This window comes from Micromonospora sp. AMSO31t (assembly GCF_008868175.1).
Classification (GTDB): Bacteria; Actinomycetota; Actinomycetes; order Mycobacteriales; family Micromonosporaceae; genus Micromonospora.
This window is the reverse complement of record NZ_WBKT01000027.1, coordinates 1-50,034: the sequence shown is the minus strand read 5'-3', so window position 1 is coordinate 50,034 and position 50,034 is coordinate 1. Positions and strand designations below refer to the sequence as shown.

Sequence of the window (50,034 nt, the reverse complement as noted above, 5' to 3'; positions counted from 1 at the left end):
GGGAGGGCTGGGGCGGGGCCGCCGAGCGGGCCCGCGCCGGGTTCGCCCGGCTGGTCGGGGTGGCCCCGACGGACGTGACGATCGGCAGCACCGCCTCGCAACTGCTCGCCCCGGTGGCCGCCGCGCTGCCGGCCGGCGCGACGGTGGTCGTCCCGGAGGTGGAGTTCACCTCCAACCTGTTCCCCTGGCTCGTGCAGCAGGAGCGGGGCGTCCGGGTCCGGACCGTGCCGCTCGCCGGCCTGGTCGACGCGATCGACGGCGACACCGACCTGGTCGCGTTCAGCCTCGTGCAGTCCGCCGACGGGGCCGTGGCCCCGTACGAGACGATCGTCGCGGCGGCGCGGGCGCACGGCGCGCTCGTCGCGGTCGACGCCACCCAGGCCGCCGGGTGGCTGCCCTTCGACGCGGGGCTGGCCGACGTGGTGGCGGTGGCCGCGTACAAGTGGTTGATGGCACCGCGCGGCGCGGCCTTCGGCTACCTGGCCCCGGCGCTGCGGGAGCGGCTGCGGCCCGACGCCGCCGGGTGGTACGCGGGCGCCGACCCGCACGCCTCCTACTACGGCCCCCCGCTGCGGCTGGCCGACGACGCGCGGCGCTTCGACATCTCGCCGGCCTGGTTCAGCTACGTGGGCGCCGCCCCCGCCCTCGAACTGCTCGCCGAGATCGGGTTGCCCGCCGTGCACGCCCACGACGTGGCGCTGGCCAACCGGTTCCTCGCCGGGCTGGGCCGGCCGCCCGGCGACAGCGCGATCGTGGCCGTCGAGGTGCCGGGCGCGCAGGAGAAGCTGGCCCGGGCCGGGGTGCGGGCGGCGGTCCGCGCCGGGCGGGTCCGCGCCGCGTTCCACCTCTACACCACGGAGGAAGACGTCGACCTGGCCCTGGCGGCGCTGACCGGCTGAGGCGGTGGCTCCCGCCCCGGGACCGGGCGGGAGCCACGCCGGCTCAGGCCAGGTGCCCGCCGATCTTCGTGTAGCCGCGCAGCAGGTCCCGGGAGATGATCAGCCGCTGCATCTCGTCGGTGCCCTCGAAGATCCGGTACAGCCGGACCTGCCGGTACCAGCGTTCGATCGGCAGCTCCCGGGTGTAGCCCATGCCGCCGTGGATCTGGAGCACCCGGTCGACCACCCGGTTGACCATGCCGGCGCCGTAGAGCTTGCCCATCGACGAGGCGTGCCGCGGGTCGAGGCCCTGGTCGACGGTCCACGCCGACCTGAGCACCAGCCAGCGGGCCGCCTCCAGCTCGGTCTCCGAGTCGGCGATCATCCACTGGATCGCCTGGTTGGTGCCGATCTTCGCGCCGAAGGTCTCCCGGGTGTTGGCGTGGTCGATCGCCATCTGGAGGGCCCGCTCGGCGATGCCGATGGCGTGCGACGGGATCGTGTAGCGGCCCTTGCCGATCCACTCCATGCCCAGCGTGAAGCCCTGGCCGATCTCGCCGAGGATGTTGCGGTGCGGCACGCGGACGCCGTCGAAGATCAGGGACGCGGGCCCGCCCTCGCCCATGGTCTGGATGAACTCCGACCGCCAGCCCATCGACCGGTCCACCAGGAACGCGGTCGCGCCGCCGTTGCGGGCGCCCTTCCCGGGGTCGGTCACCGCCACCACGATGGCGAAGTCGGCGTCGTTGCCGTTGGTGATGAACGTCTTCTCGCCGTCGAGGACCCAGTCGTCGCCGTCGCGGCGGGCCCGCAGCCTGATGTTCGCCGCGTCGGACCCGGCGCCCGGCTCGGTGATCGCGAAGCAGGAGATCCGTTCCCCCTCGATGGTCGGGAGGAGGAACTCCCGCTTCTGCTCCTCGGTGGCGTGGAACAGGATGTTGTCCGCCTCCCCGCCGAAGCGGAACGGCACGAAGGAGCGGCCCAGCTCGGTCCAGATCAGCGACTGGAGCACGGCGGGCAGGTCCATCCCCCCGTACTCCTCGGGGGTGGCCAGGCCCCAGAAGCCGAACTTCTTCGCCTTGAGCTGCAGCTCGCGCAGCTCGGAGCGGTCCAGGCCGGGCTGGTGGGCGCGCTCGCGGCGCAGCACCTCCTGCTCCAGCGGCAGCACCTCGCGGGTGACGAAGGCGCGCACGGTGTCCCGGACGGCCCGTTCCTCGTCGGACAGTGCGAAGTCCACGTTGCTCCCTCGGTTGGCGTGGCGGTGGAGACCGCGGCGGGCGGCGGCGGTCGCTCTTAAACTAGCGGTGTAAGTTTTCATCCGTCCAGACCCCTCCTCCGGCCGTCGCGGTGAGGCTCCGCGGCCCCGCCCCGGCTAGGGTGCGTGAGCAGGTGTTTCAACGGGGGAGGCGGCGTGGCGGGATTCGACCGGCGAGGGGCCGGCGGCGTGGGCCCGGCGTGGGTGGCCTGACGTGCCCCGTCCCCGGCAGGCCCTGCTCAACCGCGACCGGATCGTGGAGACCGCGCTCGCGCTGATCGACGCCGACGGCCTGGGCGCCCTCTCCACCCGCCGGCTGGCCGCCGCGCTGAACGTGCAGGGCCCCTCGCTCTACAACCACTTCGCCACCAAGGACGAGATCCTCGACGCGGTGGCGGACAGCGTCACGGCCTCCGTCGACGTCACCGTCTTCGACCGGTGCGACTGGGTCGAGGCGCTGCGCCGCTGGGCCCGGTCCTACCGCGAGGCCCTGACCGTCCACCCGAACATCGTTCCCTACCTGGCGCAGGGGCCGGGGCGCCGCCCGGCCGCGCTGGCCATGGCCGACGCCGTCTACGGCGGCCTGGTCCGGGCGGGCTGGCCGCCGGCCCGGGCCACTCACATCGGTGCCGCGATGCGCTATTTCGTGGCCGGCTCGGCGCTCGGCTCGTTCGCCCGCGGCTTCGTCGAGGACCCGGAGCTGTACGCGGCCCACCCGCACCTCAACCAGGCGCACCGGCTGCGCGGCCACCAGCGCAGCGTCGACGAGGGCGCGTTCACCCTCGGCCTGGACGCGTTGCTGCACGGCCTCGCCGCCGAGTACGCCCGGACCGTGACCCCCCTGGAACGCGGAACCGGTCCGGGGTAGCGTCAAAACTCCCACTGCTAGTTTCCCGCCCCCGAAGGGACGCCATGGATCTCGCCGACGCGCCCCCCGCCCTGCTGGTCCGCCGCCATCTGCACCTCGCCGGGGACTGGGTCGACCCGGCGGACGGCGGGACGATCCCGGTCGAGAACCCGGCCACCGGAGAGATCGTCGGGCAGGTCCCCGCCGGCACCCCGGCCGACGTGGACCGCGCCGTGGCCGCCGCCCGGGCCGCCTTCCCCGGCTGGGCCGCCACGGCCCCCGCCGAGCGGGCTGCCCACCTCGACCGGCTGCACACAACGCTCGCCGCCCGGGCCGAGGACATCGCCCGCACCGTCGCTCTCGAACTCGGCACCCCGCTCAAGCTCGCCACCCGGGTGCAGGCCGGCCTGCCGCTGACCGTGCTGCGGAGCATGGTCGACCTGGCCGGCCGCCCGCCGGCCGAGCGGACCGTCGGCAATTCCCTCGTGGTCCGCGAGCCCGTCGGCGTGGTCGGCGCGATCACCCCGTGGAACTACCCGCTGCACCAGGTGGTCGCCAAGGTGGCCCCGGCGCTCGCCGCCGGCTGCACGGTGGTGCTCAAGCCCAGCGAGCTGACGCCGCTCACGGCGTACCTGCTCTTCGACGCCGTCACCGAGGCCGGGCTGCCGCCCGGGGTGGTCAACCTGGTGCCCGGCACCGGGCCGGTGGTGGGGGAGGCCCTGGCCGCCCACCCCGACGTCGACCTCGTCTCGTTCACCGGCTCCACGGCCACCGGCCGGCGGATCGCGCACCTGGCCGCCGACCGGATCGCCCGGGTCGCCCTCGAACTCGGCGGCAAGTCCGCCAACGTGATCCTCGCCGACGCCGACCTGCCCACCGCCGTCAAGGTCGGGGTCGGCAACGCGCTGCTCAACTCGGGCCAGACCTGCACGGCCTGGACCCGCATGCTGGTCCACCGCGACCGCTACGCCGAGGCGCTGGACCTGGTCGCGGCGGCCGTGGCCGGATACCGGTTGGGCGACCCGTTCGACCCGGCCACCCGGCTCGGCCCGCTGGTCTCCGCCGCCCAGGCCGAGCGGGTCCGCGGGCACGTCGACCGGGCGCTCGCCGACGGCGCCCGCCTCGTCGCCGGCGGCCCGGACGCGCCGCTGCCGCCGCGCGGGCACTTCGTCGCACCCACCGTCCTCGCCGACGTCCACCCGGACAGCGCCCTCGCCCAGGAGGAGGTCTTCGGCCCGGTGCTCGCGGTCATCCCGTTCGCCGACACCGACGAGGCCGTCGCCATCGCCAACAACTCCCGGTACGGCCTGGCCGGCGCGGTCTGGTCCGCCGACGGGGAGGCGGCGCTGGCCGTGGCCCGGCGACTGCGCACCGGCCAGGTGGACGTCAACGGCGGCGCGTTCAACCCGCTCGCCCCGTTCGGCGGCTACAAGCAGTCCGGCCTCGGCCGCGAACTGGGCGGCTACGGCATCGAGGAGTTCACCGAGCTGAAGGCGATCCAGCGGTGAGGGCGCTCGTGGTCCGCGGCCGGGGCGCCGCCCCGGCCGTCGAGGAGGTACGCCTGCCCGACCCCGGCCCCGGCGAGCTGCGGGTCCGCATCCGGGCCGCCGGCATCTGCCACTCCGACCTGGCCATGGTGGACGGCACGGTGGCGCCCGCGTACCCCCTGGTGCTCGGGCACGAGGCCACCGGCGTGGTGGCCGAGGCCGGCCCCGGCACCCGGCTGGCCGTCGGCACGCCCGTGGTGCTCAACTGGGCCCCCGCCTGCCGCGCCTGCTGGCACTGCCGGCACGGCGAGCCGTGGCTCTGCGCCGCCAACACGGGGGCCTCGGTGGCCCGGGGCGAGACCGCCGACGGCGGCCCGCTCCACGTCACCCTGGGGCTCGGCGCGCTCGCCGAGGAGGTGGTGGTGCCCGAGCGGGCCGCCATCGAGATCCCGGCCGGCCTGCCGGCGGAGCAGGCCGCGCTGCTCGGCTGTGCCGTGCTCACCGGCACCGGCGCGGTCCGCAACACCGCCCGGGTCGCCCCCGGCGAGTCGGTCGCGGTGATCGGGCTCGGCGGGGTCGGCCTCGCCGTGCTCACCGCCGCCCGGCGGGCCGGCGCGGCCCCGATCCTCGCGGTCGACGTGGCCGAGGCGAAGCGGGACCTCGCCCTCGCCGCCGGCGCCACCGACTTCCTCCGCTCCGACGACACCCTGAGCAAGGAAATCCGGGCGCGCACCGAGGGGCGGGGCGTCGACCACGCCTTCGAGTGCGTCGGCCGGTCCGTCACCATCCGGGCCGCCTGGCGGTCGACCCGGCGCGGGGGAGCGGTCACCGTGGTCGGCATGGGCGCGAAGGACGACCTGCTCAGCCTGTCGGTGCTGGACATCTTCCACTCGGCCCGCACCCTGCGCTCCTCGGTCTACGGCTCCTCGGACCCGGACCGGGAGGTGCCGGAGCTGGCCGCGGCGCTCGCCGACGGCAGCCTGGACCTGGCTCCGCTGGTCAGTGGCGCCATCTCCCTGGCGGAGGCGCCCGCTGCGCTGGACCGGCTGGCACGGGGCGAGGGCGCCCGCTGGGTGGTCACCTTCCCGGGCTGACGCCGCGGTCGACCAGCGTGGCGAAGCCGTCGAGCAGCCGGCGCAGGCCGAAGTCGAAGACGGTCTCCAGGTCCAGGTCGACGCCGCCGGTGGTCAGGGCGTCCATGGTGGCCAGCCCGCCACCGGCCATCACCTGCTGGAACGTGGCCTGCTGCCGGTCCACCCACTGGTCGTGGGTGAGGCCGGTGTCCTGCACCGCCTGCGCGCCCATCTCCAGGTTGGTCGCGATGCCCTTCACGTAGGCCATCAGGGTGATCGCCACGTGCCAGCGCACCTGCCGGTCCAGGCCCAGGCCGGCGGTGGCCCGCAGGGCCAGGTCGGTGTGCGCCATGCCGTGCGGCAGCGGCTGCGGCCGGGCGATCGAGATGACGTGCGGCACCCAGCGGTGCCGCCGGTAGACGGCCCACTGCGCCCGGGCGAGCACGTCCAGCCGGGCGCGCCAGCCGGCCGGCTCGGTGGCCGGCAGCGGGGCGTCGGCCAGCACCGCGTCGGCCATCGCCAGGATCAGCTCGTCGCGGCCGCGCACGTGCCGGTAGAGCGACATGGTGGCCACGCCCAGCTCGGCGGCGATCTGGCGCATGGACACCGCGGCCAGGCCGCCCTCGTCCGCCAGCGCGACCGCGGTGCGCAGCACCCGCTCCCGGCTCAGCTCCGGCTCCGCCCGCCCGGACTGCGGCCGGGGTGCGGCGACGACGGTGCCGGCGCCCGGGCGGGTCAGCACCAGCCCCTCGGCGCGGAGCAGGGCGAGCACCCGGGTCGCGGTGGCGATGGCCACCCCGTGCTCGCGGGTGAGCTGACGGGTCGAGGGCACCCGGTCGCCGGGGAGCAGCTCGCCCAGCTCGATGCGGCGGCGGATCTCCGCGGCGATCCGGCGGTACGGCGGCTCCTGGCCGTGCGGCGACATCCCGGCAGCGTACTAGTACACCTGCTCCTCGGGACACCCTCCGGCCGGGAGCGTACTAGGTCGCCGGAAGCGCCTGGGGCGCCCCGGCCCTAGCGTCCTGACCACACCTGATGGACGGTGTACGCGCGATCTCGGGAGAACACCATGAACGACAGAACCGTGCTCATCTCCGGCGCCGGCGTGGCCGGCCCGGCCCTCGCCTTCTGGCTGCGCCGGCACGGCTTCGCCGTGACCGTGGTGGAACGGGCCCCCGGGCTGCGTCCCGGCGGGCAGGCCGTCGACGTGCGGGGGGCCGCCCGCGAGGTGGTCGACCGGATGGGGCTGACCGCCCGGATCCGGGCCGCGACCGTCCGGGAGCAGGGCATGGCGTACGTCGGCGAGCGGGGGGAGACGCGCGCCCGGCTGCCGGTGCACGCCTTCGGCGGGGAGGGCATCGTGGCCGACATCGAGATCGAGCGCGGCGACCTGGCCCGGCTGCTCCACGAGGCCACCCGGGACGACGTCGAGTACGTCTTCGACGACTCGATCGAGACGCTGGAGCAGACCGGGGACGGGGTGCGGCTCACCTTCGCCCGCTCCGCCCCGCGCACCGTCGACCTGGTGATCGGCGCGGACGGCTCGCACTCCCGCACCCGGGCGCTCGCCTTCGGCCCCGAGCCGGCGTACGTCCGGCCGCTCGGCGCGTACCTGGCCTACTTCTCCACCCCGTTCCGGGACGACACCGGCTGGTTCCTGCTGCACAACGCGCCGGGTGGGCGGGTCGTCGGCACCCGCCCGACCCGGGACGGCCGGACCGCCGCGTTCTTCAGCTTCCGCTCCGGCGAACTCGACGTGGACCGGCGGGACCGCGCCGCCCAGCAGCGGCTGCTCGCCGCGCGCTTCGCCGACGTCGGCTGGCGCGCCGCCGAGCTGCTGGCCGCCGCGCCGGACGCCGGCGACTTCTACTTCGACCGGTACGGCCAGGTGCGGATGGAGTCGTGGAGCAACGGGCGGGTGGCGCTGCTCGGCGACGCCGCCTGGTGCCCGTCCCCGCTCACCGGGCAGGGCACCAGCCTCGCGCTGGTCGGGGCGTACCTGCTGGCCGGGGAGCTGGCGGCGGCGCGGGGCGACCACGCGGCGGCCTACCGCCGCTACGAGGAACTGCTGCGCCCGCACGTGACGCGCAGCCAGGAGATCCCGGGCGGCGGCATCTCCGGTTTCCTGCCGGACAGCCGGGCCGCGATCCGGATGCGCGACGCGACGATGCGGGCCATGGCCTCCCGCCCGCTGCGCGGGCTCGCCACCCGGCTCTTCTTCAGCAGGGCCGACGGGATCGACCTGCCGGAGTACGCGGCCGCCCGGTGACGGTGGCGCCACCACATGTCGACACCCGCCGATCCGTTGCGATCTCGGCGGACGGGCCCGCCCCCTATGGGGAGCGGGCCCGTCCCATCGGGGGTGAATGTGTGGGGGATCGACATGGCTCGACTCTGCCGGTGCGCCGTAGGTTTCCTGCACGCGACGGCCCTGTGACCCCGGTCACCGACCTGGCCGGCGCGGTTGTGGACCTGCGGAGGGTGAGGCGATGGCCGGGCAAGCGATCCTGTCGGCCCGTGGGCTGACCCGGGACTTCCGGGGCTTCCGGGCGGTCGACGGGGTCGACCTCGATGTGGCGCCGGAGACCGTGCACGCCCTGGTGGGGCCGAACGGCGCCGGCAAGACCACCCTGTTCAACCTGCTCACCGGTTTCCTGCCGCCCAGCGCCGGGCGGATCGAGCTGGCCGGCCGGGACGTCACCGGCCTCCCCCCGGAACGGGTCGCCCGGCTCGGCGTGGCCCGCTCCTTCCAGATCACCAGCCTCTTCCCCCAGCTGGGCGCGCGGGAGCACGTCGAGCTGGCCCTCCAGGCGCCCAGCGGGCTGGGCTGGCGGTTCTGGCGCTCGGCGAAGCTGATGCGCCGCTACCGGGACCGGGCCGACGAGCTGCTCGCCATGGTGGGCCTCGCCGAGCTGGCCGAGGCCCCGGCCGAGGCCCTCGCGTACGGGCGCAAACGCGCCCTGGAGCTGGCCATCGCGCTCGCCCTCGACCCGAAGGTGCTGCTGCTCGACGAGCCCACCGCCGGGATGGGGCTGGAGGACGTGGACCGCACCGTCGACCTGATCGCCCGGGTCCGCGCGGGCCGGACCGTGGTCATGGTCGAACACAACATGAGCGTGGTGGGCCGGCTCGCCGACACGGTCACCGTCCTGCAGGCCGGCAAGGTCCTGGTCGAGGGCCCGTACGAGCAGGTCCGCACCGACGAGCGGGTCATCACCGCCTACCTGGGAGCCGCCGATGCTGCGCATTGAGAACCTCTCCGCCTGGTACGGCGAGGCCCAGGTGCTGCGGGAGGTGAGCCTGGAGGTGGCCACCGGCGAGGTGGTCACCCTGGTCGGGCGCAACGGCGCCGGCAAGTCCACGCTGCTGCGCTCCGTCATGGGGCTGCACCCCGGCCAGCGCGGCACGGTCAGCTTCGGCGACCGGGACGTCACGAAGCTGCCGGCGCACAAGCGGGCGCGGCTCGGGCTCGGCTGGGTCCCCGACGACCGGGGCGCGTACGCCACCCTGACCGTCACCGAGAACCTGACGCTGCCACCCCGGGTCGGCCCCGACCCGTGGCCCCTCGAACGGGTCTACGAGGCGTTCCCCGCCCTGTACACCCGGCGGGACTCGGCGGCCACCATGCTCTCCGGCGGCGAGCAGCAGATGCTCGCCCTGGCCCGGGTGCTGCGCATGGGCGCCCGGCTGCTGCTCTGCGACGAGCCCACCGAGGGCCTGTCCCCACTGCTCGTGCAGCAGGTCGGCGACCTGCTGCGCGAGGCCAAGAAGCACGGCGTGACCGTGCTGCTGGTCGAGCAGAACCTGCACTTCGCCACCGGCGTCGCCGACCGGCACTACCTGCTGGCCGAGGGACGGATCGCGGAGGCGATGGACAACTCCGAGGTGCGCTCGCGGGAGCGCGAGCTGCTCGCGTACCTCGGGATCTGACACACGACGGCTGACCCGCGCGGACCGCGCGGCAGGGAAGGATTCGACATGCGCAGGAGCGTGGGTGTGGCCGCCGCCTCGGCGGCGGCGGTGCTGGTGGCCGGATGCGGCGGTGGTGGGCCGCAGTCCGGCGGCGACCAGAAGCTGAGCGGCGACAAGATCGTGCTGGGTGTCCTCAACGACCAGTCCGGGGCCTACTCGGAGCTGTCCGGGCGGAACTCGGTCAAGGCCGTGGAGATGGCCATCGCCGACTTCAAGGCCAAGTACGGCGACAAGGCCGTCACCAAGAACATCAGCGTGGAGACCGCCGACCACCAGAACAAGCCGGACGTGGCCAACAGCAAGGCCCAGGAGATGTACGACCGCAAGGGGGTCGACGCCATCCTCGACGTGCCGACCTCCTCGGCCGCCCTCAAGGTCGCCGACGTGGCCAAGGAGAAGAAGAAGCTCTACTTCAACATCGGCGCGGCGACCACCGACCTGACCGGCAAGAGCTGCAACAAGTACACGTTCCACTACGCCTACGACACCTACATGCTGGCACACGGCACCGGCACGGTGACCACCGAGCAGGTCGGCAAGAACTGGTACATCCTCTACCCGAACTACGCCTTCGGTCAGGACATGGAGAAGAGCTTCTCCGCCGCCATCACCGCCGCCGGCGGGCAGGTCGTCGGCAAGGACGGCGCGCCGTTCCCGAACACCAGCGGCGACTACTCCTCGTTCCTGCTCAAGGCCCCCACGCTGAACCCGAAGCCGCAGGTGCTCGGCACCATGCAGGCCGGCGCCGAGCTGGTCAACGTGGTGAAGCAGTACAACGAGTTCAAGCTGCGGGACAAGGGCGTCGGGCTGGCCGTCGGCCTCATGTTCATCACCGACATCCACTCGCTCACCCCGGCCGCGCTCGCCGGCACCACCTACACCGACGCCTGGTACTGGAACTTCGACCAGCAGAACCGGGAGTGGGCGGACAAGTTCCAGAAGGAGACCGGCACCCGGCCGTCGTTCGCCCACGCGGCCAACTACTCCGCGGCCATGCAGTACCTGGAGGCCGTGCAGGCCGCCGGCACCGACGACGCGGACACCGTGGTCAAGGGCCTGGAGGGCAAGGAGGTCAACGACCTGTTCCTGCGCAACGGCAAGATCCGCGCCGAGGACCACCGGGTCCTCCACGACGCCTACCTGGCGCAGGTGAAGCCGCAGGCCGAGGTCGGCGAGCCGTGGGACTACGTGAAGATCCTCAAGACCATCCCGGCGGCGGAGGCGTTCCGGGCCCCGTCGGCCGACTGCAAGATGTAAAGACGAGCTGATGTCAGGTTTCCTGCAGAACACGTTCAACGGGCTGGTGGGCGGGGCGTTCTACGCCCTGCTCGCCCTCGGGCTCGCGGTCATCTTCGGCATGCTCCGGGTGGTGAACTTCGCCCACGGCGCCTTCTACATGCTCGGCGCCTTCGGCGCGTACGTGCTGCTCGCCGAGGCGGGCGTGCCGTTCTGGGCCGCGTTGGTGATCATGCCGCTGGCGCTGGGCCTGCTCGGCATGGTGCTGGAGCGGGCGGTGATCCACCGGCTGACCCGGCTCGACCCGCTCTACAACTTCCTGCTCACCTTCGGCCTCACGCTGATCCTGCAGGACCTGGTGAAGTCCCGGTACGGCGTGCAGTCCAGCCCGTACGCCACCCCGGCCGAGCTGAGCGGGACGGTCGACTTCGGACTGTTCGACTTCCCCACCTACCGGGTCTTCATCCTCGGGTTCACCGTGCTGCTCTGCGTCGCGGTCTGGTGGGTGCTCGGCCGCACCCGGGTCGGCATGGTGGTCCGGGCCGCCACCGAGCGCCCCGAGCTGACCCGGGCCTTCGGTATCGACGTGGGGAGGTGGGTCACCCCGGTGTTCGGCTTCGGCATCGCCCTGGCCGGGCTGGCCGGGGTGCTCGCCGCCCCGATGCGGGCCGTGAACCCGCTCATGGGCGCCGACCTGATCATCGTGGTCTTCGCGGTGGTGGTGATCGGCGGGCTTGGCTCGATCTTCGGGTCGGTGGCCGCCGGCTTCGGCATCGGCCTGATCCAGGCGTGGGGCGAGGCGTACCTGTCGGACTTCCCGATCGTGTCGCAGACCGTCGTGTTCGTGGTGATGGCCGCGGTGCTGCTCTGGCGGCCGGCCGGCCTGTTCGGCCGTGAGGAGGCACCGGCATGACGAGTGCAGTCGACACCCCCGCCGAGGAGTCGGCCCGGCCCGCTCCGCCGTCCGGGCTGCTCACCGTCGCCCGGGCGCCCGGCTGGGTCCGGTACGCGCTGCTCGCCGCCGGCCTGGTCGTGGCCCTCTGGCTGCCGAACGGGCTCTACCCGGCCGTGGCCGTGGACATCCTCTGCTGGGCGCTGTTCGCCGTCTCGGTGGACCTGCTGCTCGGTTTCACCGGGCTGATGTCCTTCGGGCACGCCGCGTTCTGGGGCACCTCGGCGTACGTGACCGGTCTGGTCGCGATCCACGCCGGCCTGCCCTTCCCGGCGGCCGTGCTGGCCGGCGCCCTGGCCGCGGCGCTGCTCGCCCTGCCGATCGGCTACCTCGCGGTGAAGCGCACCGGCATCTACTTCGCCATGGTCACCCTCGCGTTCGCGCAGATGGTCTACTACGTGGCCAACGAGTGGCGCTCGGTCACCCAGGGCGAGAACGGTCTCCAGGGCGTGCCCCGGGAGTTCTTCGGGACGGACCTGTCCGACGACTACTACTTCTACTACGCGATCCTGCCGATCGTGGTGCTCGGCCTGCTCGCCGCCTGGCGGATCGTGCACTCGCCCTTCGGCCGGGTGCTGGTCGGCATCCGGGACAACCCGGCCCGGGCCCGCGCGCTCGGCTACCCGGTGCACCGCTACAAGCTGACCGCGTTCGTCCTGTCCGGTTTCCTGGCCGGTCTGGGCGGCGGGCTCTTCGCGGTCGGCCACCGGTTCGTCTCGCTGGACGTGCTGCACTGGACCACCTCCGGCAAGGCGGTCATCGTGGTGGTGCTCGGCGGCATCGGGACCCTCTGGGGCGGTGTGCTCGGGGCGGCCCTGGTGGTCCGGCTGGAGGACTGGCTGTCGTTCTCCGGCTTCGAGGCCATCGGCCTGGTCACCGGCGGCATCTTCGTCCTCGTCGTGCTGCTGTTCCGGCGCGGCATCTGGGGCACGGTCGCCCACCTGGCGCGACGGCGGGCAGCGGCCCGCCGCCGGTGAATTCCCGCGACGGCGCGTCCGGACCGCGCCGTCGCGACGAACCCCCGGGTAGTGGAGTGCTACCCGGGGGTTCGTCCTGTGCTGACCCGACGCATGCCGGCCGAGGCCGCCGAGCCGGCCCGCACGCGGCTGCGCGCCGCCGCCGAGGACCTGGACGACCAGCGGGTCGCGGCGCTGGTCCTCGATCTCGCGGCCGAGGCCGGGGTGATCGCGGCCTGGGAGCAGGTCTGCCGGCCGCTGCTGGCCACGACGCGCGGTGACAACGCGGCCGGGATCGCCGTCGCGGGCGCCCTCGCGGAGGGAACCCGGGTCGGCCTGGACGCGTTCCGCCGCGACCCGGGCCGGCCGTTGCCCAGCGCAGGAGTGCTGCTCGCCGGCGCCGAGCACGAGACGTGCTGCCTCGGGCTGCACGCCCTCGCCGCGGCACTGCGCGAGCGGGGCCGGGGCTGCCTGCATCTCGGGCCGGCGCTGCCGTGGACCGCGCTGGCGAGCGCCGTGGCCCGGGCCCGCCCGCGGGTGGTGGTGCTCTGGTCGCAGAGCCCGGCCACCGGCCGCGCCCACCGCCTGGTCCGCTTCCGGCGGGACTTTCCCGGGGTGCGCGTGCACGCCGCCGGCCCGGGCTGGACCGAGCCCGCCCCGCCGTTCCCGCCCCGGCTCACCTCGCTGGGCGAGGCGACCGCCGCCTGTCTGGCCGGGTGACCTGGGACACAAACGATACGGATCGGTTCCGTATCGAAACACTCTCACCTACGCTCAACTGCGTTTACGAGTCTGCCCCGTATCGTATTTTGACGCGGGTGAGCCGGGGGGAGAACCCGAGTGGAACCGCACGAGAACACCGGACACCCGAGGAGGTGGGCGATCCTGGGGGTGCTGGTGATCAGCCTCCTCGTGGTCGTCCTCGACAACACCATCCTCAACGTCGCCCTGCGTACCCTCGCCGACCCGGTGCACGGCCTCGGGGCAAGTCAGGGCGAGCTGGAGTGGGCGATCAACTCCTACACCCTGGTCTTCGCCGGGCTGCTCTTCACCTTCGGCGTCCTCGGCGACCGTTTCGGTCGCAAGCGCTTCCTGATGGTCGGCCTGGCCCTGTTCGGGCTGGCCTCGCTGCTCTCCGCGTACGCGCAGGACCCGGGCCAGCTGATCGCCACGCGCGCCCTCATGGGCGTCGGGGGCGCGGCCATCATGCCGGTGACCCTGTCGATCATCTCCAACGTCTTCGACCCCCGCGAGCGGGCCAAGGCGATCGGCGTCTGGGCCGGCGCCGTCGGCCTGGCCGTGGCCATCGGCCCGGTGCTCGGCGGCGCCCTGCTGGAGCACTACTGGTGGGGCTCGGTCTTCCTGATCAACGTGCCGGTGGTGGTGCTCGGCGTGGTGCTCGTCGCCGCCCTCGTCCCGGAATCCCGCGACCCCCGGCCGGGTCGGGTCGACCTGCTCGGCGTGCTGCTGTCCGTGGTCGGCCTCGTCGCCCTCACCTACGGCATCATCGACGGTGGCGAGCACGGCTTCGACCGGGCGCGGGTGTGGGTCGCGATCCTCGGCGGGCTCGCGGTGCTCGGCTGGTTCGTCAGCCACGAGCTGCGCAGCGACCACCCGTCGCTGGACGTCCGGCTGTTCCGGGTGCCCCGGTTCGCCGCGCCGGTGGCGCTGGTCGGCCTGGTCTTCTTCGCCGCCATGGGCGTGATGTTCTTCGGCGCGTTCTACCTCCAGCTGGTCCGCGGCTACAGCCCGCTGGAGAGCGGCCTGCTCTTCCTGCCCTTCGCCGCCGCGCAGCTGATCTTCGCGCCGCGCAGCGCCGCCATGGTCCGCCGCTACGGGGGCCGGGCCGTGGCCGCCGTCGGTCTGCTGCTCACCGCCGCCGCGCTCGGCGCGTTCGTGTTCATCGACGCGGACACCCCGATCTGGATCTTCTCGGCGCTGGGCTTCGTCCAGGGCGCCGGGATGGCCAACATCATGCCGCCGGCCACCGAGTCGATCATGTCGGCGCTGCCCCGCGAGAAGGCCGGCGTGGGCTCGGCCGTGAGCAACACCGTCCGCCAGGTGGCCGGCGCGCTCGGCGTGGCGGTCCTCGGCTCGGTGCTCTCCGCGGTCTACCGCAATGACGTGGCCTCGACCCTGTCCGGCCTGCCCGCCCCGGTCCGCGACGCGGCCCAGGAGTCGATCTCCGGGGCGTACGCCGTCGCCGGCCGGCTCGGGGCCGGCGCGCCCCGGCTCATCGCCGCGGCGAACGACTCGTTCGTCTCGGCGATGCACTGGGCGGCGGGGATCTCCGCGCTCGTGGCGCTGCTCGGCATGGGCATCGTGCTGCGCTGGATGCCGGGCCGCCCGGTGGTCGAGACCGAGTCCCGGCCGGCCGCCGAGCCGGAGTTGGCCGGGACCGCGTAGGTTCGGCGACAATGTCTGACATGACTTCCATGGCTGATGCTCCGCGGTCGCCCGGGCGACCGCGGAGCGTCCGCGCGGACGAGGCGATCGTGGAGGCCACCCTCGACCTCCTCGCCGAGGGCAGCACGCTCGAGGCGCTCTCCATCGAGGCGATCGCCGCCCGCGCCGGGGTGGGCAAGGCCACCATCTACCGCCGCTGGTCCGGCAAGGACGCGTTGCTCATGGACGCGCTGGGCCGGCTCAAGGGGGTGCCGCCCCAGCCCGCCGGGCGGTCCGTCCGCGACGACCTGGTGCTGCTGGTCGGCGCGGTCGGCCACAACGTCGACCCGCGGGCCGCGAAGATCATGCCGTGCCTGGTGCCCGAGGTGAACCGCAGCCCCGACCACTTCCAGCTCTACCAGAACATCGTCGCCCCGCGCCGGAAGCTGATGCGGGAGGTGCTGCGCCGCGGGGTGGACAGCGGCGAACTCCGGGCCGACCTCGACATCGAGCTGGCCATGGCGCTGCTCACCGGCCCCATGCTGCTCCAGCGGGTGCTGCGCTGGCATCCCGAGCTGGACGACCAGATCCTCCCCGAGCGGGTCGTGGACGCCGTCCTCGAAGGCCTCCGCGCCCGCTGACGACCCCCGGCGGGTCAGGTGGCCGGAGTGCGCAGGCGGTGCAGGCGCAGGGCGAGCTGCACCTCCAGGGCGCGCTCCGGCTTCTGCCAGTCCGCGCCCAGCAGCTGCCCGACCCGCTCCAGCCGCTGGGTCACCGTGTTGACGTGCACGTGCAACAGCTCCGCCGCCCGGGCCAGGCTGCCACCCACCCCGAAGTACGCCTCCAGCGTCTTCACGAGCGCCGTGCCCCGCCGGGCGTCGTAGTCGACCACCGGCCCCACCGTCGCGGTGAGAAAGCGGGCCACGTCCCGGTCGCCCGAGTCGCCGACCGCGCCCAGCAGCAACCCGACAAAGCCCAGCTCGGCCGTGCTCGCCCCCTGCCCGGCCCGGCCCAGCGCGCCCAGCGCGGTCAGGCACCGCTCCGCCTCGGCGAACGTGGCGGCCAGCGACGCCGGGCCGGTCGACGGGCCGCTCGCCCCGGCGGTCACCGGACGGCCGGTCACCCGGGACAGGTCCCGGGCCACCGCCCGCGCCGCGCCGCCCGCGTCCCGGCCGGGCAGCATGAGCACCACCCGCCCGTCGCGCGCCGCGGCCAGGCCGCCCCGGGTCGAGGCGTACGTGGTGGCCCAGGACAGCACCCGCTGCCGGGCCGAGCCGGTGGCCGCGATCGCGTCGTCCCCGACCGCCACCAGCACGTGCGGGGCGTCCAGGTCGACACCGAGCCGGCGGGCCCGGCTGCGCAGCGCGTCGGTGTCCCGCAGCGGCCGGGCGATCAGGTCGTCCAGCAGCTCACCCCGGACCCGCCCCTCCGCCTCGGCCACCGTCCGGCGGAACAGCAGCAGCAGCGCCGTGACCAGCGCGGCCCGCTCCAGGATCCGCTGGTCGGCGTCGACGAGCTCGCCGTCCGGGCGCAGCACCAGGGCGCCCAGGTTCTCCGCGCCGGCCACCACGGCGGCGTACCAGAGCGGACCCCGGCGGACGCTGCGCCCCTCGGTGCGGGACGCGGCCACCGCCTCGACGATGTCCGCCCGGTCCGGCTCCTCGATCTCGCCCACCCGGGCCAGCCGCCGCCCCTCCGCGTCCAGCGCCAGCAGCGCCCCGCCGAGCACCTCGGTGACCGCCGCGGCCACGTCCTCCATCCCGCCGCCGCGCACCACCAGGGCGGTCATCCGGTCATGGGCGGCGGCGGCCCGCTCCACCGAGCTGCTGTGCGCCCGGATCGTGCTGTTCGCCGCCGACAGCTCCTCCAGCGCCGACCGGGTCTCGGCCAGCAGCCGGGCCGTGTCGATCGCCACCGCGGCGTGCGCGGCCAGCGACACCAGCAGCGACACCTCCTCCCGGGCGAACGGCCGGGCCGAGCGGTTGGCCGCGTACAGCACGCCGATCACGCTCGACCCCAACCGCAGCGGGACGCCCAGGATGGCCACCAGGCCCTCCTCGCCCACCCCGCCGTCGATCTCCCCGGTGTGCCGGAACCGCTCGTCCTCCTGGTAGTTGGAGGTGACGTACGGGGTGCCCGTCTGCGCCACCAGGCCGCCCAGGCCGTCGCCCATCTCCAGCCGCAGCCGCTGGAACCGGGCCGAGATCGAGCCGTCGGTCACCCGCATGTACGTGTCGCCGCGCTCGTCGTCGTTGAGCGTCATGTATGCCACGTCGGTGCCGAGCAGGATCCGCGCCCGGTGCACGATCGCGCGCAGCACGTCGTCCAGGTCGCGCAGCCCGGCCAGGTCGCTGGCCGTGTCGTACAGGCCGGAGAGCTCGGTCTCCCGGCGGCGCCGCCGCTCCAGCAGCGCGCGGACCCGCAACGCCACCAGCTTCGCCTGCTCCAGCTCGGCGAGGCGCTCGGCGGGCAGGCCGGCGGCGCGGGCGGCGACCAGCGGACCCTCGAACTCGACCGCGGCGGCCTCCCGCGCCAGCAGCTCCAGGAACTCGACCGGCGACGACATGACCGACATTGTGCGCGAGGCCACTAGTTGGCCGTCCAGCCCCCGTCGAGGGCGATCGACGCGCCCGTGATGAACGCGGCGGGCGGCGAGCACAGGTACGCCACCAGCTCCGCCACCTCCTCCGGCTCGATCAGCCGCTTGATCGCCGCCCGGGCCAGCATGATCTTCTCGACCACCTCGTCCTCGCCGATGCCGTGGCTGGCCGCCTGGTCGGCGATCTGGCTCTCCACCAGCGCGGTCCGCACGTACGCCGGGTTGATGCAGTTGGTGGTCACCCCGTGCGCGGCGCCCTCCAGCGCCACCACCTTCGACAGCCCCTCCAGGGCGTGCTTCGCCGAGACGTACGCGGCCTTGAACGGCGAGGCGCGCAGCCCGTGCACCGAGGAGATGTTGACGATCCGGCCCCACCCGTTGGCGTACATCCGGGGCAGCGCCCGGCGGATCAGCAGGAACGGGGCCTCCACCATCACCCGCTGGATGTACTCGAAGCGCTCGACGGGGAACTCCTGCACCGGCGCGACGTGCTGCAGGCCGGCGTTGTTGACGACGATGTCGACGTCGACGTGGAGCCGGTCCACCGCCTCGGGGTCGGCCAGGTCGACGCCCTCCGCCCGGCCGCCCGCCTCGGCGGCCACCGCCTTGGCCGCCTCCACGTTGCGGTCGACCACGAGCACCGCCGCGCCGGCCGCCGCCAGGCGCAGGGCGCACGCCCGTCCGATGCCGCTGCCACCACCGGTCACCAGCGCAGCGCGACCGGAGAGGTCGACGTGCACGACGTGGGGGACCGCCACGGGTTCTGCCGTCATGGCGCAAGAAGTTACGAGCTGTGTGGCCGGCGGCACATGGGGCGGCGACACATACTCGACCGCTTCAGTGTGTGGCGCGGATCGTGTCCGCCGCTCCCGGCGTGTCCGCCCGGCCGGACGCCGGGACGCACCAGTAGGGTGTCGAACACACGTTCTGCCGGTGGCTCGGGGAGGAGGCGGCGTGCGCGTGCTGGGCGTCGACCCGGGGCTGACCCGGTGCGGGGTCGGCGTGGTCGAGGGCGTGCCGGGCCGCCCCTGCACCCTGGTCGCCTACTACGTGGTCTACACCGATCCCGGCGACGACCTGCCCCTGCGCCTGCTGCACCTGGACCGCTCGCTCACCGACCTGGTCGCCGAGCACCGCCCCGACGCGGTGGCCGTCGAGCGGGTCTTCAGCCAGCACAACGTCCGCACCGTCATGGGCACCGCACAGGCCAGCGGGATCGCCGTGCTCGCCGGGGCGCGAGCGGGGCTGCCCGTGCAGACGTACACGCCGAGCGAGGTGAAGGCGGCGGTGACCGGTTCCGGCCAGGCCGACAAGGCACAGATGACCGCCATGGTCACCCGGCTGCTGCGGCTGCCCGAGCCGCCCCGCCCGGCCGACGCCGCCGATGCCCTGGCCCTGGCCATCTGCCACATCTGGCGCGGCGGCACCCGATCCAAGCTGGCGGCCGCCGCCGAGCGGGCACGACGAGGAGGAGCGCGATGATCGCCAGCGTGCGCGGCACCGTGACCGCGACGGGTCCGGACCACGCCGTGGTGGAGGTGGGCGGCATCGGCCTGGCCGTGCAGTGCGCCCCCGGCACCATCGCGGACCTGCGGGTCGGTCAGCCCGCCCGGCTGGCCACCAGCCTCGTGGTCCGGGAGGACTCGCTGACCCTCTACGGCTTCCCGGACGACGACGCCAAGCAGCTCTTCGAGCTGCTCCAGACCGCCAGCGGGGTGGGGCCGCGGCTGGCCCAGGCCGTGCTCGCCGTGCACACCCCGGACGCGGTCCGCAAGGCCATCGCCAACGCCGACACCGCGGCGCTCACCCGGGTGCCGGGCATCGGCAAGAAGGGCGCCGAGCGGCTCGTCCTCGAACTGCGCGACCGGGTCGGCCCCGTGCCGGTGGGCGCCGACGGCGCGGCCGGGGTGACCGCCGGCGCCTGGCCGGACCAGGTCCGCCAGGCCCTCGTCGGGCTCGGCTGGACCGCCGCACAGGCCGAGCAGGCGGTGGCCGCGGTCGCGGAGACCGTCGACGGGGAGACCCCGCCGGTGCCGGTCCTGCTCAAGCAGGCCATCCGCCTCCTGGGCCGCACGCGATGACGGGCGAGAACCTGGTCTCGGCGTACGTCAGCGACGCGGAACGGGACGCGGAGGCCAGCGTCCGGCCGAAGCGGCTGGAGGAGTTCATCGCCCAGCACCGGGTCCGGGACCAGCTCGACCTGCTGCTCCAGGGCGCCATGCGGCGCGGCTCCCCGCCCGACCACATCCTCCTGTCCGGGCCGCCTGGCTTGGGTAAGCCGGTGTCCGTCGAGGCCCTGGTTCTGCTCGAGGACGGGTCGCGGCGGCGGCTCGGTGACATCGTCGTGGGAGATCGCGTCATCACCCGGACCGGCGAGGGCGCCACCGTGACGGCGGTGCACGAGCAGGGGGAACTGGACTCGGTTCGGATCCGGACCACGAGTGGGCGAGAGGTGGTGGCGGCGCCCGATCATCCGTTCTGGACACCGGAGGGCTGGGTGAAGGCCGGTGACCTCACCGATCGGGACTTCGTCGCCAACGTGCTGTGCCCGGACCTGGTCGCGGACAGCATTCAGGACGTCGATGAGTACAAGCTCGCCGGGTATCTGATCGGCGACGGGTGCACGACCAACCAGGTCACCTTCACTGGCGGGGACGAGGACGTGCTCGCCGACTTCCGGTCGACCTGCGACCGGCTGGGCTATCGGCACAACACGAGGCCCAACAGCGCCCGCAGTTCCTTGATCAGGATCTCAGGCCTCCGGCCCTGGCTGGAGGAGCACGGCCTGCTCGACAAGAACGCGTGGCAGAAGCGGGTGCCCGAGTTCGTCTTCCAGGGGGACAGCTGGCAGGTGGGGGCGTTCCTGGGCGCCTACTTCGCCTGTGACGGCACGGTGAGCCGGCGTGGACGTGACCGGTACGACGTGGTGGTCGAGTTCTACAGCGTCTCGCGAGGGCTGCTCGAGGACGCGCAGCACCTGCTCCTGCGGCTCGGCGTCCAGTCACGGCTCAAGCTGAAGCGGGGGCGTTACCAGGGTCGGCCTCATGAGTCCTGGCGTCTGAGCGTTACCAGTCAGGACGACGTGGCGCGGTTCGTGCAGCGGGTCACCGTGACCGGCGAACGAGGTCGGCGGCTCGCTGAGTGGGCACCGCGCCGGGATCGGTTCGAGGAGCGGCTGGCCGCCGACCGGGTGGCGTCCGTTGACGCCGTGGGCCTGCAGGAATGCCGATGCCTGACAGTCGACGGAGACCATACCTTCACGGTGAACGACTTCGTGGTGCACAACACCACCCTGGCCAACATCGTGGCCGCCGAGCTGGGCTCGGGGATCCGGGTGACCAGCGGGCCCGCGATCGAGCGCTCCGGCGACCTGGCCGCCATCCTGACCAGCCTGGCCGAGGGTGACGTGCTCTTCATCGACGAGATCCACCGGATCGCCAAGCCGGCCGAGGAGCTGCTCTACAGCGCCATGGAGGACTTCCGGGTCGACGTGGTGGTCGGCAAGGGTCCGGGGGCGACCGCCATCCCGCTCGACGTGGAGCCGTTCACCCTGGTCGGCGCGACCACCCGGTCCGGCCTGCTCACCGGGCCGATGCGGGACCGGTTCGGCTTCGTCGCGCATCTGGACTTCTACGCACCGGCCGACCTGGAGACGCTGCTGCACCGCTCCGCCCGGATCCTCGGCGTGCCGATCACCGAGGAGGGTGCGGCGGAGATCGCCGGCCGGTCCCGGGGCACGCCCCGGATCGCCAACCGGCTGCTGCGCCGGGTCCGCGACTTCGCCGAGGTCCGCGCCGAGGGCGTCGTCAACCTGGAGACCGCCCGGGCCGCCCTGACCGTCTACGACGTCGACGCCCTCGGCCTGGACCGGCTGGACCGTGCGGTGCTCACGGCCCTGGTCGACTCGTTCCGGGGCGGCCCCGTGGGGCTCTCCACCCTGGCCGTGGCGGTGGGGGAGCAGCCGGACACGGTCGAGGAGGTGTGCGAGCCCTTCCTGGTCCGGGCCGGGCTGCTGGCGCGTACGCCGCGCGGCCGGGTGGCCACCCCGGCCGCCTGGCATCATCTGGGGCGTACGCCGCCGAATGGTACATTTGGCACGGATGCCGCTCCGGTGCCCGATCTGTTCTCGGCGCAGACCGATCAGCCGTGATCCGAACGTGATCTGTGCCGCATTCGGTGTTCTCAGGTGCAGGGATTAGACTTCGCCGCGGCTTGTACAGGACGTGAGAAGTCGCCTCCGCTCCGGCACCCCGCAGGGGTCCGGGTGGAGCCAATGGGAAGGTCGACAACCGTGCAAAACCTTGCAGCGGGTGGCGGAGGGGCCGGCGGTCTGACGCCGATCCTGATGATCGCTCTGCTCTTCGGCGTCATGTACTTCATGATGATCCGCCCCCAGCAGAAGCGTCGCCGTGAGGCCGAGCAGATGCAGTCCGCGCTCGGCGTGGGCGACGAGGTGGTCACCATCGGCGGGCTGTACGGCACGGTGACCGGCGTCGAGGACGAGACCGTCCTGATCGAGGTCGCCCCGGGCGTGCAGACCCGGTACGCGCGCCCGGCGATCGCCCGCGTGGTCAAGCGGAACGAGGTTCCGGAGGCCGAGACGATCTCCGAGGAAGCCGAGTCGGTCAAGGAGTGACCGCCGGCCCCGGACGGGGCAGCGGATTCACTCACACAAGTGGATAGTTGGGTCGGCGTCCGACGCCGGCACGCGGGGAACCCCGCGCGACGCCGCCGCGTCGTGCGCCGGGGAGGCGTGCCGTCCGGCGGCGCCGACCCCCGGAGCAGTCGGGCGGACACCCCCGGCCCGACAATCCCGCCGCTGCCGAAGCGGCGCGACCGTACAGGGAGACAGGACAGCCGTGGCACCACCTCAGGGACAGATGCGCCCCGGACGGCAGCTCGCCGTCCTCGGGTTCATCTTCGTCGTCCTCTATCTTTTGGTGTTCTTCTCGGGCGGCGCCAGCGGTGGCTGGAAGGACCGGCTGGAGCCCCGGCTCGGCCTGGACCTCGTCGGCGGCACCCGGCTGACGCTCGAGGCCACCAACACCGTGGACGGCAAGCCCCCGACCTCCGCCAACCTGGAGGAGGCGCGCCAGATCATCGAGAACCGGGTCAACGCCTTCGGCGTGGCCGAGGCCGAGGTGGTCACCGAGGGCAACCGGAACATCGTCATCTCCCTGCCCGGCCAGAACCGCGACCTCACGAACGTCGGTGAGGCCGCCGAGCTGCGCTTCCGCAAGGTGCTCAAGGCCACCGACGGCAGCGGCGCCGCCGCCGCGCCGACCCCGTCGGCGACGCCGAGCGCCGCCGCGCCGAGCCCGAGCGCCAGCGCCGAACCGGTGCCGCAGAGCGTCGAGCAGCAGCGCAAGGCCATCGAGCAGAAGGTGGGCGCGGCCGCCTGGGCCGCCGCCTCGGGCCTCCAGGCGCCGGCCGACCTGACCGCCGACCCGTCGCTGGCCGACAGGCTCAAGCCGTTCGGCACGCTCTCCCCGCAGGAGATCGCGGTGCTGCCGGTCGGGATGCAGTTCAACGTCCCGACCATCACCTGCGCCCAGCTCGACGACCGGCCGGCCGCGTCGATCAAGGACGAGAACCAGCAGGCGGTGGCCTGCGAGTCCGGCGCCAAGTACCTGCTCGACAAGGCCAAGGTGCTGGGCACCGACGTCGACGACGCCAACGCCGTGCTCGACCAGACCAGCTCCTGGGTGGTCAGCCTGAACTTCACCGGCAAGGGCCAGGAGAAGTGGACCGCGCTGACCCGCGAGGCGTTCAACAACGAGGGTCAGGCCTGCGACCAGACCGCGCTCGGCCAGGACGGCAAGTGCCGGGTCGCCGTGGTGCTGGACAACGAGATCGTCTCCTCCCCGGAGATCCAGGGCGTGCTGACCGGTGACTCGCAGATCACCGGCAGCTTCGACAACAAGAGCGCCAACGCGCTGGCCAGCCAGCTCCGCTACGGCGCGCTGCCGGTGACCTTCGAGCCGCAGGAGCAGCAGAACGTCACGGCGACACTGGGTGACAGCCACCTCAAGGCGGGCCTGCTGGCGGCCGGCATCGGCATGCTGCTGGTCATCATCTACTCGTTCTTCTACTACCGGCTGCTCGGCTCGGTCATCTTCCTGAGCCTGGTGCTCTCGGCGCTGCTGGTCTTCGGCGCGCTCGTGGTGCTCGGCCGGTCGATCGGGTTCACCCTGACGCTCGCCGGCATCGCCGGCATGATCGTCTCACTCGGTGTGGCGGCGGACTCGTTCGTCATCTACTTCGAGCGGCTCAAGGACGAGATCCGGGAGGGGCGCAGCCCGCGCAGCGCGGTGCCGCGGGCGTGGATCCGGGCCCGCCGGACGATCATCTCGGCGAACGCCATCACCCTGATGTCGGCGGTGGTGCTCTACATCGTCTCGGTCGGTGCCGTGAAGGGCTTCGCCTTCGCGCTCGGCCTGGCGACCGTCCTCGACCTGCTCGTCGTCTTCCTCTTCCGTCACCCGATCATGACGATGTTCGCCCGGACCCGGGCGTTCCTGTCCCCGCGGGTCAGCGGTCTGGGCCGGGCCCTGCCGGCCCGGTCGGCCGAGTCGGGCTCCGCCCGCAACCCGCGCGTCAAGGAGGCCTGAGATGGCTAAGAGTGGTCTGGCCGCCCGGCTCTACCGGGGCGAGGCCGATCTCAATATCGTCGGGAAGCGCAAGCTCTGGTTCGGCGTGGCCGGTGTGCTGGTGCTCATCGCCGTGCTGAGCTTCGCGATCAGCGGCTTCAAGCTCGGCATCGAGTTCGCCGGCGGCAACTCCTTCCAGGTGCCGGCCAGCGTCGGCACGCTGGAGCAGGCCGAGGCGAAGGTCGACGCGGCGCTCGCGGCCAAGGGCGGCGGCGCCGAGGTGGTCACCGCGCAGAAGGTCGGCAGCACCAGCGGCGAGTACTACGAGCTGCGTACCGGGCAGCTCACCGCGGAGCAGGCCAACCAGGTCAAGACCGAGATGGCGCAGTCGTTCGGCATCAACGCCGACCAGATCAGCGGCAGCCAGGTCTCCGAGGCGTGGGGCAGTCAGGTGACCTCCCGCGCCCTGCTCGGCCTGGTGATCTTCGTCGCGGTGGTGGCGATCTACCTGATCCTCCGCTTCGAGTGGCGGATGGCCGTCGCCGCGATCGCGTCGCTGTTCACCAACCTCGTGCTCACCGCCGGCATCTACTCGCTTGTCGGCTTCGAGGTGACCCCGTCGACGATCATCGGCTTCCTCACGATCCTGGGCTTCGCGCTCTACGACGTGGTGGTGGTCTTCGACAAGGTCCAGGAGAACACCCGCGGCATCACCGCGAACAACAACCAGACCTACGGCGAGGCCGCCAACCTGGCGTTGAACCAGAGCCTCATGCGGTCGCTGAACACCTCGGTGGTCGCCCTGCTCCCGGTCGGCGGCCTGCTCTTCATCGGTGCCGGCCTGCTCGGCGCGGGCACCCTGAAGGACCTGGGTCTGGTGCTCTTCGTCGGCATGGCGGTGGCCTTCCTGACCTCGATCCTGCTGGCCACCCCGCTGCTGGTGCTGCTCAAGAACCAGGACCCGCGGATCAGCGCGCACAACAAGCGGGTGCTGGCCCGCCGGGGTGCCATCGCGCGCGGCGAGGTCACGTCGAAGGGCGCGCCGCGGGCCGCGGCGGCCACCGCCGAGGAGACGATCGACCCCGAGGCGGCCGCCCTGGCCGGCGCCGCCCCGAAGGTCGGCGCCCGGCCGGCCGGCAAGCGCCCCAGCGGCGCTCGCGGCGGGCGTCCGGCCGGCGGTGGGGGCAACCGGCCCGGTGGCGCGAAGCGCCGCTGACCGCCCACCCGGTAGGGATCGACCCGGCGGCGTCCGCCATGCTGTGAAAGCGGCATGACGGACGCCGCCGTCGTTCGAGAGGACATGGGACGCACGTGACGGAGACCCACACCACCGGGGTACGGGGAGACAGCGGCCCGGAGGTCGCCCGACTGGTCGCCAGCCGGGTGCTGGACGTGCCGGACTTCCCGAAGCCCGGTGTCATGTTCAAGGACCTCATGCCGCTCTTCGCCGACGGCGCGGCCTTCCGCGAGGTGATCGACGGGATCATCGCGCACCACGGGCAGGACTCGTTCGACGCCGTGGTCGGCATCGAGGCGCGCGGGTTCGTGCTGGCGGCGGCGGTCGCGTACGCCACCGGAGTCGGCGTGGTGCCGGTGCGCAAGGCCGGCAAGCTGCCCCGGGCCACCCACTCGGCCTCCTACGCGCTGGAGTACGGCGAGGCGACCCTGGAGGTGCACCAGGACGCCTTCACGGCCGGCCACCGGGTCCTGGTGCTGGACGACGTGCTCGCCACCGGCGGCACCGCCGAGGCCACCCTGGACCTGGTGGAGCGGGCCGGCGGCACGGTGGCCGGCTTCACGGTCCTCATGGAGCTGAGCTTCCTCAAGGGGCGGGACCGGCTCGCTCCGCGTCCGGTCCATGCCCTGCTGACCGTTTGACCCCACCGGCCCGTCGGGCGGACCGGGCACGGTCCGTCCGGCGGAGCGGCGGCGTACCCTGCGTACGGGTAGCATTGCCCTTTGCTTGACCGGGCGGGTGACCGTCCGGCGGCGCGGGGCTGCCGGGGCCGCCAGGTTCCGATGCCCGGCGCGGAACAACTCCGGCCCCTCGGCCGGTTGGACAGGACGTCGGCCGCACGGCCGGCGCTTCCCGGCGAGCGGTGAGGAGGCCGGTGTCCCACGATGTCGTTCCTCCGGTGGAGGGCACGGTGCACCCGACAGGCGACGCGGACGGCTCGGTGACCGAGCGCAGCGGCAACCCGCCGGCGCGGGTGACCGGCCCGGCCGACGCGCCCGACGGGAAGGCGGACGGCGGGGCGGTCGTGGTGCCGTTCCCGACCGACGGCGCGGCGGACCCCACGCCCGGCGCCGGCTTCGCCCTTTCCAACGCGCCGACCGGCCGCAGGGTGCGCGCCCGGCTGGCCCGCTTCAACGCGCCCTGGCAGACCTCGCAGGTCAGCGAGGTGCTGGAGCCGCTGATCGCCACCCACCGCGAGAACCACCCCAAGGCCGACGCCCGGCTGCTCCAGCGCGCCTTCGACACGGCCGCGCGCTGGCACTCGGGCCAGTACCGCAAGTCCGGTGACCCCTACATCACCCACCCCCTCGCGGTGGCGACGATCCTGGCCAACCTCGGCATGGACACCACCACCCTGGTCGCGGCGCTGCTGCACGACACGATCGAAGACACGGAATACACCCTCGACCAGATGCGCGCCGACTTCGGCGGCGAGGTGGCCCTGCTGGTCGACGGCGTCACCAAGCTCGACAAGGTCAAGCTGGGCGACGCGGCCAAGGCGGAGACGATCCGCAAGATGGTCGTCGCCATGGCGAAGGACCCGCGGGTCCTGGTCATCAAGCTGGCCGACCGGCTGCACAACATGCGCACCCTGACCTTCCTGCCCCGCCCCAAGCAGGAGCAGAAGGCCAAGGAGACGCTGGAGATCCTCGCCCCGCTGGCCCACCGCCTCGGTATGAACACGATCAAGTGGGAGCTGGAGGACCTGGCCTTCGGCACGCTGTTCCCGAAGCGGTTCGAGGAGATCAACCGGCTGATCGGCGAGCACCAGCCGCAGCGTGAGGCGCTGCTGCGCCAGGTGACCCAGAAGGTCTCCACCGACCTCAAGGCCGCCAAGATCAAGGCGGAGACCACCGGCCGGCCGAAGCACCTCTACTCGATCTACCAGAAGATGATCGTGCGGGGGCGCGACTTCAACGACATCTACGACCTGGTCGGGGTGCGGATCCTGGTCGACACGGTGCGCGACTGCTACGCGGCGTTGGGCGTCATCCACGCCAACTGGCAGCCGGTGCCGGGCCGGTTCAAGGACTACATCGCCATGCCCAAGTTCAACATGTACCAGTCGTTGCACACGACGGTCATCGGGCCCACCGGCAAGCCGGTGGAGATGCAGATCCGCACCTACGCCATGCACCGCACCGCCGAGTTCGGCATCGCCGCGCACTGGAAGTACAAGGAGCACAAGGGCGTTCCGGTGGTCGGCCCGCCGGCGCACATCGACGAGATGACCTGGCTGCGCCAGCTCCTGGACTGGCAGCGGGAGGCGGCCGACCCGAGCGAGTTCCTCGACGCGCTCCGGTTCGACCTGTCCAGCCAGGAGGTGTACGTCTTCACCCCGAAGGGTGACGTCATCCCGCTGCCGACCGGGTCGACGCCGGTGGACTTCGCGTACGCGGTGCACACCGAGGTCGGGCACAAGTGCATCGGCGCGCGGGTCAACGGCAAGCTGGTGCCGCTGGAGTCGACGCTGTCCAACGGCGACGTGATCGAGATCTTCACCTCGAAGTCCGACACGGCCGGCCCGACCCAGGACTGGCTCGGTTTCGTCAAGAGCCCGCGCGCCCGCACCAAGATCCGGCAGTACTTCAACAAGGAGCGGCGCGAGGAGGCGATCGAGGCCGGCAAGGACTCGATCGTCAAGGCCATGCGCAAGCAGGGCATGCCGTTGCAGCGGATGCTCACCTCGGACGCGCTCATGGCGATCGCCCGGGACCTGCACCTGGCCGACGTGGCCTCGCTCTACGCGGCCGTCGGCGACAGCCAGGTCTCCGCCCAGTCGGTCGTGCAGAAGCTCATGGCGGCGTACGGCGGCGAGGAGGGCGCGGCGGAGGACATCGCCGAGACCGCCGTCGCCACCCGGCCACCGCGCAGCCGGCAGAGCAGCAGCGACCCCGGCGTCGTGGTCCGGGGCGTCAGCGACGTCTGGATCAAGCTGGCGCGCTGCTGCACCCCGGTGCCGCCGGACGCGGTGTTCGGCTTCGTCACCCGCTCCGGCGGGGTGAGCGTGCACCGGGACGACTGCGCCAACGCCGAGGACCTGCGCGCGCAGAGCGAGCGGGTCGTCGAGGTGAGCTGGAAGCTCACCTCCGCCTCCACGTTCCTGGTGGCCATCCAGGTGGAGGCCCTCGACCGGCACAAGCTCCTCGCGGACGTGACCCGGGTGCTCTCCGACGAGCGGGTCAACATCCTGTCCGCGACGGTCACCACCACCCGGGACCGGGTGGCGGTGAGCCGGTTCAGCTTCGAGATGGCCGACCCGAAGCACCTCGGGCACCTGCTGGCCGCGGTCCGCAAGGTCGACGGCGTCTTCGACGCCTACCGGGTCACCTCGGGCGCCTGACAGCGCGACAGGGGCACATGGAGAAGCGCCCGCCGGCGGTCTGCCGGCGGGCGCTTCGTCGTCGTGCGGGCGGGTCAGGCGCCCTGGATGTCGCTCATGCTCAGCTTGTTGATGACGATCTCCTTCTTCGGGTGACCGCCGCCGGACTGCTGGGCGAAGGCGCCGTCGTCACCGGCCGCGGCGACCTGCTTCACCAGGTCCATGCCGCCGGTGATGGTGCCGAGCACCGTGTAGTTCGGGTCGAGCTGCGAGTCGCCGTAGACGATGAAGAACTGGCTGCCCGTGCTGCCCGGCTGCGCCGAGTTGGCCATCGCGATGACGCCCTCCGGGTAGGGGGGCCGCTTGTCGGTGGGCAGGTTCTCCTCGGCGAGGTTGTAGCTCGGGCCGCCGGTGCCGTCGGTCTCCCGCCAGCCGTTGCCGGTCGCGCTCGGGTCGCCGCACTGGAGCACCTTGATGCCCTGGGTGACGAGCCGGTGGCACTTGGTGTTGTCGAAGAAGCCCTTGCTGGCCAGGTGGGTGAAGCTGCCCGCCGTGCAGGGCACCAGGCCGCGGTCGAGCTTCGCGGTGATCGGGCCCAGGTTGGTGTCGATCGTCATCGTCTGGGTGCCCTTGTTGCCCTGCTGGGCCGGGGGCAACCCGACGTCCTTGATCTGCTTCGGGCGCCCCTCCTTGGGGACCTCGGTGTAGGCGCACTGCGAGAACCCCTCGCCACCGGCGGTGTTCTGCTTCTTGTCGTCACCGCCGAGCGAGGTGGCGAGCCAGACGGTGCCGGCCACGACGAGCACCAGCACGGCCGCGGCGCCGACGATGGCCTGGGTCTGCCGGCGCTTGCGGGCCTTGCCGGCCCGCTCGGCCATCTCCCGCTCGAGGCGGGCCCGCGCCGCCGCGCGCTGCCGCTCTCTCGTGGACGTCACGGTCACTCCTCACATGCTTCTCGGGTACGGCGCTGCTCGCCGCTGCTCAGGGTGGGGCGGCCGGGTCAGCCGGCGCTGGGGCTCGCCGCCGGCGCGCTCGTGGCGGCCGGCGCGGCGTTCGGCTCGCCGACGGTGAGGCTCTGGATCACCACGTCCGTCTTCGGCTTGACCTTGGCCCCGCTCCCATTGTCCACGGTCGGCAGGGCGCCGATCTTCTCCACCACGTCGAGGCCGCCGGTGACCTTGCCGACGACGGTGTACGCCGGCTTGGCCGGGTTGAAGTCCTTGAAGAAGATCAGGAACTGGCTGCCGTTGCTGCCGGGCGGGTTGCCGATCATGGCGACCGTGCCCTTCGGGTACGCCGGGGGCTGCGCCGGCGCCGGCGAGGCGGACGGGCTGGCCTCCGGCGCGGTGGGGACGTTCTCGTTGTAGAACGAGTAGGTCGGGCCGCCGATGCCGCTGCCGCTCGGGTCGCCGCAGCGCAGCGCCCCCTCGGTGGTGATCTCGTGGCACTTGGTGTTGTCGTAGAACGACTTGCCGGCCAGGAACGAGATGCTCGCGGCGCCGCACGGGGCGGCGGCCACGTCCAGGTCGGCGGTGATCGGGCCGCCCTGGTTGGTGGTGACCGTCATGGTCCGGGTGCCCTCGGTGGGCAGCCCGGTGGTGGCCGGGGTGCCCACGTCCTTGAGGTTGGTGTTGGCCGTGGCGTCCTGCGGCGTCCAGAGGCAGGTGTCCTCGGCGGCCTGCTTCTTCGGATCGGAGTCGAAGGCGCCGAGCGCCCAGGCCGAACCGGCCACGATCAACGCGAGCACCACGGCGGCGCCGACGCCGGCCTGGATCTGCCGGCGGCGCTTGGCGGACGCGGCCCGCCGGGCCAGCTGCCGGTCGAGCTTGGCGCGCGCCAGTTTGCGCTGCCGGTCCCTGCTGGAAGCCACCCGTGCTCCCCTTCCTCTGCCCTGGTCCTCGCCGGCGCCGGGCGCTGCCCGCCCGCTGTCGCGGGGGTGCGCCACGCCACACGCCCGCCAGAGTGTACGGGTACCGGCTGGGAAAGTGGTGTACGAGGTCCGGCCTCGGTTTATCGGGCGTTGTCACTGTGCCTGACGGGACGACTGGGGCCGGTGGTCGGCGAAACCGGGTCGCCCGTGCGGCTAGGCTGCTGACAGGGACGACGACCCGACGGAAGGGGAGCGGACGTGCTCGTGGCCGGCTTTCCCGCGGACGCCTTCGGCACCAACTGCTATGTGGTGGCGACCGCGCCGGGGGAGCAGTGCGTGGTGGTCGACCCCGGCATCGGGGTGCTCGACCGGCTCGACGCCGTGCTCGCCGAGCACCGCCTGCACCCGGCCGCCGTGCTGCTCACCCACGGCCACCTCGACCACACCTTCTCGGTGGCCCCGGTCTGCGGCGCGCGGGGCATCCCCGCCTACGTCCACCCGGAGGACCGGGAGCTGCTGGCCGACCCGGCCAAGGCGCTCTCGATGGACCTCACGCAGCTCTTCGGCGGGCGGCTGCCGTACGCCGAGCCGGAGGACGTGGCGGAGCTGACCGACGGCGCGACCCTGTCGCTGGCCGGGTTGGAGATCACCGTCGACCACGCCCCGGGCCATACCGGCGGGTCGGTGCTGTTCCGGATGCCCGGCGCCGGCTCGCCCTGGGAGGCCGACGAGATCTGCCTCTCCGGTGACGTGCTGTTCGCCGGCTCGATCGGCCGCACCGACCTGCCGGGCGGCAGCATGCCCCGCATGCTGGCCAGCCTCCGGGAGAAGGTCCTCCCGCTGGCCGACGACACCGTCGTCCTGCCCGGCCACGGCCCGCAGACCACCATCGGCCGCGAGCGCGCGACCAACCCGTACCTCGTCGAGGTGTCGGGCACCGGCGGCGCGCGCCCGGCCGCGCCCACCCGCGGCCTGTAACCCGGCCGCGACCCACGACCTCACCGCGCGGTTCGCGCGGCGCCCAAGGAGTACGCGATGAGCAAGCCCACGCCCATCTCCGGTTTCCCGGAGTGGACGCCCGCCCAGCGGATGATCGAGCAGTTCGTGCTCGACCGGATCCGCGCCACCTTCGAGCTGTACGGCTTCGCGCCGCTGGAGACCCGCTCGGTCGAGCCCCTCGACCAGCTGCTGCGCAAGGGGGAGACCTCGAAGGAGGTCTACGTGCTGCGCCGGCTGCAGGCCGACACCGACGGCCCCGCCGGTGACGACGCGCTGGGCCTGCACTTCGACCTGACCGTGCCGTTCGCCCGGTACGTGCTGGAGAACGCCGGCAAGCTCCAGTTCCCGTTCCGCCGCTACCAGATCCAGAAGGTGTGGCGGGGCGAGCGCCCGCAGGAGGGGCGCTACCGGGAGTTCCTCCAGGCCGACATCGACATCGTCGACCGGGACACCCTGCCGGCCCACTACGAGGCCGAGATGCCGCTGGTGATCGGCGACGCGCTGCGCTCGCTGCCGATCCCGCCGGTGCGGATCCAGGTCAACAACCGCAAGATCTGCGAGGGCTTCTACCGCGGCGTGGGGCTGACCGACCCGGAGGCGGCGCTGCGCGCGGTCGACAAGCTCGACAAGATCGGCCCGGCGAAGGTCGCCGAGCTGCTGGCGGAGACCGCCGGGGCGAGTGAGGCGCAGGCCAAGGCGTGCCTGGCGCTGGCCGAGATCTCCGCGCCGGACGCCTCGTTCGCCGACGCGGTGCGCGCCCTCGGGGTGACCGACCCGCTGCTGGACGAGGGCATCGCGGAGCTGGTCGCGGTGGTGGAGACCGCCGCCGCGCACTCGCCCGGTCTCTGCGTCGCCGACCTGCGGATCGCCCGCGGCCTGGACTACTACACCGGCACGGTCTACGAGACCCAGATGATCGGCTACGAGCGGTTCGGCTCGATCTGCTCCGGCGGGCGGTACGACAACCTGGCCAGCTCCGGCGCCACCCGCTTCCCCGGGGTGGGCATCTCGATCGGGGTGACCCGGCTGCTCGGCCTGCTCTTCGGCGCGGGCGCGCTGTCGGTCTCCCGGGACGTGCCGACCTGCGTGCTGGTCGCGGTGACCGCCGAGGAGGAGCGGGCGGCCAGCAACCGGGTGGCCGAGGCGCTGCGCTCGCGGGGCATCCCCACCGAGGTGTCGCCGAGCGCGGCCAAGTTCGGCAAGCAGATCCGGTACGCCGAGCGGCGCGGCATCCCGTACGTCTGGTTCCCCGGCGCCGAGGGCGACGAGGTGAAGGACATCCGCTCGGGCGAGCAGGTGGCCGCCGCGGCGGGGGAGTGGACGCCGCCCCGGGCCGACCTGAAGCCGCTGGTCGGGCCGTCGACGGCTGGCGCCTGACGACGATTGGACCTACGGTGGCGTAAGTTACGCCACCGTAGGGAGATCGCCGTGACCGTGCTCAGCCAGACCGCCCTGCTCCTCGAGCTCGAACCCGTGGTCGAGAAGAACCTCGACCGGCACCTGTCGCTGGCCAAGGAGTGGTTCCCGCACGAGTACGTGCCGTGGAGCGAGGGCCGGACCTTCGACGGCCCGCTCGGCGGCGAGCCGTGGACGGAGAGCGACTCGACCATCCCCGAGGTGGCGCGGACCGCGCTGATCGTCAACCTGCTCACCGAGGACAACCTGCCCTCGTACCACCACGAGATCGCCACCCTGTTCGGGCGGGACGGCGCGTGGGGGACCTGGGTGCACCGGTGGACCGCCGAGGAGGGGCGGCACGGCACGGCGATCCGCGACTACCTGACGGTCACCCGGGCCGTCGACCCGGTGGCCCTGGAGCGGGCCCGGATGACGCACATGTCGGCGGGCTACGTGAACACCCACGACGACGAGGTGCTGCACTCGCTGGCGTACGTCTCGTTCCAGGAGCTGGCGACCCGGGTCTCGCACCGCAACACCGGCCGGGCCACCGGCGACCCGGCCTGCGAGGCGCTGCTGGCCCGGGTGGCCGCCGACGAGAACCTGCACATGGTCTTCTACCGGAACCTGCTCGGCGCCGCGTTCGAGCTGGCCCCGAGCCAGGCCATGCGGGCCGTCGCCGACGTGCTGGCCGACTTCCAGATGCCGGGCGTCGGCATCGACGGCTTCGCCCGCAAGTCGGTGGCGATCGCCCTGGCCGGCATCTACGATCTGCGCCAGCACCGCGACGAGGTGGTGGTCCCGGTGCTGCGCCAGTGGAACCTCTTCGAGGCGACCGGCCTGGACGCCGACGGGGAGGCCGCCCGCGACCAGATCGCCGCCCACCTGGAGAGGCTGGAGACGCAGGCGTCCCGGTTCGAGGAGAAGCGCGCGGCCCGCGCCGCCCGCCTCGCTGCGGCCCGCTGAGCCCGGGCTCCGGGCGCGGCCGCCGCCGGCTCTCGGGACGGCGGCCGGCGCCCGGAGCGGCTCTCGCCCTCCGCCCGGTCCCGCTCAGGCGGGCTGGTCGAGGGGGAAGATCAGGCAGCTCGACGTGGCGTGCGCGACCAGCCGGTCCCGCGCGTCGGTCAGCCTCGCCTCGGCCAGGGCGGTGCGGCGGCCCCGCTGCAGCACGGTGCCCTCACAGCGGAGGGTGCCGCTGGCGACCGTGACCGGGCGGAGGAACTTCACGTTCAGATCCAGCGACGTGTAGCCGACGCCGGCCGGCAGGGTGGTGTGCACGGCGCACGCGGCGGCGGTGTCCAGCAGCGTGGAGAGCACGCCGCCGTGCACGGTGCCCAGCGGGTTGTAGTGGAACTCCTGCGGCACCAGCTCGACGGTGACGCGGCCCTCGTCCGCCTCCATCCGGGCCATGTCGATGAGGTGCATGACCGGCGGCGCGGCCAGCTCCCCGGCGATCATGGCGTGCAGCAGCTCCAGGCCGCCGCGCCGGCCGATGTGCGCGGCCCCGGCGACCGGGTCGGACCAGGTGAAGGTGCGGGTGCGCTCCTGCGTCTGTGTCATGGACTCAGCCTCGCAGCGCGTTGCTGAGTCTGTCAATCAGACCTAGCCTGGTCGGCATGAGACCCGCGGCACTGGACTGGTCGGTGGAGAACTGCACGATCGCCCGCGCCATGGAGATCCTCGGCGAGCGGTGGACCCTGGTCGTCCTCCGGGAGGTCTTCAACGGCGTGCGCCGCTTCGACGACATGCGGGTGCGCACCGGCATCCCCCGGCAGGTGCTCACCAACCGGCTGGCCATGCTGGTCGAGCAGGGTGTGCTGCGCCGGGAGCCCTACCGGGAGCCGGGCAGCCGGCTGCGGCACGAGTACCGGCTCACCGGCAAGGGGCTCGACCTCTGGCCGGTGCTGGTGGCGGTGCTGGGCTGGGGCGACCGCTACCTGGCCGACCCGGAGGGCTCGCCGCTGGCGGTGACCCACCGCGACTGCGGCGCCGAGGTGCGGGCGGCGCTGCGGTGCGCCGAGGGGCACGAGGTGACCGACCCGCGCGACGTGCTGCCGCGCCCCGGCCCGGGGGCCCGCCGCCGCGTCTAGTGGCCGGCGGGCTCTGACAGCCGATGTCGTCGGTGTTGCTTCGTGGTTACATCGCGCTGCCGCGCGAATTCGGGCAAAGCCATGTCTTGCTTAGGATCTTAAATGTGTGAATACTTGGGTCGCCCGGCCGGTTTCCCCAGGTCGGCCGGGTTGTCCCCGGGCGCGTCCGCATGACAGCGCCCGTCACCCCCATCCGGAGGTTGTTACATGCGACCCACGAGGTCCACGCTCCGCCGCGCCGTTGCCGTCGCGGTGGCCGGCACCCTGGTCACCGGTTCGCTGCTCGGCGCGCCCGCCCAGGCGGCCCCCTCGCCCGCCTCGCCCGACGCCGCCGCCGCCCTCGCCTCGAAGCTCGGTGACCGCGCCGCCGGCGCGTACGCCGACAGCAGCGGCACCATGGTCGTCGCGGTGACCGACGCCGCGGCCGCCCGCCAGGTCCGCGCCGCCGGTGCCACCCCGAAGCTCGTCACCCGGGGCGCCGCCCAGCTCGCGGCGGCCACCAACGAGCTGGAGCGGTCCGCCAAGGTCCCCGGCACTGCCTGGTGGACCGACCCGGCCACCAACCAGGTCGTCGTCTCCGTGGACAGCACCGTCACCGGCGCCAAGCTGGAGCGGGTCAAGTCGGCCGCCGCCCGCACCGGTGGCGCGGTCCGGATCGAGGCCGAGGCCGGCGTGCTGAGCACCCGGATCTCCGGCGGCAACGCCATCTACGCCGGCGGCGGCGGTCGCTGCTCGCTCGGCTTCAACGTGCGCGCCGGCAGCACCTACTACTTCATCACCGCCGGGCACTGCACCAACATCTCGTCGAGCTGGTACAGCAACTCCGCCCAGACGAGCCTGCTGGGCAGCCGCTACGGCACCAGCTTCCCCGGTAACGACTACGGCATCGTGCGGTACAGCAACCAGAGCACCGCGCAGCCGGGCAACGTCTACCTCTACAACGGCAGCTACCAGGACATCACCGCCGCCGGCAACGCCTACGTGGGCCAGAGCGTCCGGCGCTCCGGCAGCACCACCGGCGTGCGCAGCGGCTCGGTGACCGCCCTGAACGCCACCGTCAACTACGCCGAGGGCAGCGTCTCCGGCCTGATCCGCACCACCGTCTGCGCCGAGCCCGGTGACAGCGGCGGCTCGCTCTTCGCCGGCAGCACCGCGCTTGGCCTCACCTCCGGCGGCAGCGGCAACTGCTCCTCCGGCGGCACCACCTACTTCCAGCCGGTCACCGAGGTGCTGAGCCGCTACGGCGTCAGCGTCTACTGATCCACCCCACGTGAACGGGCCGCCGGGCGACCGGCGGCCCGTCCGCTTGCGTGGATCACCGGACTGACCGGCGCCGGGCGGGGTACGTTCCGCCCGGTGAGCACCCCCGTGACCACCCCGACCACGGAGCCGGCGTCCGCCTGGGCCCCGCTGCGGATCGCCGCGTTCCGCAGCCTCTGGCTGGCCGTGCTCGCCAGCAACGTCGGCACCTGGATGCAGACCGTCGGCGCCCAGTGGCTGCTGGTGGACCAGCCCAACGCGCCGACCCTGGTCTCGCTGGTGCAGACCGCCAGCATGCTGCCGGTGCTGCTGCTGGCCCTGCCGGCCGGCGCCCTCGCCGACACCTTCGACCGGCGGCGGCTGCTGATCGCCGTGCAGTGCTTCCTGGCCGCGGTCGGCGTCCTGCTCACCACGCTGACCGCGGCCCACCGGATGCCGCCGGCCCTGCTGCTCACCCTCACCTTCGGCCTCGGCGTGGGGCAGGCGCTCACCCTGCCCGCCTGGCAGGCGGTGATCCCCGAGCTGGTGCCCCGGGCGCAGCTCGTCTCCGCCTCGGCGCTCGGCTCGATCAGCGTCAACCTGGCCCGCTCGGTCGGGCCCGCGGTGGCCGGCGTGCTGGTGGCCCGGGCCGGCGTCGCGGTGGTCTTCGCGGTCAACGCCGTCTCGTTCGCGATCTTCGCGCTGGCACTGCTGCGCTGGCGTCCCGACCGGCCGGAGAACGAGCCGGTGCCGGAGCGGTTCACCGCGGCGCTGCGGGCCGGCGGCCGGTACGTACGGCACTCCCCGGTGGTGCGCCGGATCCTGCTGCGGGCCGCCCTGTTCGTGGTGCCGGGCAGCGCACTGTGGGCGCTGCTGCCGCTGGTCGCCAGCCGCCGGCTCGGCCTGGGCGCCGGCGGGTACGGTGTGCTGCTCGGCGCGCTCGGCGTCGGCGCGGTGGCCGGCGCCCTGGTCCTGCCCCGGGTCCGCCGGGTGCTCTCCAGCAACCGGCTGCTGCTCCTCGCCGGCCTGCTCTACGCCGGGGTGCTGCTGGTGCTCGCGCTGGTGCCGCAGCCGGCCGTGGCGGTGGCCGCGCTGGTGCCCGCCGGGCTGGCCTGGATGACCGTCCTGTCCAGCGTCAACGCCGCCATGCAGCTGTTCCTCCCCGGCTGGGTACGCGCCCGCGGCCTGTCGATCTACCAGATGTTCTTCGCCGGCGGGCAGGCGCTCGGCGCGGTGGCCTGGGGCGCGCTCGGCGAGGTCACCGGCCTGGTCGGGGCGCTCACGGCGGCCGCCGTGGTGATGGCGGTCGGCGCGCTCAGCGTGCTGCTCTGGCCGCTGCGGGAGACCCGCGGCGTGGACCGCGACCCGGCGATCTACTGGCCCGAGCCGAACCTCGCCCTGGAGCCGCAGCCGCGCGGCGGCCCGGTCCTGGTCACCGTCTCCTACACGGTCCGCCCGGAGCGGCAGGCCGAATTCGTCGAGGCCATGCGGGCGGTCGGGCGGTCCCGTCGGCGGACCGGGGCGATGCGCTGGGGACTGTTCCGGGCCGGGGAGCGGACGCACGGCTTCGTGGAGGTCTACCAGGTCCCGTCCTGGGAGGAGCACCTGCGCCAGCACGGCGGCCGGCTCACCGGGGCGGACCGGGTGGCCGAGGAGCGCGCCCGGGCGCTGGCCGACGACGACGTACGGGTCAACCACCTGCTCCCGGCCGACCCGGAGTGACCGGCGGCCGGCCCGGCCGGGACGGGTCCGCCCGGGGCGGGTCGGGTCGCCGCGCCGACCGGTGCCGGTGGGCCCGGCGGGCGGAGAGGACCGCGGCCAGCGGCCAGAGCGCGACGGCCAGCGCGGCCACCCGCTCGGCCAGCCCGGTCCGCGACCCGCCGGTCACCTCCACGACGAACCAGCCGAAGAGGACCAGCAGCAGCGCCGTCGCGGCCAGCGCCACGGGCCGGCGGAACGCCCACGGCGGCGTGCCGGCGGGCGAGGCGGCCACACCGCGCCGGACCGCCCGGGGCAGCCGCAGCGCCGACCCGGCCGGCCAGAGCGACAGGGCGAGCACCGCGACCGTCGCCACCGTCCCGTGTGCCGGCGACCCGCCGACCTGCGGCCGGGGGAAGGCGATCAGCGCGATGGTGGCCGCCCCGCCGAGCGCGAGCAGGAACCGGCTGGGCAGCCCGGCCGCGTGCAGCACCAGCGCGGTGCCCAGGTAGCAGCAGCCGAGCAGGACCAGGCAGCCCGCCATGAGCCACGAGTCGGTCGCGCCCTCGCCGGCCAGCTCGCTGATCGTGTCCCGCACCGGGTCGTAGCCTGTGGGCTGCCGGGCGCCGGCCACCGTCCAGCCCGCCACCAGCAGGACGGGCGCGGCCGCCGCCGTGACCACGGCCCAGGTCGGTACGGCACGCACCCGGCCACGGTAACCGCCCGGCCCGGCCCCGGCCCGGGGTTCGCCGCAGGACCGGCCCGCCGGGTGCCGGGGAGCCGGCCCGCCCGCCCTGACAGAATGCGGGGAGCAGACGTGGACCAGATGAGGAGACGCAAGCCGTGATCCGTACCCACAATGCCGGAAGCCTGCGCGCCGCGGACGCCGGCTCGACGGTGACGCTCGCCGGGTGGGTGGCCCGCCGGCGCGACCACGGCGGTGTCATCTTCGTCGACCTGCGCGACGCCTCGGGCGTCGTGCAGGTGGTCTTCCGCGAGGAGGACGCGCACGCGTTGCGCAACGAGTTCTGCGTGAAGGTCACCGGCGAGGTGACCCGCCGGCCCGAGGGCAACGAGAACCCCGACCTGCCGACCGGCGAGGTCGAGGTGACCGCCACGGCGCTGGAGGTGCTCTCCGAGGCCGCCCCGCTGCCGCTCCCGGTCGACGACCAGATCGAGGCCGGCGACGACATCCGGCTCAAGTACCGCTACCTCGACCTGCGCCGCGGCGGCCCGGCGAAGGCCATGCGGCTGCGCTCGCGGGCCAACCAGCTCGCCCGCTCGGTGCTGCACGAGCGGGACTTCCTGGAGATCGAGACCCCGACGCTGACCCGCTCCACGCCGGAGGGCGCCCGCGACTTCCTGGTCCCGGTCCGCCTCCAGCCGGGCAGCTGGTACGCGCTGCCGCAGTCGCCGCAGCTGTTCAAGCAGCTGCTCATGGTCGGCGGCATGGAGCGCTACTACCAGATCGCCCGCTGCTACCGGGACGAGGACTTCCGCGCCGACCGGCAGCCGGAGTTCACCCAGCTCGACATCGAGATGTCCTTCGTCACCGAGGACGACGTGATCGACCTCGGCGAGGCGATCGTCGCGGCGCTCTGGTCCGACCTGGCCGGCTACGAGATCCCCCGGCCGATCCCGCGGATCACCTGGCACGACGCCATGTCCCGCTACGGCTCGGACAAGCCGGACCTGCGCTACGGCGTCGAGCTGACCGAGCTGACCGACTACCTGCGCGGCACCGAGTTCCGGGTGTTCGCGGGCGCCATCGACGCGGGCGGCTACGTGGGCGCCGTGGTCATGCCGGGCGGCGCGAGCCAGACCCGCAAGGAGCTGGACGGCTGGCAGGACTGGGCCAAGGCGCGCGGCGCGCGGGGCCTCGCGTACGTGGTGCTCGACGCGGAGACCGGCGAGGCGCGCGGCCCGGTGGCCAAGAACCTCTCCGAGGCGCACCTGGCCGGCCTGGCCGACGCGGTCGGCGCGAAGCCGGGCGACGCCGTCTTCTTCGCGGCCGGCGCCGACGCCCGGGAGGCGCAGGAGCTGCTCGGCGCCGCCCGGATCGAGATCGCCAAGCGGGCCAAGCTGGTCGACGAGAGCGCCTGGGCGTTCTGCTGGGTGGTCGACGCGCCCATGTTCGAGAAGACGGACGAGGGCGGCTGGACCGCCGTGCACCACCCGTTCACCTCGCCGAACGCCGACTGGGTGGACCGGTTCGAGGAGGCGCCCGACCGGGCGCTGGCCTACGCGTACGACATCGTCTGCAACGGCAACGAGATCGGTGGCGGCTCGATCCGTATCCACCGCGGCGACGTGCAGCAGCGGGTGTTCGACCTGCTCGGCATCACGGCCGAGGAGGCGCAGGACAAGTTCGGCTTCCTGCTGGAGGCGTTCAAGTACGGAGCCCCGCCGCACGGCGGCATCGCCTTCGGCTGGGACCGGGTCTGCATGCTGCTGGCCGGCGCGGACTCGATCCGCGAGGTCATCGCCTTCCCGAAGACCCGCGGCGGCTTCGACCCGCTGACCGGCGCGCCGACGCCGATCACCGCCCAGCAGCGCGCCGAGGCCGGCATCGACGCCAAGCCGAAGGCGCCCACGGGCCCGCACGCCGGCACCGCCGGTCCGGCCGCCCCGGTGGCCGATCCCACCTGATCCGCCGCTCCTCGCCGTCGATCCTGAGGTTGGCCGGGGCCGCTCCGGCGTGCGCCGCCCATCCTCAGGATCGACGTGCGGGAGGGGGGATGGGATGACGCGCCACGCGGCGCGCTCAGGTGCTGCGCCGTCGGAAGGTCGTGAGCGCCCGGCAGCTCAGGATGGCCGGCGTGCGGCGTGGGTCCGGATGAGTCCCTCGACGCCGCGGAGGAAGGTCTCGGCGATCAGCGCAGGGTCGAAGAGGCAGCCGGCCGCCATGGCGCCGTCGCGGAGCATGACGAAGTGCCGCGCGGCGGACTCGGCCTCTGTTTCCTCAATGCTCGCCAGCAAGGCGTTGATCGTGTCGAGGAACCACTGCCGATGCGCGAGGACGGCCTGGTGCACGGGATGGTCGGGGTCGGGATACTCCGCCACCGCGTTCAGGAAGGCGCAGCCGCGAAAGCCGGCGGACTGGATGTCCCGGGCAATGGACTCCGCAGCGGCCCGCAGGGTGTCGGACGCCGGTAGGCCGGCGGTGATGGCCGCGTCCACCTGGTCGCGGATGGCGTGATCGGCCGCCCGCAGATAAGCGAGGACGAGATCCTCCTTGCCCGGGAAGTGCCGATAGAACGTGGCCCGGGTCACTTTCGCCTCGGCGATGATCCGATCGACGCCGACCGAGTGGATTCCCTCCCCGTAGAAAATCCTGGTCGCGGTGGTGAGGAGCCGCTGTCGCGCCTCGGACGGCCGGACGCCGGATTCGCTACGTGCCATGAGCCTCAGCGTAACGAACAGAACGTTCGGTCACTGTTTTCGGACCGCCGGATCCGGCCGTCGCGCGCAGTGGGTAGAACGTTCGGTCTTGACAAGGCGGCGTGCGGGTCACTACCTTGGCGGAAAGACAGAACGTTCGTTCTACCGGATGGTGTTCCGGTCGCGTGCCACTGCTGGTCGCGGTCCCCCTCGGGAACACCGAAAGGATGACCATGACCACCGTTGCCGCCCCCGGTATCCCGACGACGGCGGCCGCCCTGCGGCGGCTGTACTTCGTCCGCTTCGCCTTCGCCATCGTGTGGGCCGGCGTGACGTTCGCGATCGCCGGAGACCTCAACCCTCTCGCCCGCACGCTTTTCGTGATCTATCCGTTGTTCGACGTGGCCGCGGCCGTCATCGACGCCCGCGCGTCGCGCGCCACCGGATCGCCCACCCTGCTGTACGTGAACATCGCGGTCAGCCTGCTCGCCGCGATCGGCCTGGCCGTTGCCGGCACGTCCGGTATCCCGGCGATGCTGCAGGTCTGGGGTGCCTGGGCGATCGTGGCCGGGCTGGTGCAGCTGATCGTCGGCGTGACCCGCCGCACCATGGGCGGCCAGTGGCCGATGATCATCAGCGGCGGGCTCTCCGTGCTCGCCGGCGGGTCGTTCGTCGCGGCCGCCGCCGCGGACAACCCCGCGCTGACCAACGCGATCGGCTACGCCATCCCCGGCGCCATCTTCTTCCTCATCTCGGCCGTCCGCCTCGGCCGTGCCGCGAAGGCGGACTGACCTGGAGAACACGACGGTGCCTCGGCCCCTGCATTGACGATGTCACCGCTGGTGGCGTCGGGTCACGCCTCGGAGTCGCGCTCGCCGGCTGCCTCCCGCGTGATCGGCGAGGCGGGGATCTCCAGCGGCCGTCCCCGGCTCCGCAGCGCGTCGAGTAGCGCGACCAGGGCCAGCACTCCGGCCACCACGCTCAGCTCGACCATCGGCGCCCAGCGGGCCAACGCCGGCGTGAACAGCAGCAGGGCCACCAGGCCGATCACCCGGGACCGGGAAACCCGGCCGAAGACCTCGTACTCCAGCAGCGTGCAGGCGACGAGGAAGAGCACCGGACCGCCCACGGCGAACAGAAGCCAACTGGGCCGCGGCGGCCCGTACGGATGATCGATCACCAGCTCGTAGCCGACCGCGGTGACGAGCACGCCGAGCACGATCAGCAGGTGCGTCCGTTCCGACACCGTGCCCAGCCGGCCGGGCATCCCCGCCCGACCCAACGCCTCGGACAACAGCAGGCCGGCACGGTGGAAGTAGATCCGCCAGAGCAGCGCGCTGGTGGCGAACGCGACCCCGAAGGCCGCGGCCCGCTCCGAGGAGAAGTCCGTGCCGCCGAACACCATGCTGATGACCAGAATCGTCTCACCGAGTGCGACGAGGAATATCTGCTGGTGACGGTCGGCAAGATGCGTCCCGGCGATCCGCCAGCGTTGCACCGCTGCGGCCCCGAGCCGCGGCAGCGGCCAGCCCAGGGCCCAGGCGAGGTAGTCGACAGCGAGCGCGGCAGCCCACAGCGGCAGGCGAAGGGCGTCCGGGCCCACCGCGCCGACCAGCCAGAGCGGCGCGCTCGCCGCAGCCCAGGCGGCAAGCCGGAACGGCACCAGGCGTCGCGGATGGCCGTGCAGCGCGGCGGCGACCACCAGCGGCCGCACCCCCATCACCATCAGGTATGCGGTCGCGAACGGCAGCGCTCGCTCCTCCATGGCGCGTGGCAGTGTCACCGCCATGACCAGGCCGGCGAGCATGGTGCCGACCACGACGGCCTGGATGATCGACCGCTCCGGTTCGTAGCGACTGGTGATCCAGGTGGTGTGCGACCAGATCAGCCAGAGCGCCAGGAAGAGCAGCAGGGTGCGACCGAGCCCTGCGACGAGCGTCCAGCCGGTGTCATCGCTCACCTCGACGAATCGCTGCGTGACCCGGGTGAGGGCCACCACGAAGGCCAGGTCGAAGAAGAGCTCCAGGAACGTTGCGCGGCCCGAACTCGTGGGAGGGCGCAGCAGGCCGGCACCGCGTCCCGCCGCCATCGTCCGCCTCCGTCCACCCTCGTCGCACCAACGAGCCAGCCGCCGGACACGTCGCGCCAGCCTGGACGGCCCACCTCATCCGCCTTCGACGAAGGGCCCGCGTCATGATGGCGCGGGCCTTTCGACGTCTGGAGGACGGGATGAACCTGCTCGTGGTGGGGGCCAGCGGCTTCCTGGGCGCCGAGGTGTGCCGGCAGGCGGTGGCGGCCGGGCACCGGGTGAGCGGCACATACCACTCGGCCGCCGTCGCGGTGCCGGGTGTAGCGCCGCGCCGGCTCGACGTCACCGACCGGGCCGCCGTGCGCGCGCTGCTGACCGAGGTATGCCCCGACGCCGTCGTGGCCACCCCCTACCGGTACGACGACTGGCGGGTCACCGCGGACGGGGCGGCTCACGTCGCGGCGGCCGCCGCCGAGGTGGGGGCGCGGCTCGTGCACCTGTCCAGCGACGCGCTGCACGCCGGCCGGCCGACGCCGTACGCCGACGACGACGTGCCCACGCCGCTGCACCCGTACGGGGCGGCGAAGGCGGCGGCCGAGACGGCGGTGCGGGCGCTCGACCCGGGGGCGGTGATGGTGCGGACGTCGCTGATCGTGGGGGAGGGGAGCAAGCAGATCCAGCTCTGCCGGGACGCCCTGGCCGGCCGGGCCGTCCTCTTCACCGACGAGGCCCGCTGCCCGGTGCACGTGACCGACCTGGCCGCGGCGGTGCTCGAACTGGTGCCCACCGGCCTGGCCGGCACGCTCAACGTGGCCGGGCCGGAGGCGGTCAGCCGCGCCGAGCTGGGGCTGCTGGTGGCACGGCACGACGGTCTCGACCCGGCCGGCCTGAAGACGGTGACCATCGCCGAGGCCGGCCTGCACCGTCCCGCCGAGGTGCGCCTCGACTCGTCGCGGGCCGCGGGCCTGCTGCGGACCCGACTGCGCGGCATCACCGAGATCCTGGCGTGACGCTCTGTGCACAGTTTTTGTGCATAACCCTTGTGCATAGAAACTGTGCACAGATATTGTGCAGGGCATGGAGAACGAGGGATCGCGTCCCGAGCCGCGTGAGGTGCGGCTGGATCACCGACAGGCGCGGGTGCTGGCCCACCCGCTGCGGATGCGCCTGGTCGGCGCCCTGCGGGTGAAGGGCCCGTCCACCGCCACGGCGCTGGCCGAGATGCTCGGCACCAACACCGGGGCCACCAGCTACCACCTGCGCCAGCTCGCCGAGGTGGGGCTGGTCGTGGAGGACCCGGACCGGGGCACCGGCCGGCAGCGCTGGTGGCAGGCCGCGCACGACGTCACCAACTGGGAGCCGACCGACTTCGACGACGACCCGGACGCCCGCGCCGCGATCGACTGGATCCAGGGTGACCAGGTGCGCCTCCTGGCCCAGCACGCGGAGCAGTGGTTCGCCACCAAGGACGAGTGGGCGCCGGAGTGGCGGGACGCGTTCGGCATGAGCGACTTCTTCATGACCGTCCCGGCCTCCCGGCTGACGGAGATCCAGGCCGAGGTCTGGGAGCTGCTCGAACGCCACCGGAGCGAGGCGGACCCGGCCGAGCCCGGTGCCGAGCCGGTGCAGATCTTCCTCGCCACCTACCCGTTGCCCAAGGAGTTCCGGTGACCGCCCTGTCCGTACGCCAGATCCGGTTCCGCTACCTCACCCTCTACGGCCTGCGCTGGCTGCCCACCGGCCTGCTCACCCCGGTGATGATCCTGCTGATGCAGGAGCGCGGCCTGTCGCTGTCCCAGATCGGCCTGGTGGCCACCGCCCAGGGCCTGGTCGTGCTGGCGCTGGAGCTGCCCACCGGCGGGCTCGCCGACGCGCTCGGCCGCAAGCCGGTGCTGCTCGCCGCCTGGGCCGTCTGCCTGGTCTCGCTGGTGCTCTTCGTGGTCGCCGACTCGTTCTGGATGTTCTTCCTGGTCTGGGCGTTGCAGGGGATCTACCGGGCGCTCGACAGCGGCCCGCTGGAGTCCTGGTACGTCGACGCGACCCTGGCCGCCGACCCGAAGGCCGAGTACGAGCGCGGCCTGGGCTGGGCCGGCACCGTCATCGGCGTCGCCATCGGCGCCGGCGCGCTGCTCGGCGGTGGCCTGGTCGCGCTCGGCCCGGTCGGACCGCTCAGCGCGCTGGCCCTGCCCGTGCTGGTGGCCATCGTCCTCCAGGCGGCCGCGCTGGTCGCGCTCACCCTGTTGCTGGTCGAGCACCGGCCCGCCCAGGGCGCCGCCGCGGTGCGGGCCTCGGTGGCCGAGGCGCCGCGGATGGTCGGCCAGGCCGTCGGCCTGCTGCGCCGCAACCGGGTGCTGCTCGCCCTGGTCGCCGTCGAGCTGTTCTGGGGCTTCGGCATGATCACCTTCGAGTCGCTGCTGCCGGTGCGCCTGGCCGAGGTGGTCGGCGACGCCGACCGGGCCGCCGCGCTGCTCGGCCCCGCCAGCTCGGCGGCCTGGCTGGCCAACGCCGCCGGCGCCGCGCTGACCCCGCTGCTGCTGCGCCGGCTGGGCGCCGCGCCCGCCGCCGCGCTCATGCGGGTGCTGCAGGGCGTCACCGTGGTCGGGATGGGCCTGCTCGCCGGCCCGGTCGGGGTGCTCATCGCCTACCTGGCCTGCTACACCGTGCACGGCGCGTCGAACCCGCTGCACATGGGACTGCTGCACCGGCAGGTCGACGGGCCCTACCGGACCAGCGTGCTCTCGCTGAACTCGATGATGGGCCAGCCGGCCGGCGCGCTCGGCGCGGTGGTGCTGACCGCCGTGGCCGACGCCACCAGCATCACCGTCGCCATGCTGGTGGGCGGCGTGGTGCTCGCCGTGGCCGCCCCGCTCTACGTGCCCGCCTGGCGGGCCGGGCGCCGGACGGCGGCGGCGGAGCCCGACGCGGGCGGGCAGCGGCCCGGTGACTCGGCCGCCGGCCCGGGCCACCCCGGCCCGGCGCTCGACCCGGCCGGCCCCGTGGACCCCGTGCAGCTCTCGGTCTCCACGCCCGCCCGGTCGGATTGACCGCCGTGCCCGGCCCCGCCGCCCCGGGCCGGGCGAGGGGCGCGGTCGGGCCGGCGGGACAGCCGCCGGCCCGGCGCGGTGGCCAGGCCGGGTGAACGGGAAGCCGCAGCGGGGAGGTGGCCGTGGTCGCTGGATCAGCCCAGGTGGACCGAGGTGCGGGGCTCGGTGCCGGTGTAGCCGAGCCGGCGGTAGAGCCGGATCGCCCCGACGTTGGCGGTGTAGACGCCGAGCGCCACCTGGTCGTGCCGGGCCAGCAGGGCGCGGGTCATCCCGGCGGTGAGCGCCGCGCCGAGCCCGCGGCCCCGGCGGTCCGGCGCCACGGTCAGCCCCGCCAGGAAGCCGATGTCGCCCCGGGTGCGGTCGGCGCCGCAGGCCACCAGGCGGTCGCCGGCGCGGATGCCGTACCAGTCGACGATGCGCGGGTCGCCCGGGCGGGACGTCGTGCTCGGAAAGGCCTCGTCGATCAGCGCGGACAGCGCCGGATGGTCGGCCTCGGTGAGGCGGACGACGCGCTCCTCCTCCGGCTGCTCCGGCGGGGCCGCGGTGGTCCAGAGGAAGTCCCACTCGTCGAGGCGCGCCACCGTGAACCGGCCGGCCACCTCCGCCGGGTCGGTCCGGGGCAGGTGCAGCCACTGGCCGGCGTGCAGCGTCCCGTCCGCCACCAGGCCCGCGAACACGTCCAGCGCCGGCCCGGCCGCCCCGAGCGCGCCGCCCGCCGGCCCGTGCTCCGGCGGGAGCAGCCAGCCCACCGCGCCGTCCCGCCGCCAGCCCCGCGCCGCCCGGTCGCGCCAGAGGGCGTGCCGGGCGTACGGGTGATGGCCGGTGGCCGCGAGCAGGGTGTCCCGGCCCAGCAGGACCTGGTCGGCAGCGATCATGCGGCCAGCCTACGAGAGGAGAACTCGTGACCCCCATCCACTCCGCACGAGCGGTGCGACTGGCCGGCCGAGGCTTCGGGTTGCGGGAATGGGCCGACGAGGACGTGCCCGCACTGCACGCGCTACTGACCGAGCCGCGGGTGCTGGACCGGGTGCTGGACGAGCGGGCGCCCACCCGGGACGAGGTCCACGACGCCGTGTCCACCTGGCGGGAGGAGGCGGGCGGCGAGCCGCGGCCGGCGTACCGGCTGGCCGCCGTCGACGGTGACCGGTTGCTGGGGCTGGGCACGCTCACCGTGGAGAGCGTGCCGCACCGGCGCGGCGAGATCGGCTACGTGGTGCACCCCGACCACTGGGGCCGGGGGCTCGGCACCGGGATCGCCGGCCTGCTGCTCGACCTCGCGTTCGGGCCGGTGGGGCTGCACCGGGTGGAGGCGACGACCCGGCCGGACCACGCCGCCTCGCGGCGGGTGCTGGAGAAGGCCGGCATGCGGTGCGAGGGGATCAGCCGGGACCACCTGCTGGTCCGGGGCTCCTGGTGGGACTCCGTCCGGTACGCGATCCTCGCCACCGACCGCTGACGGGAAACCGCCGTCCGCGGCAGGGCGTTCCACGGTGGAGATTGACGAACAGACCGATTGGGTACATCCGTCGCCGACCTACTGGGACCCCCCACCGGAGGAACGACCATGCTCGCCATTCTCGCGGCCATCGTGTTCGGCTTCGCCCTGTTGATCGACTTCCTGAACACGAACTTCGGCGCGCCCGACCTGTTCAACACCCACACCCTCATGCTCATCGGCTTCCTGCTGCTCTCCCTCTACCTGGCCGGGGTCGGCTCCGGCCCGCGCGGCGCCGGCGGCGGCCGCTGGTACCGGGGCCGGCGTCCGGGCCGGGGCTGACCGGAAACGACCATCCGGGCCGGGCGGCGGCGCGATTCCAGCGTCGTCGGCCCGGCCCGGTACTGTTCTCGTGATGGAATCCGACGCCCTCTTCACCCTCGGCGAACCCGCCGGAGCGCCCAGCGCCCCCGCGGGCTCCGGCGGCGTCGACGGGTTCACCGCCGCCGGGGCGGATTCGCCGCTGCCCGTCCGGATGCGGCCGGCCAGCATCGACGAGCTGGTCGGTCAGGACCACCTGCTCGCGCCCGGCGCCCCGCTGCGCCAACTCGTCGAGGCCGCCGCGCCGATGTCGGTGATCCTCTGGGGGCCGCCCGGCAGCGGCAAGACCACTATCGCGCACCTCGTGGCCCGGGCCACCGACCGCCGCTTCGTCGCCATGTCGGCGCTGACCGCCGGGGTGAAGGACGTCCGCGCGGTCATCGAGACCGCCCGCCGGCAGCGCCGCGCCGGTGGCCCGCCCACCGTGCTCTTCATCGACGAGGTGCACCGGTTCAGCAAGACCCAGCAGGACTCGCTGCTCGCCGCCGTCGAGGACCGCACGGTCACCCTGCTCGCGGCGACCACCGAGAACCCGTACTTCTCGGTCATCTCGCCGCTGCTGTCCCGTTGCGTGCTGCTGACCCTCCAGCCGCTCGACGACGACGCCGTCCGCGGCCTGCTGCGCCGCGCGGTCGCCGACGAGCGCGGGCTGGGCGGCGCGCTCACCCTGGCCACCGACGCCGAGGACCACCTCGTCCGCCTCGCCGGCGGCGACGTCCGCAAGGCGCTCACCGCGCTGGAGGCGGCGGCGGCCACCGCGACCGCGCGCGGCGTGGACCGGATCGACCTCGCCGTCGCCGAGCAGGCGGTCGACGTGGCGGCCGTCCGCTACGACCGTGACGGCGACGCCCACTACGACGTGACCAGCGCGTTCATCAAGAGCATGCGCGGCTCGGACGTGGACGCCGCGCTGCACTGGCTGGCCCGGATGCTGGTGGCCGGCGAGGACGCCCGGTTCATCGCCCGGCGCATGGTGATCTTCGCCAGCGAGGACGTCGGCATGGCCGACCCCACCGCGCTGACCGTCGCCACCGCCGCCGCGCACGCCGTCGAATACGTCGGCCTGCCCGAGGCCCAGCTCAACCTGGCCCAGGCGGTCATCCACCTGGCCACCGCCCCGAAATCCAACTCGGCCACCACCGCCATCGGCGCGGCCATCGCCGACGTGCGCGCCGGTCGCGGCGGGGCCGTGCCGCGGGGGCTGCGCGACTCCCACTACGCCGGCGCCCGGGGCCTCGGCCACGGGGCCGGTTACCGCTACCCCCACGACGACCACCGCGGGGTGGTCACCCAGCAGTACGTTCCGGACGACCTCGTCGGGACCGACTACTACCAACCCAGCGGGCACGGCGCGGAGCGGGCGGTGGCCACCCGGCTGCCGTTGCTGCGCCGGATCGTGCGCGGGCTGCCCACGCCGCCGGCGCGGGTCGAGGCGGCGGTGAGCGGCGGCCGCCCGGCGGACGCCGTGCGGGCCGACGGCGCGAACGAGGGCGGCAGCGACGCCGTGGGGGAGGGTCAGCAGTGATGGCGCGTGGTCCGGAGCAGCCGGCGGACGGCCCCGACGAGCGGCGGGACCCGCGTGCCAAGGGCCGCCGGTGGGGGCGGGGCAAGGCCGACGCCGAGCCGGCCGAGGCGACCGCCGGCGAGGAGTTCGGCTGGATCGACGACCTGCGGACGGCCA

46 protein-coding genes and 1 pseudogene are annotated in these 50,034 nt (G+C 73.5%); 36 read left to right on the top strand and 11 right to left on the bottom strand.

The window, feature by feature from the left end:
* Positions 1 to 899: aminotransferase class V-fold PLP-dependent enzyme (locus F8274_RS09405; protein ID WP_151461895.1), on the top strand; the 899-nt coding region annotated here is incomplete at its 5' end.
* Positions 900 to 942: 43 nt separating this feature from the next.
* Here the strand turns inward: F8274_RS09405 and F8274_RS09400 are convergent.
* Positions 943 to 2,115 (bottom strand): acyl-CoA dehydrogenase family protein, encoded by a 1,173-nt coding sequence (locus F8274_RS09400; RefSeq protein ID WP_151461894.1) that lies wholly within the window; start codon positions 2,113 to 2,115, stop codon positions 943 to 945.
* A 232-nt stretch (positions 2,116 to 2,347) separates the two neighbouring features.
* Here F8274_RS09400 and F8274_RS09395 point away from each other — a divergent pair, with 232 nt between their 5' ends.
* From F8274_RS09395 to F8274_RS09385, 3 genes are read left to right on the top strand one after another with little or no spacing between them, the layout of a single operon-like run.
* Entirely contained in the window at positions 2,348 to 3,001 is a 654-nt protein-coding gene (locus F8274_RS09395; RefSeq protein WP_151461893.1) for a TetR/AcrR family transcriptional regulator, read from the top strand.
* A gap of 44 nt (positions 3,002 to 3,045) precedes the next feature.
* Positions 3,046 to 4,488: an aldehyde dehydrogenase family protein gene (locus F8274_RS09390; protein WP_151461892.1), complete on the top strand. Its 1,443-nt coding sequence runs from the start codon at positions 3,046 to 3,048 to the stop codon at positions 4,486 to 4,488.
* Positions 4,485 to 5,561 carry a zinc-binding dehydrogenase gene (locus F8274_RS09385; protein ID WP_225853692.1) on the top strand — a complete coding sequence of 359 codons (1,077 nt, stop codon included), beginning with the start codon at positions 4,485 to 4,487 and terminating at the stop codon, positions 5,559 to 5,561. Before F8274_RS09390 ends, F8274_RS09385 begins: the two co-directional genes overlap by 4 nt.
* Here F8274_RS09385 and F8274_RS09380 read toward each other — a convergent pair.
* Positions 5,545 to 6,465, bottom strand: a complete 921-nt coding sequence (locus F8274_RS09380; RefSeq protein WP_151461891.1) for a TetR/AcrR family transcriptional regulator C-terminal domain-containing protein — start codon at positions 6,463 to 6,465, stop codon at positions 5,545 to 5,547. The two genes, F8274_RS09385 and F8274_RS09380, sit on opposite strands and share 17 nt — an antisense overlap.
* 144 nt (positions 6,466 to 6,609) lie before the next feature.
* On the opposite strand from F8274_RS09380, the gene F8274_RS09375 reads away from it, so the two are divergent.
* From F8274_RS09375 to F8274_RS09335, 9 genes are all read left to right on the top strand, one after another.
* A complete protein-coding gene (locus F8274_RS09375; protein ID WP_151461890.1) occupies positions 6,610 to 7,809 on the top strand; it encodes an FAD-dependent monooxygenase in 1,200 nt (399 codons plus the stop codon).
* A 220-nt stretch (positions 7,810 to 8,029) separates the two neighbouring features.
* Positions 8,030 to 8,791, top strand: a complete 762-nt coding sequence (locus F8274_RS09370) for an ABC transporter ATP-binding protein (protein ID WP_151461889.1) — start codon at positions 8,030 to 8,032, stop codon at positions 8,789 to 8,791.
* Complete coding sequence (locus tag F8274_RS09365) at positions 8,778 to 9,470, top strand: ABC transporter ATP-binding protein (protein ID WP_151461888.1); 693 nt, start codon at positions 8,778 to 8,780, stop codon at positions 9,468 to 9,470. Before F8274_RS09370 ends, F8274_RS09365 begins: the two co-directional genes overlap by 14 nt.
* Positions 9,471 to 9,518: 48 nt before the next feature.
* Complete coding sequence (locus tag F8274_RS09360; protein ID WP_151461887.1) at positions 9,519 to 10,769, top strand: ABC transporter substrate-binding protein; 1,251 nt, start codon at positions 9,519 to 9,521, stop codon at positions 10,767 to 10,769.
* Between the two features lie 10 nt (positions 10,770 to 10,779).
* Entirely contained in the window at positions 10,780 to 11,661 is an 882-nt protein-coding gene (locus F8274_RS09355; RefSeq protein ID WP_151461886.1) for a branched-chain amino acid ABC transporter permease, read from the top strand.
* Entirely contained in the window at positions 11,658 to 12,677 is a 1,020-nt protein-coding gene (locus F8274_RS09350; protein ID WP_151461885.1) for a branched-chain amino acid ABC transporter permease, read from the top strand. The genes F8274_RS09355 and F8274_RS09350 overlap by 4 nt, the downstream gene beginning before the upstream one ends.
* 78 nt (positions 12,678 to 12,755) lie before the next feature.
* Positions 12,756 to 13,376 carry a transcriptional regulator gene (locus F8274_RS09345; RefSeq protein WP_225853691.1) on the top strand — a complete coding sequence of 207 codons (621 nt, stop codon included), beginning with the start codon at positions 12,756 to 12,758 and terminating at the stop codon, positions 13,374 to 13,376.
* Positions 13,377 to 13,496: 120 nt separating this feature from the next.
* Entirely contained in the window at positions 13,497 to 15,062 is a 1,566-nt protein-coding gene (locus F8274_RS09340; protein WP_151461884.1) for an MFS transporter, read from the top strand.
* Between the two features lie 11 nt (positions 15,063 to 15,073).
* Positions 15,074 to 15,682, top strand: a complete 609-nt coding sequence (locus tag F8274_RS09335) for a TetR/AcrR family transcriptional regulator (protein WP_151461883.1) — start codon at positions 15,074 to 15,076, stop codon at positions 15,680 to 15,682.
* Between the two features lie 14 nt (positions 15,683 to 15,696).
* On the opposite strand, the gene F8274_RS09330 is transcribed toward F8274_RS09335, so the two are convergent.
* Together F8274_RS09330 and F8274_RS09325 are read right to left on the bottom strand one after the other, a co-directional pair.
* The gene (locus tag F8274_RS09330) at positions 15,697 to 17,616 is read right to left on the bottom strand and encodes a helix-turn-helix domain-containing protein (protein WP_151461882.1); all 1,920 of its coding nucleotides are present in this window, start codon (positions 17,614 to 17,616) and stop codon (positions 15,697 to 15,699) included.
* A gap of 14 nt (positions 17,617 to 17,630) precedes the next feature.
* Positions 17,631 to 18,413 carry a 3-hydroxybutyrate dehydrogenase gene (locus F8274_RS09325; RefSeq protein ID WP_151461881.1) on the bottom strand — a complete coding sequence of 261 codons (783 nt, stop codon included), beginning with the start codon at positions 18,411 to 18,413 and terminating at the stop codon, positions 17,631 to 17,633.
* Positions 18,414 to 18,594: 181 nt separating this feature from the next.
* Here F8274_RS09325 and ruvC point away from each other — a divergent pair, with 181 nt between their 5' ends.
* The 9 genes and pseudogenes from ruvC to F8274_RS09280 all read left to right on the top strand — a co-directional run bounded on the left by ruvC (position 18,595) and on the right by F8274_RS09280 (position 28,810).
* Positions 18,595 to 19,122: a crossover junction endodeoxyribonuclease RuvC gene (ruvC, locus tag F8274_RS09320; protein WP_151461880.1), complete on the top strand. Its 528-nt coding sequence runs from the start codon at positions 18,595 to 18,597 to the stop codon at positions 19,120 to 19,122.
* Positions 19,119 to 19,721, top strand: coding sequence for a Holliday junction branch migration protein RuvA (gene ruvA / locus F8274_RS09315; RefSeq protein WP_151461879.1), 603 nt, complete (start codon positions 19,119 to 19,121; stop codon positions 19,719 to 19,721). The genes ruvC and ruvA overlap by 4 nt, the downstream gene beginning before the upstream one ends.
* Positions 19,718 to 19,928, top strand: a pseudogene (locus F8274_RS09310) (Holliday junction branch migration DNA helicase RuvB); the annotation flags it as partial. The gene ruvA and the pseudogene F8274_RS09310, both read left to right, overlap by 4 nt.
* Positions 19,922 to 21,790, top strand: a complete 1,869-nt coding sequence (gene ruvB, locus F8274_RS32580; protein ID WP_370518208.1) for a Holliday junction branch migration DNA helicase RuvB — start codon at positions 19,922 to 19,924, stop codon at positions 21,788 to 21,790. The pseudogene F8274_RS09310 and the gene ruvB, both read left to right, overlap by 7 nt.
* A 123-nt stretch (positions 21,791 to 21,913) precedes the next feature.
* A complete protein-coding gene (gene yajC / locus F8274_RS09300) occupies positions 21,914 to 22,276 on the top strand; it encodes a preprotein translocase subunit YajC (protein WP_151461878.1) in 363 nt (120 codons plus the stop codon).
* Positions 22,277 to 22,499: 223 nt separating this feature from the next.
* Positions 22,500 to 24,251: a protein translocase subunit SecD gene (secD, locus tag F8274_RS09295; RefSeq protein ID WP_192579762.1), complete on the top strand. Its 1,752-nt coding sequence runs from the start codon at positions 22,500 to 22,502 to the stop codon at positions 24,249 to 24,251.
* A gap of 1 nt (position 24,252) precedes the next feature.
* Positions 24,253 to 25,446, top strand: coding sequence for a protein translocase subunit SecF (gene secF, locus F8274_RS09290; RefSeq protein ID WP_151461877.1), 1,194 nt, complete (start codon positions 24,253 to 24,255; stop codon positions 25,444 to 25,446).
* Between the two features lie 95 nt (positions 25,447 to 25,541).
* A complete protein-coding gene (locus F8274_RS09285) occupies positions 25,542 to 26,108 on the top strand; it encodes an adenine phosphoribosyltransferase (protein ID WP_151461876.1) in 567 nt (188 codons plus the stop codon).
* A 233-nt stretch (positions 26,109 to 26,341) separates the two neighbouring features.
* On the top strand, positions 26,342 to 28,810 hold the full coding sequence (locus F8274_RS09280; RefSeq protein WP_151461875.1) for a bifunctional (p)ppGpp synthetase/guanosine-3',5'-bis(diphosphate) 3'-pyrophosphohydrolase: 2,469 nt from the start codon (positions 26,342 to 26,344) through the stop codon (positions 28,808 to 28,810).
* A gap of 74 nt (positions 28,811 to 28,884) precedes the next feature.
* On the opposite strand, the gene F8274_RS09275 is transcribed toward F8274_RS09280, so the two are convergent.
* Positions 28,885 to 29,724 carry a peptidylprolyl isomerase gene (locus F8274_RS09275; protein ID WP_151461874.1) on the bottom strand — a complete coding sequence of 280 codons (840 nt, stop codon included), beginning with the start codon at positions 29,722 to 29,724 and terminating at the stop codon, positions 28,885 to 28,887.
* Positions 29,725 to 29,789: 65 nt separating this feature from the next.
* Positions 29,790 to 30,659: a peptidylprolyl isomerase gene (locus F8274_RS09270; RefSeq protein WP_151461873.1), complete on the bottom strand. Its 870-nt coding sequence runs from the start codon at positions 30,657 to 30,659 to the stop codon at positions 29,790 to 29,792.
* Positions 30,660 to 30,917: 258 nt separating this feature from the next.
* Here F8274_RS09270 and F8274_RS09265 point away from each other — a divergent pair, with 258 nt between their 5' ends.
* Genes F8274_RS09265 through F8274_RS09255 form a run of 3 tightly spaced genes read left to right on the top strand, consistent with a single transcriptional unit; the run spans position 30,918 to position 34,022 of the window.
* On the top strand, positions 30,918 to 31,637 hold the full coding sequence (locus tag F8274_RS09265; RefSeq protein ID WP_151461872.1) for an MBL fold metallo-hydrolase: 720 nt from the start codon (positions 30,918 to 30,920) through the stop codon (positions 31,635 to 31,637).
* Between the two features lie 57 nt (positions 31,638 to 31,694).
* Positions 31,695 to 33,035, top strand: coding sequence for a histidine--tRNA ligase (gene hisS, locus F8274_RS09260; protein WP_151461871.1), 1,341 nt, complete (start codon positions 31,695 to 31,697; stop codon positions 33,033 to 33,035).
* Positions 33,036 to 33,086: 51 nt separating this feature from the next.
* Entirely contained in the window at positions 33,087 to 34,022 is a 936-nt protein-coding gene (locus tag F8274_RS09255; RefSeq protein ID WP_151461870.1) for an acyl-ACP desaturase, read from the top strand.
* Positions 34,023 to 34,106: 84 nt separating this feature from the next.
* Here the strand turns inward: F8274_RS09255 and F8274_RS09250 are convergent, their stop codons facing one another.
* A complete protein-coding gene (locus tag F8274_RS09250) occupies positions 34,107 to 34,616 on the bottom strand; it encodes a PaaI family thioesterase (RefSeq protein ID WP_151461869.1) in 510 nt (169 codons plus the stop codon).
* 56 nt (positions 34,617 to 34,672) lie between these two features.
* Between F8274_RS09250 and F8274_RS09245 the strand changes: the two genes are divergently transcribed.
* From F8274_RS09245 to F8274_RS09235, 3 genes are all read left to right on the top strand, one after another.
* Positions 34,673 to 35,146, top strand: coding sequence for a helix-turn-helix domain-containing protein (locus F8274_RS09245; RefSeq protein WP_151461868.1), 474 nt, complete (start codon positions 34,673 to 34,675; stop codon positions 35,144 to 35,146).
* A gap of 207 nt (positions 35,147 to 35,353) precedes the next feature.
* The gene (locus F8274_RS09240) at positions 35,354 to 36,406 is read left to right on the top strand and encodes a S1 family peptidase (RefSeq protein ID WP_151461867.1); all 1,053 of its coding nucleotides are present in this window, start codon (positions 35,354 to 35,356) and stop codon (positions 36,404 to 36,406) included.
* 96 nt (positions 36,407 to 36,502) lie between these two features.
* Positions 36,503 to 38,107, top strand: coding sequence for an MFS transporter (locus F8274_RS09235; protein WP_225853690.1), 1,605 nt, complete (start codon positions 36,503 to 36,505; stop codon positions 38,105 to 38,107).
* Here the strand turns inward: F8274_RS09235 and F8274_RS09230 are convergent.
* Positions 38,076 to 38,789 carry a DUF998 domain-containing protein gene (locus F8274_RS09230; protein WP_225853689.1) on the bottom strand — a complete coding sequence of 238 codons (714 nt, stop codon included), beginning with the start codon at positions 38,787 to 38,789 and terminating at the stop codon, positions 38,076 to 38,078. The genes F8274_RS09235 and F8274_RS09230 overlap by 32 nt on opposite strands.
* A 137-nt stretch (positions 38,790 to 38,926) precedes the next feature.
* On the opposite strand from F8274_RS09230, the gene aspS reads away from it, so the two are divergent.
* Positions 38,927 to 40,732 carry an aspartate--tRNA ligase gene (gene aspS / locus F8274_RS09225; protein ID WP_151461866.1) on the top strand — a complete coding sequence of 602 codons (1,806 nt, stop codon included), beginning with the start codon at positions 38,927 to 38,929 and terminating at the stop codon, positions 40,730 to 40,732.
* Between the two features lie 156 nt (positions 40,733 to 40,888).
* Here aspS and F8274_RS09220 read toward each other — a convergent pair whose 3' ends face one another.
* Complete coding sequence (locus F8274_RS09220) at positions 40,889 to 41,485, bottom strand: TetR/AcrR family transcriptional regulator (RefSeq protein ID WP_151461865.1); 597 nt, start codon at positions 41,483 to 41,485, stop codon at positions 40,889 to 40,891.
* Between the two features lie 101 nt (positions 41,486 to 41,586).
* Between F8274_RS09220 and F8274_RS09215 the strand changes: the two genes are divergently transcribed.
* Positions 41,587 to 42,255, top strand: coding sequence for a hypothetical protein (locus F8274_RS09215; RefSeq protein WP_225853688.1), 669 nt, complete (start codon positions 41,587 to 41,589; stop codon positions 42,253 to 42,255).
* Positions 42,256 to 42,317: 62 nt separating this feature from the next.
* On the opposite strand, the gene F8274_RS09210 is transcribed toward F8274_RS09215, so the two are convergent.
* Complete coding sequence (locus tag F8274_RS09210) at positions 42,318 to 43,553, bottom strand: low temperature requirement protein A (RefSeq protein WP_151461864.1); 1,236 nt, start codon at positions 43,551 to 43,553, stop codon at positions 42,318 to 42,320.
* A 140-nt stretch (positions 43,554 to 43,693) separates the two neighbouring features.
* Between F8274_RS09210 and F8274_RS09205 the strand changes: the two genes are divergently transcribed.
* The 3 genes from F8274_RS09205 (at position 43,694) to F8274_RS09195 (ending at position 46,537) form a co-directional block, all read left to right on the top strand.
* A complete protein-coding gene (locus F8274_RS09205) occupies positions 43,694 to 44,503 on the top strand; it encodes a sugar nucleotide-binding protein (protein WP_151461863.1) in 810 nt (269 codons plus the stop codon).
* Positions 44,504 to 44,570: 67 nt separating this feature from the next.
* Positions 44,571 to 45,164 carry a transcriptional regulator gene (locus F8274_RS09200; protein ID WP_151461862.1) on the top strand — a complete coding sequence of 198 codons (594 nt, stop codon included), beginning with the start codon at positions 44,571 to 44,573 and terminating at the stop codon, positions 45,162 to 45,164.
* The gene (locus F8274_RS09195) at positions 45,161 to 46,537 is read left to right on the top strand and encodes an MFS transporter (protein ID WP_151461861.1); all 1,377 of its coding nucleotides are present in this window, start codon (positions 45,161 to 45,163) and stop codon (positions 46,535 to 46,537) included. The genes F8274_RS09200 and F8274_RS09195 overlap by 4 nt, the downstream gene beginning before the upstream one ends.
* Before the next feature lie 134 nt (positions 46,538 to 46,671).
* Here F8274_RS09195 and F8274_RS32450 read toward each other — a convergent pair whose 3' ends face one another.
* Positions 46,672 to 47,412, bottom strand: coding sequence for a GNAT family N-acetyltransferase (locus tag F8274_RS32450; protein ID WP_151461860.1), 741 nt, complete (start codon positions 47,410 to 47,412; stop codon positions 46,672 to 46,674).
* A gap of 26 nt (positions 47,413 to 47,438) precedes the next feature.
* Here F8274_RS32450 and F8274_RS09185 point away from each other — a divergent pair, with 26 nt between their 5' ends.
* The 3 genes from F8274_RS09185 to F8274_RS09175 all read left to right on the top strand — a co-directional run bounded on the left by F8274_RS09185 (position 47,439) and on the right by F8274_RS09175 (position 49,878).
* Positions 47,439 to 47,993, top strand: coding sequence for a GNAT family N-acetyltransferase (locus F8274_RS09185; protein ID WP_151461859.1), 555 nt, complete (start codon positions 47,439 to 47,441; stop codon positions 47,991 to 47,993).
* Positions 47,994 to 48,101: 108 nt separating this feature from the next.
* Positions 48,102 to 48,314 carry a hypothetical protein gene (locus F8274_RS09180; RefSeq protein ID WP_107079061.1) on the top strand — a complete coding sequence of 71 codons (213 nt, stop codon included), beginning with the start codon at positions 48,102 to 48,104 and terminating at the stop codon, positions 48,312 to 48,314.
* 73 nt (positions 48,315 to 48,387) lie between these two features.
* Positions 48,388 to 49,878 (top strand): replication-associated recombination protein A, encoded by a 1,491-nt coding sequence (locus tag F8274_RS09175; protein ID WP_151461858.1) that lies wholly within the window; start codon positions 48,388 to 48,390, stop codon positions 49,876 to 49,878.
* The last annotated feature ends 156 nt before the right edge of the window (positions 49,879 to 50,034 follow it).

Excerpts from the sequence above, each read along its gene's own strand:
- F8274_RS09180 (WP_107079061.1), top strand. The coding sequence starts at position 48,102 with ATGCTCGCCATTCTCGCGGCCATCGTGTTCGGCTTCGCCCTGTTGATC.
- F8274_RS09380 (WP_151461891.1), bottom strand. The coding sequence starts at position 6,465 with ATGTCGCCGCACGGCCAGGAGCCGCCGTACCGCCGGATCGCCGCGGAG.
- F8274_RS09370 (WP_151461889.1), top strand. The coding sequence starts at position 8,030 with ATGGCCGGGCAAGCGATCCTGTCGGCCCGTGGGCTGACCCGGGACTTC.
- F8274_RS09220 (WP_151461865.1), bottom strand. The coding sequence starts at position 41,485 with ATGGCACGTAGCGAATCCGGCGTCCGGCCGTCCGAGGCGCGACAGCGG.
- F8274_RS09365 (WP_151461888.1), top strand. The coding sequence starts at position 8,778 with ATGCTGCGCATTGAGAACCTCTCCGCCTGGTACGGCGAGGCCCAGGTG.
- F8274_RS32450 (WP_151461860.1), bottom strand. The coding sequence starts at position 47,412 with ATGATCGCTGCCGACCAGGTCCTGCTGGGCCGGGACACCCTGCTCGCG.
- F8274_RS09350 (WP_151461885.1), top strand. The coding sequence starts at position 11,658 with ATGACGAGTGCAGTCGACACCCCCGCCGAGGAGTCGGCCCGGCCCGCT.
- F8274_RS09200 (WP_151461862.1), top strand. The coding sequence starts at position 44,571 with ATGGAGAACGAGGGATCGCGTCCCGAGCCGCGTGAGGTGCGGCTGGAT.
- F8274_RS09210 (WP_151461864.1), bottom strand. The coding sequence starts at position 43,553 with ATGGCGGCGGGACGCGGTGCCGGCCTGCTGCGCCCTCCCACGAGTTCG.
- ruvA (WP_151461879.1), top strand. The coding sequence starts at position 19,119 with ATGATCGCCAGCGTGCGCGGCACCGTGACCGCGACGGGTCCGGACCAC.
- F8274_RS09355 (WP_151461886.1), top strand. The coding sequence starts at position 10,780 with ATGTCAGGTTTCCTGCAGAACACGTTCAACGGGCTGGTGGGCGGGGCG.
- hisS (WP_151461871.1), top strand. The coding sequence starts at position 31,695 with ATGAGCAAGCCCACGCCCATCTCCGGTTTCCCGGAGTGGACGCCCGCC.
- F8274_RS09250 (WP_151461869.1), bottom strand. The coding sequence starts at position 34,616 with ATGACACAGACGCAGGAGCGCACCCGCACCTTCACCTGGTCCGACCCG.
- secF (WP_151461877.1), top strand. The coding sequence starts at position 24,253 with ATGGCTAAGAGTGGTCTGGCCGCCCGGCTCTACCGGGGCGAGGCCGAT.
- F8274_RS09360 (WP_151461887.1), top strand. The coding sequence starts at position 9,519 with ATGCGCAGGAGCGTGGGTGTGGCCGCCGCCTCGGCGGCGGCGGTGCTG.
- F8274_RS09335 (WP_151461883.1), top strand. The coding sequence starts at position 15,074 with ATGTCTGACATGACTTCCATGGCTGATGCTCCGCGGTCGCCCGGGCGA.
- yajC (WP_151461878.1), top strand. The coding sequence starts at position 21,914 with ATGGGAAGGTCGACAACCGTGCAAAACCTTGCAGCGGGTGGCGGAGGG.
- F8274_RS09375 (WP_151461890.1), top strand. The coding sequence starts at position 6,610 with ATGAACGACAGAACCGTGCTCATCTCCGGCGCCGGCGTGGCCGGCCCG.
- F8274_RS09330 (WP_151461882.1), bottom strand. The coding sequence starts at position 17,616 with ATGTCGGTCATGTCGTCGCCGGTCGAGTTCCTGGAGCTGCTGGCGCGG.
- F8274_RS09175 (WP_151461858.1), top strand. The coding sequence starts at position 48,388 with ATGGAATCCGACGCCCTCTTCACCCTCGGCGAACCCGCCGGAGCGCCC.
- F8274_RS09240 (WP_151461867.1), top strand. The coding sequence starts at position 35,354 with ATGCGACCCACGAGGTCCACGCTCCGCCGCGCCGTTGCCGTCGCGGTG.
- F8274_RS09390 (WP_151461892.1), top strand. The coding sequence starts at position 3,046 with ATGGATCTCGCCGACGCGCCCCCCGCCCTGCTGGTCCGCCGCCATCTG.
- F8274_RS09325 (WP_151461881.1), bottom strand. The coding sequence starts at position 18,413 with ATGACGGCAGAACCCGTGGCGGTCCCCCACGTCGTGCACGTCGACCTC.
- F8274_RS09245 (WP_151461868.1), top strand. The coding sequence starts at position 34,673 with ATGAGACCCGCGGCACTGGACTGGTCGGTGGAGAACTGCACGATCGCC.
- F8274_RS09205 (WP_151461863.1), top strand. The coding sequence starts at position 43,694 with ATGAACCTGCTCGTGGTGGGGGCCAGCGGCTTCCTGGGCGCCGAGGTG.